This is a genomic window from Alistipes sp. UBA6068, assembly GCF_949428155.1.
GTDB lineage: Bacteria > Bacteroidota > Bacteroidia > Bacteroidales > Rikenellaceae > Alistipes > Alistipes muris.
In genome coordinates, this window is the sequence record NZ_CASQFS010000003.1 from 1 (window position 1) to 55,873 (window position 55,873).

59 protein-coding genes, 1 tRNA gene and 1 other RNA gene (1 of these 61 cut by a window edge) are annotated in these 55,873 nt (G+C 52.8%); 31 read left to right on the forward strand and 30 right to left on the reverse strand.

The genetic code is table 11. From position 1 onward, the window contains the following. The first annotated feature begins 1,045 nt into the window (after positions 1–1,045). The 5 genes from QVG21_RS02415 to QVG21_RS02435 all read left to right on the forward strand — a co-directional run bounded on the left by QVG21_RS02415 (position 1,046) and on the right by QVG21_RS02435 (position 3,777). A complete protein-coding gene (locus tag QVG21_RS02415) occupies positions 1,046–1,378 on the forward strand; it encodes a phage replication initiator YdaU family protein (RefSeq protein ID WP_287921857.1) in 333 nt (110 codons plus the stop codon). 71 nt (positions 1,379–1,449) lie between these two features. Continuing rightward, entirely contained in the window at positions 1,450–2,085 is a 636-nt protein-coding gene (locus tag QVG21_RS02420) for a P-loop NTPase family protein (RefSeq protein WP_287921859.1), read from the forward strand. Positions 2,086–2,112: 27 nt separating this feature from the next. Beyond that, on the forward strand, positions 2,113–2,388 hold the full coding sequence (locus tag QVG21_RS02425; protein WP_287921861.1) for a hypothetical protein: 276 nt from the start codon (positions 2,113–2,115) through the stop codon (positions 2,386–2,388). A gap of 2 nt (positions 2,389–2,390) precedes the next feature. Beyond that, positions 2,391–2,690 (forward strand): HNH endonuclease signature motif containing protein, encoded by a 300-nt coding sequence (locus tag QVG21_RS02430; protein ID WP_287921863.1) that lies wholly within the window; start codon positions 2,391–2,393, stop codon positions 2,688–2,690. A 154-nt stretch (positions 2,691–2,844) separates the two neighbouring features. After that, complete coding sequence (locus tag QVG21_RS02435; protein ID WP_287921866.1) at positions 2,845–3,777, forward strand: tyrosine-type recombinase/integrase; 933 nt, start codon at positions 2,845–2,847, stop codon at positions 3,775–3,777. Positions 3,778–4,048: 271 nt separating this feature from the next. Here QVG21_RS02435 and QVG21_RS02440 read toward each other — a convergent pair whose 3' ends face one another. Then, positions 4,049–4,936 carry a Fic family protein gene (locus QVG21_RS02440; RefSeq protein WP_287921869.1) on the reverse strand — a complete coding sequence of 296 codons (888 nt, stop codon included), beginning with the start codon at positions 4,934–4,936 and terminating at the stop codon, positions 4,049–4,051. Between the two features lie 110 nt (positions 4,937–5,046). On the opposite strand from QVG21_RS02440, the gene QVG21_RS02445 reads away from it, so the two are divergent. The 6 genes from QVG21_RS02445 to QVG21_RS02470 all read left to right on the forward strand — a co-directional run bounded on the left by QVG21_RS02445 (position 5,047) and on the right by QVG21_RS02470 (position 11,589). After that, positions 5,047–5,526 (forward strand): phage terminase small subunit P27 family, encoded by a 480-nt coding sequence (locus QVG21_RS02445; RefSeq protein ID WP_287921871.1) that lies wholly within the window; start codon positions 5,047–5,049, stop codon positions 5,524–5,526. Positions 5,527–5,537: 11 nt separating this feature from the next. Next, positions 5,538–7,205 (forward strand): terminase large subunit, encoded by a 1,668-nt coding sequence (locus QVG21_RS02450; protein ID WP_287921873.1) that lies wholly within the window; start codon positions 5,538–5,540, stop codon positions 7,203–7,205. A 99-nt stretch (positions 7,206–7,304) separates the two neighbouring features. Continuing rightward, complete coding sequence (locus QVG21_RS02455; protein WP_287921875.1) at positions 7,305–7,592, forward strand: hypothetical protein; 288 nt, start codon at positions 7,305–7,307, stop codon at positions 7,590–7,592. Positions 7,593–7,655: 63 nt separating this feature from the next. Beyond that, positions 7,656–9,674 carry an ATP-binding protein gene (locus QVG21_RS02460; protein WP_287921877.1) on the forward strand — a complete coding sequence of 673 codons (2,019 nt, stop codon included), beginning with the start codon at positions 7,656–7,658 and terminating at the stop codon, positions 9,672–9,674. Between the two features lie 135 nt (positions 9,675–9,809). Further along, positions 9,810–10,958 (forward strand): phage portal protein, encoded by a 1,149-nt coding sequence (locus QVG21_RS02465; protein WP_287921880.1) that lies wholly within the window; start codon positions 9,810–9,812, stop codon positions 10,956–10,958. Then, complete coding sequence (locus tag QVG21_RS02470; protein ID WP_287921882.1) at positions 10,945–11,589, forward strand: HK97 family phage prohead protease; 645 nt, start codon at positions 10,945–10,947, stop codon at positions 11,587–11,589. Before QVG21_RS02465 ends, QVG21_RS02470 begins: the two co-directional genes overlap by 14 nt. 85 nt (positions 11,590–11,674) lie before the next feature. Here QVG21_RS02470 and QVG21_RS02475 read toward each other — a convergent pair whose 3' ends face one another. From QVG21_RS02475 to QVG21_RS02485, 3 genes are all read right to left on the reverse strand, one after another. Next, complete coding sequence (locus QVG21_RS02475; RefSeq protein WP_287921885.1) at positions 11,675–11,833, reverse strand: nucleotidyl transferase AbiEii/AbiGii toxin family protein; 159 nt, start codon at positions 11,831–11,833, stop codon at positions 11,675–11,677. Next, positions 11,830–12,072, reverse strand: a complete 243-nt coding sequence (locus QVG21_RS02480; RefSeq protein ID WP_287921888.1) for a hypothetical protein — start codon at positions 12,070–12,072, stop codon at positions 11,830–11,832. The genes QVG21_RS02475 and QVG21_RS02480 overlap by 4 nt, the downstream gene beginning before the upstream one ends. Before the next feature lie 174 nt (positions 12,073–12,246). Further along, positions 12,247–12,909, reverse strand: a complete 663-nt coding sequence (locus tag QVG21_RS02485) for an NERD domain-containing protein (RefSeq protein WP_287921891.1) — start codon at positions 12,907–12,909, stop codon at positions 12,247–12,249. A gap of 210 nt (positions 12,910–13,119) precedes the next feature. Here QVG21_RS02485 and QVG21_RS02490 point away from each other — a divergent pair, with 210 nt between their 5' ends. Genes QVG21_RS02490 through QVG21_RS02510 form a run of 5 tightly spaced genes read left to right on the forward strand, consistent with a single transcriptional unit; the run spans position 13,120 to position 16,027 of the window. Beyond that, on the forward strand, positions 13,120–14,319 hold the full coding sequence (locus tag QVG21_RS02490) for a phage major capsid protein (RefSeq protein WP_287921893.1): 1,200 nt from the start codon (positions 13,120–13,122) through the stop codon (positions 14,317–14,319). A 3-nt stretch (positions 14,320–14,322) separates the two neighbouring features. Continuing rightward, complete coding sequence (locus tag QVG21_RS02495; protein WP_287921896.1) at positions 14,323–14,859, forward strand: head-tail connector protein; 537 nt, start codon at positions 14,323–14,325, stop codon at positions 14,857–14,859. Further along, positions 14,852–15,169 carry a phage head closure protein gene (locus QVG21_RS02500; RefSeq protein ID WP_287921899.1) on the forward strand — a complete coding sequence of 106 codons (318 nt, stop codon included), beginning with the start codon at positions 14,852–14,854 and terminating at the stop codon, positions 15,167–15,169. The genes QVG21_RS02495 and QVG21_RS02500 overlap by 8 nt, the downstream gene beginning before the upstream one ends. Then, positions 15,150–15,674, forward strand: a complete 525-nt coding sequence (locus QVG21_RS02505) for an HK97-gp10 family putative phage morphogenesis protein (RefSeq protein WP_287921902.1) — start codon at positions 15,150–15,152, stop codon at positions 15,672–15,674. The genes QVG21_RS02500 and QVG21_RS02505 overlap by 20 nt, the downstream gene beginning before the upstream one ends. Further along, positions 15,671–16,027, forward strand: a complete 357-nt coding sequence (locus QVG21_RS02510; protein ID WP_287921905.1) for a hypothetical protein — start codon at positions 15,671–15,673, stop codon at positions 16,025–16,027. The genes QVG21_RS02505 and QVG21_RS02510 overlap by 4 nt, the downstream gene beginning before the upstream one ends. Here QVG21_RS02510 and QVG21_RS02515 read toward each other — a convergent pair. Together QVG21_RS02515 and QVG21_RS02520 are read right to left on the reverse strand one after the other, a co-directional pair. Then, positions 16,014–16,667 carry a nucleotidyl transferase AbiEii/AbiGii toxin family protein gene (locus QVG21_RS02515; RefSeq protein ID WP_287921908.1) on the reverse strand — a complete coding sequence of 218 codons (654 nt, stop codon included), beginning with the start codon at positions 16,665–16,667 and terminating at the stop codon, positions 16,014–16,016. The two genes, QVG21_RS02510 and QVG21_RS02515, sit on opposite strands and share 14 nt — an antisense overlap. Then, positions 16,657–17,178 carry a helix-turn-helix transcriptional regulator gene (locus QVG21_RS02520; RefSeq protein ID WP_287921911.1) on the reverse strand — a complete coding sequence of 174 codons (522 nt, stop codon included), beginning with the start codon at positions 17,176–17,178 and terminating at the stop codon, positions 16,657–16,659. The genes QVG21_RS02515 and QVG21_RS02520 overlap by 11 nt, the downstream gene beginning before the upstream one ends. A gap of 64 nt (positions 17,179–17,242) precedes the next feature. Between QVG21_RS02520 and QVG21_RS02525 the strand changes: the two genes are divergently transcribed. From QVG21_RS02525 to QVG21_RS02560, 8 genes are all read left to right on the forward strand, one after another. Then, on the forward strand, positions 17,243–17,665 hold the full coding sequence (locus tag QVG21_RS02525) for a phage tail tube protein (RefSeq protein WP_287921914.1): 423 nt from the start codon (positions 17,243–17,245) through the stop codon (positions 17,663–17,665). Between the two features lie 5 nt (positions 17,666–17,670). Continuing rightward, complete coding sequence (locus QVG21_RS02530) at positions 17,671–18,030, forward strand: hypothetical protein (RefSeq protein ID WP_287921917.1); 360 nt, start codon at positions 17,671–17,673, stop codon at positions 18,028–18,030. Positions 18,031–18,065: 35 nt separating this feature from the next. Continuing rightward, positions 18,066–18,353: a hypothetical protein gene (locus tag QVG21_RS02535; RefSeq protein WP_287921919.1), complete on the forward strand. Its 288-nt coding sequence runs from the start codon at positions 18,066–18,068 to the stop codon at positions 18,351–18,353. Further along, complete coding sequence (locus tag QVG21_RS02540) at positions 18,338–18,829, forward strand: hypothetical protein (protein WP_287921922.1); 492 nt, start codon at positions 18,338–18,340, stop codon at positions 18,827–18,829. Before QVG21_RS02535 ends, QVG21_RS02540 begins: the two co-directional genes overlap by 16 nt. A 10-nt stretch (positions 18,830–18,839) precedes the next feature. After that, complete coding sequence (locus tag QVG21_RS02545) at positions 18,840–19,622, forward strand: DNA adenine methylase (RefSeq protein ID WP_287921924.1); 783 nt, start codon at positions 18,840–18,842, stop codon at positions 19,620–19,622. 7 nt (positions 19,623–19,629) lie between these two features. Beyond that, complete coding sequence (locus tag QVG21_RS02550; protein ID WP_287921925.1) at positions 19,630–20,406, forward strand: adenine nucleotide alpha hydrolase family protein; 777 nt, start codon at positions 19,630–19,632, stop codon at positions 20,404–20,406. Positions 20,407–20,520: 114 nt separating this feature from the next. Continuing rightward, a complete protein-coding gene (locus QVG21_RS02555; protein ID WP_287921927.1) occupies positions 20,521–20,943 on the forward strand; it encodes a hypothetical protein in 423 nt (140 codons plus the stop codon). A 55-nt stretch (positions 20,944–20,998) separates the two neighbouring features. Then, positions 20,999–21,208, forward strand: a complete 210-nt coding sequence (locus QVG21_RS02560) for a hypothetical protein (RefSeq protein ID WP_287921929.1) — start codon at positions 20,999–21,001, stop codon at positions 21,206–21,208. A gap of 176 nt (positions 21,209–21,384) precedes the next feature. On the opposite strand, the gene QVG21_RS02565 is transcribed toward QVG21_RS02560, so the two are convergent. Genes QVG21_RS02565 through QVG21_RS02585 form a run of 5 tightly spaced genes read right to left on the reverse strand, consistent with a single transcriptional unit; the run spans position 21,385 to position 29,992 of the window. Then, on the reverse strand, positions 21,385–24,060 hold the full coding sequence (locus tag QVG21_RS02565; RefSeq protein WP_287921931.1) for a DEAD/DEAH box helicase: 2,676 nt from the start codon (positions 24,058–24,060) through the stop codon (positions 21,385–21,387). An 11-nt stretch (positions 24,061–24,071) separates the two neighbouring features. Then, positions 24,072–25,853 carry a site-specific DNA-methyltransferase gene (locus tag QVG21_RS02570; protein WP_287921934.1) on the reverse strand — a complete coding sequence of 594 codons (1,782 nt, stop codon included), beginning with the start codon at positions 25,851–25,853 and terminating at the stop codon, positions 24,072–24,074. Between the two features lie 22 nt (positions 25,854–25,875). Then, the gene (locus QVG21_RS02575) at positions 25,876–26,718 is read right to left on the reverse strand and encodes a hypothetical protein (protein WP_287921937.1); all 843 of its coding nucleotides are present in this window, start codon (positions 26,716–26,718) and stop codon (positions 25,876–25,878) included. Then, positions 26,703–29,609, reverse strand: a complete 2,907-nt coding sequence (locus QVG21_RS02580) for an SNF2-related protein (protein ID WP_287921940.1) — start codon at positions 29,607–29,609, stop codon at positions 26,703–26,705. Before QVG21_RS02580 ends, QVG21_RS02575 begins: the two co-directional genes overlap by 16 nt. Positions 29,610–29,629: 20 nt before the next feature. Then, positions 29,630–29,992, reverse strand: coding sequence for a helix-turn-helix domain-containing protein (locus QVG21_RS02585; protein WP_287921943.1), 363 nt, complete (start codon positions 29,990–29,992; stop codon positions 29,630–29,632). A 388-nt stretch (positions 29,993–30,380) separates the two neighbouring features. Here QVG21_RS02585 and QVG21_RS02590 point away from each other — a divergent pair, with 388 nt between their 5' ends. After that, entirely contained in the window at positions 30,381–30,854 is a 474-nt protein-coding gene (locus QVG21_RS02590; RefSeq protein ID WP_287921945.1) for an exodeoxyribonuclease X C-terminal domain-containing protein, read from the forward strand. A gap of 5 nt (positions 30,855–30,859) precedes the next feature. Here the strand turns inward: QVG21_RS02590 and QVG21_RS02595 are convergent, their stop codons facing one another. From QVG21_RS02595 to QVG21_RS02605, 3 genes are read right to left on the reverse strand one after another with little or no spacing between them, the layout of a single operon-like run. Beyond that, positions 30,860–31,561, reverse strand: coding sequence for a BspA family leucine-rich repeat surface protein (locus QVG21_RS02595; protein WP_287921947.1), 702 nt, complete (start codon positions 31,559–31,561; stop codon positions 30,860–30,862). Between the two features lie 4 nt (positions 31,562–31,565). After that, on the reverse strand, positions 31,566–31,823 hold the full coding sequence (locus QVG21_RS02600) for a hypothetical protein (protein ID WP_287921949.1): 258 nt from the start codon (positions 31,821–31,823) through the stop codon (positions 31,566–31,568). 4 nt (positions 31,824–31,827) lie between these two features. Next, positions 31,828–33,966, reverse strand: a complete 2,139-nt coding sequence (locus tag QVG21_RS02605) for a hypothetical protein (RefSeq protein ID WP_287921951.1) — start codon at positions 33,964–33,966, stop codon at positions 31,828–31,830. 47 nt (positions 33,967–34,013) lie between these two features. On the opposite strand from QVG21_RS02605, the gene QVG21_RS02610 reads away from it, so the two are divergent. Next, positions 34,014–34,949, forward strand: a complete 936-nt coding sequence (locus tag QVG21_RS02610) for a restriction endonuclease (protein ID WP_287921953.1) — start codon at positions 34,014–34,016, stop codon at positions 34,947–34,949. A 1-nt stretch (position 34,950) separates the two neighbouring features. Here QVG21_RS02610 and QVG21_RS02615 read toward each other — a convergent pair whose 3' ends face one another. The 12 genes from QVG21_RS02615 to QVG21_RS02670 all read right to left on the reverse strand — a co-directional run bounded on the left by QVG21_RS02615 (position 34,951) and on the right by QVG21_RS02670 (position 45,365). After that, on the reverse strand, positions 34,951–35,694 hold the full coding sequence (locus QVG21_RS02615) for a hypothetical protein (RefSeq protein ID WP_287921956.1): 744 nt from the start codon (positions 35,692–35,694) through the stop codon (positions 34,951–34,953). 20 nt (positions 35,695–35,714) lie between these two features. Next, complete coding sequence (locus QVG21_RS02620; RefSeq protein ID WP_287921959.1) at positions 35,715–36,620, reverse strand: hypothetical protein; 906 nt, start codon at positions 36,618–36,620, stop codon at positions 35,715–35,717. Further along, positions 36,509–37,300: a hypothetical protein gene (locus tag QVG21_RS02625; RefSeq protein WP_287921962.1), complete on the reverse strand. Its 792-nt coding sequence runs from the start codon at positions 37,298–37,300 to the stop codon at positions 36,509–36,511. The genes QVG21_RS02620 and QVG21_RS02625 overlap by 112 nt, the downstream gene beginning before the upstream one ends. A 6-nt stretch (positions 37,301–37,306) precedes the next feature. Beyond that, positions 37,307–37,729 (reverse strand): structural protein P5, encoded by a 423-nt coding sequence (locus tag QVG21_RS02630; RefSeq protein ID WP_502871756.1) that lies wholly within the window; start codon positions 37,727–37,729, stop codon positions 37,307–37,309. Between the two features lie 131 nt (positions 37,730–37,860). After that, positions 37,861–38,235: a hypothetical protein gene (locus QVG21_RS02635; RefSeq protein ID WP_287921965.1), complete on the reverse strand. Its 375-nt coding sequence runs from the start codon at positions 38,233–38,235 to the stop codon at positions 37,861–37,863. 10 nt (positions 38,236–38,245) lie between these two features. Then, positions 38,246–41,041, reverse strand: coding sequence for a hypothetical protein (locus QVG21_RS02640; RefSeq protein WP_287921968.1), 2,796 nt, complete (start codon positions 41,039–41,041; stop codon positions 38,246–38,248). Between the two features lie 210 nt (positions 41,042–41,251). Then, positions 41,252–41,842 carry an ORF6N domain-containing protein gene (locus tag QVG21_RS02645; protein ID WP_287921971.1) on the reverse strand — a complete coding sequence of 197 codons (591 nt, stop codon included), beginning with the start codon at positions 41,840–41,842 and terminating at the stop codon, positions 41,252–41,254. 10 nt (positions 41,843–41,852) lie between these two features. Beyond that, positions 41,853–43,166 (reverse strand): site-specific integrase, encoded by a 1,314-nt coding sequence (locus QVG21_RS02650; RefSeq protein WP_287921973.1) that lies wholly within the window; start codon positions 43,164–43,166, stop codon positions 41,853–41,855. Positions 43,167–43,469: 303 nt separating this feature from the next. Beyond that, positions 43,470–43,543: transfer RNA gene (locus tag QVG21_RS02655), tRNA-Asp, on the reverse strand. A gap of 55 nt (positions 43,544–43,598) precedes the next feature. After that, complete coding sequence (locus tag QVG21_RS02660; protein WP_251213762.1) at positions 43,599–44,135, reverse strand: RsmD family RNA methyltransferase; 537 nt, start codon at positions 44,133–44,135, stop codon at positions 43,599–43,601. Then, a complete protein-coding gene (locus QVG21_RS02665; RefSeq protein ID WP_287921976.1) occupies positions 44,123–44,752 on the reverse strand; it encodes a hypothetical protein in 630 nt (209 codons plus the stop codon). The genes QVG21_RS02660 and QVG21_RS02665 overlap by 13 nt, the downstream gene beginning before the upstream one ends. Further along, complete coding sequence (locus QVG21_RS02670) at positions 44,730–45,365, reverse strand: hypothetical protein (protein WP_251213760.1); 636 nt, start codon at positions 45,363–45,365, stop codon at positions 44,730–44,732. The genes QVG21_RS02665 and QVG21_RS02670 overlap by 23 nt, the downstream gene beginning before the upstream one ends. A gap of 51 nt (positions 45,366–45,416) precedes the next feature. Between QVG21_RS02670 and QVG21_RS02675 the strand changes: the two genes are divergently transcribed. The 3 genes from QVG21_RS02675 (at position 45,417) to mutS (ending at position 50,191) form a co-directional block, all read left to right on the forward strand. Then, on the forward strand, positions 45,417–46,829 hold the full coding sequence (locus QVG21_RS02675) for an ATP-dependent DNA helicase (protein WP_287921979.1): 1,413 nt from the start codon (positions 45,417–45,419) through the stop codon (positions 46,827–46,829). Further along, a complete protein-coding gene (locus QVG21_RS02680) occupies positions 46,822–47,397 on the forward strand; it encodes a uracil-DNA glycosylase family protein (RefSeq protein ID WP_287921982.1) in 576 nt (191 codons plus the stop codon). The genes QVG21_RS02675 and QVG21_RS02680 overlap by 8 nt, the downstream gene beginning before the upstream one ends. A gap of 160 nt (positions 47,398–47,557) precedes the next feature. After that, on the forward strand, positions 47,558–50,191 hold the full coding sequence (gene mutS, locus QVG21_RS02685; protein ID WP_251213802.1) for a DNA mismatch repair protein MutS: 2,634 nt from the start codon (positions 47,558–47,560) through the stop codon (positions 50,189–50,191). Between the two features lie 187 nt (positions 50,192–50,378). Here the strand turns inward: mutS and QVG21_RS02690 are convergent, their stop codons facing one another. From QVG21_RS02690 to QVG21_RS02705, 4 genes are all read right to left on the reverse strand, one after another. Further along, entirely contained in the window at positions 50,379–51,119 is a 741-nt protein-coding gene (locus QVG21_RS02690) for a glycosyltransferase family 25 protein (RefSeq protein ID WP_287921985.1), read from the reverse strand. A 1-nt stretch (position 51,120) separates the two neighbouring features. Beyond that, positions 51,121–51,738, reverse strand: a complete 618-nt coding sequence (gene udk / locus QVG21_RS02695; RefSeq protein WP_251213752.1) for a uridine kinase — start codon at positions 51,736–51,738, stop codon at positions 51,121–51,123. A gap of 69 nt (positions 51,739–51,807) precedes the next feature. Then, a complete protein-coding gene (gyrB, locus tag QVG21_RS02700; protein WP_287921988.1) occupies positions 51,808–53,763 on the reverse strand; it encodes a DNA topoisomerase (ATP-hydrolyzing) subunit B in 1,956 nt (651 codons plus the stop codon). Positions 53,764–53,864: 101 nt separating this feature from the next. Then, positions 53,865–54,599: a cell division ATP-binding protein FtsE gene (locus QVG21_RS02705; protein ID WP_251213750.1), complete on the reverse strand. Its 735-nt coding sequence runs from the start codon at positions 54,597–54,599 to the stop codon at positions 53,865–53,867. A gap of 162 nt (positions 54,600–54,761) precedes the next feature. On the opposite strand from QVG21_RS02705, the gene ssrA reads away from it, so the two are divergent. After that, positions 54,762–55,165: a transfer-messenger RNA gene (gene ssrA, locus QVG21_RS02710) on the forward strand. A gap of 477 nt (positions 55,166–55,642) precedes the next feature. Further along, positions 55,643–55,873: the 5' portion of a peptidylprolyl isomerase gene (locus QVG21_RS02715; RefSeq protein ID WP_251213749.1), read on the forward strand. The gene runs 219 nt beyond the window's last position; the window shows 231 of its 450 coding nt (coding positions 1–231); its start codon is at positions 55,643–55,645; its stop codon lies off the right edge, out of view.

The window sequence follows — 55,873 nt, forward strand, 5'->3', positions numbered from 1 at the left end:
ACGGAAAGAGTAAGGCTGGCGGAACTTATGTGTGGGTATGTGTAAACGAGGGATTAGAGGGTTCAATACCAAGCATAAAGTAAAGTCTATGTCTTGACTAAAAAGGCATAGCAACAACAAGATGTATCTCTTTGTCAACTTGGCAGAGAAACTGCCAAACAAAGATAAAGATACGCCAGTAAACTAAATGTTTGCCGGCGTATCCTTGCGTTCTCTGACAAAATGGCAGAAAAACCCGGATGGAATAGAATTTGTGTGTCCGTGCCATAACTTGGAGACTTTGCGCTTTCAAATCCAGAGTCACCAAGGAAATTCATTGTTTCACTATTAACGCCTGCCAAAGGACGGGCATAAAACAAAAGCATTATGGACGATAAAATCGTGTCAGGACACTATGTCTATTGCACATTTATCACCAAAAATGGAATTCGAATCTACCCCAAGAGGGGGAAGAAATTCAGATTCTGGGTTTCCGATTAACAAATCCGTTTTAGGTGAAAGCGTTACTCTGTGAAGTAGCGTCTAATGTATTCCTTCCATCTTGTTATTTACATAACTCGTACCATTTCACACCTGTCAATTGCACTTGACAGGTGTTTTCTTGTTAAAGAACGCGCAAAGGTAAGAATATATTATGAAATACAATAATGTTTGAGGGCGAATTATTCCTATAGTCTGAACTGAGTATATAGAGTAGAAATTTTTGGATATAATACCAAATTCATAAGACTCTTGCTTCGACGATTCGAGGAATCAAAGTATGGACTTTGAATAGGATTCGTTGCTCGAATTTCTTGCAACAGCATTTAGAAATCCGAATGCTGCCGCCTATCGGAAAGTCTATTGTAACATGTTGCCCATGAATCGGACATGACAAAGATTCCAAACTCTTGAATCTTTGCTGCTCCGAAACACTGTAACCCATGCCTCCATTTGATAGGAGGATATACTCTTAACTAAGTTGGTACATCAAAGTATATAGAAGGGAAAAGAAAAAGGAAGTTCGGTGGGCGAAGAGAGAAAAAGTTGCGCGGAAAAGAGAGAAATGCCGCGTCTGAACCGGGCGCAGTTCCTCTCGACGCTCGATCCGGCGTGGCGGGAACCGATGACCGTATGGCTGGAGTACAAGCGCACCCGTCGCGAGAGTTATCGCAGCGAGTCGGGAGCGAGGAAATGTTTGTCGCTGCTGCGCAATCTCTCGGGCGGGGATCCGGCGATTGCCGCCGCCATCATCGACCGAAGCATCGCCAACAATTGGGCCGGACTGTTTCCGTTGCCGTCGGTACAGCCGGCACGGGGACAGCATCCCGGGCAGATCATCCATCCTGCGACCGATGAGCGTACCCGGCGGTTGTTGGAAAAGCTCGACCGCAAATGAAAAGTGGAACAATGACCTCTTTGCGCAAATACCGACGAACCTATTTTCACACGACAAAAACGAAACACCACATGAACCGCATCGCATCGCTTATCGATCGTATGGTCGCAGACAAACGCCTCGTCGTCCGCTCGCCGCACGACCTCTCGTGGGGCGACAGGGACTATTGCGAGGGGCTGTTCTGCGAAATCTTCCGGCGGGTCGATACTTCGATCGTGCGCTACCGCCAACTGCCCGAGTATGCCGGGATCATCGACTGGATGACCTCGACCGAAGGGCGCGGACTGTTGCTCTACGGAGATTGCGGACGCGGCAAGAGCGTTATCCTCACGGGCGTCGTTCCCGTATTGCTGGCGATGAAAGAGCGGATGACGGTCGCCATTCACGCCGACGAACTCTCCAAGCCTTACGACCTCGCCCTGCGGACGGCCGGATACGATGCGCATACGACGAACCTCGACTACCTGACCCGCACAGCTTATCCCATTATCGATGAGTTGGGCGTCGAGCCGCTCGTGAACGACTACGGCGAGAAGTACGAGGGTTTCAACCGCGTCATCAACGCTGCCGAACGCTATTTGCGGCCGTTGTTCATTTCGACGAACCTTACCCGCGAACAGCTGCTTCGCCGCTATGGAGAGCGGACTTTCGACCGGCTGACACGCCTGTGCCGTCCGGTGAAGTTCGAGGGCGAGAGCTTGCGTTGAACAACTTCTGAAAAAACAGAACACGATATGAAACTGCAACGAATCATTCATCATTTGGAAGATGGCCGCCGTAAATATGTAACCCATAACGGCGAGATGGAGAAGTGGACGGAGGTCGAGGTCGAAAACCTCCGTCGCAATATGAAACGATACGGCCCGGCGGCTTATACGGCCGACTTCGCCAAGTACGACATTTCGGTCCGTGAACTCCGCGAACGCTATCCCGATGCGAAGGTCATCCGCATCGTCGACTTCGAGACCGAGGATCACGACCTGCCGTTGAACCCCGAAATCATCTTCTGACGATGCCGAAGCTCAAGAAAACCGTCCGCCGTCCGTGGCTGCCGGAACATAAACCGCAGTCGGGACGCCGCCACGCCAACACGGAGTTTTACCGATCCGCTGCGTGGCGGAAACTGCGCCTCGTCAAACTGGAGCAGCAACCGCTGTGCGAGGAGTGCCTGAAACACGACCGGCATACTCCGACGCAGATGGTCGACCACATCGTCCCGATCAACCGGGGCGGGGCGCCGCTCGACTTGCAGAACCTGCAATCCCTCTGCAACTCCTGCCACAACCGCAAGAGTGCTCGGGAGCGAAGATAACACGATGTCGAACCTCTAAAACGAATGCCTATGATGTAAAGCGAGCAGGCGGTACGAAGACCTTGACTTGATATGTAAATCGAATATGGGAGAGATTGGCTGTTGGAAAAAATCGCTTCGTACCGCCTGCATTTTTATCAAAACCTCGACGACTATGCGAACGACCCTTAACCTGAATGAAATCATCTCCGAATGGATTTCGGAGTGCGACATACTCCCTGCCACCAAACAGGATTACCGGCGCAAGATCGCGCTGTGGTTCCGGTGGCTGTCGGCGCACGATGTCGATACCCGTTCTCCGGAGCGTCGGCACGTCTTGGAGTACAAACAGCAGCTGCAAGCCAAAGGCAAGAGCGTCTATACCGTGAACAGCCTCGTTACGATCCTCAAACTGTTTTACGGCTTCTGCGAGCGACAAGGTTACTACGACAATATCGCTGCCGGGATTCGCAGCAGCAAACGCCACACGGAGTACAGCAAATTACCGCTGACGGCGGAGCAGGCATTCCGGCTGTTGGACAGCATCGATACTTCGACAGTCATCGGACGCCGCGACCGACTGATGATTTCGTTGATGCTTTTCAACGGGCTTCGCACCTGCGAGGTGGAGCGTATCGATATCGGCGACTTCGCCGAACGCGAGGGGCAGCCGATCCTCCGCATCCAGCGCAAGGGACGCACGGACAAGAACGAGATCGTCGTGCTGCATCCCGACACGGTCGCGTGGCTGGAGGAGTATATCGCCGATCGGGATTTCGACGAGCATACTCCGTTGTTCGTCTCCCACAAGACGCGATGCGACAACCGGCTCGTGCGGCAGACGATCGGACGGATCATCAAACAACGCCTCGCCCGCATCGGCATCTCGCATCCGAAGATTTCGGCGCACTCGCTGCGGCACACGTTCGGAGCACTGATGGTCGAACAGGGCATAGACATCGAGACGATCAAGGATATGATGGGACACTCCGATACGAAAACTACGCGCATCTATATCGAGATGGCGCAGCAGCGACGGCTGCTCCATCACTCGCCGTCGATGACCATAGGCGATGCGATATTGAACAGCGGCGGCAAACCGCAATGATGATCGAAGTACAGTGAATTAATGAATTACGCTATATGTTTAACGGATAAAACGTTGCGATTTTCCGTAACTCGCTGAAACCCGACAGTGGGTATCAAAGAGTTGCGTGATCGAGGTACGCTCCCGACCGAAGACGGGGAGGGGTCGAAAATCCTTCGGACCCTGCGAAAACCAATCGCGCCCCAAGTCTTCTGTACGCGCGTGCAGAATTGGAGGAAACGGGAAATCCGTATTGCGGAGAATAAAATGCTCTTTGAAATATCGAACGGAATCAATACTCGATTTTGAAATAGTCGAGTACGGCTTTGTAGTTGTCTTGCGCCGTCAGACAGGTGTCTGTCAGATACTCCCGCACTTCCGGCCAGCGTTGCAAACCGCGATAATAAAACATCTTCAAATCGTCCGTGATGATGAACGGCACGATGCAGTTTGCCAAGCACTCCTTGAACATCACGAGCCGCCCGACACGTCCGTTGCCGTCCTGAAACGGATGGATCGCCTCGAACCGCTGGTGCAGGTCGAGAATGTCGGCCAACGATTTTTGCCGCTTGGCATTGTATTCGGCAAGGAGCGCTTTCATCTCCCGGCCGACGTGTTCGGGTGCGGTCGTTTCTTGTCCGCCTACTTCGTTGGGCAGGCGTTTGTAGGCGCCGACGGCAAACCACTCCTTACGGCTGTCGGAGGTGCCCGATTTGAGTAGGGCGTGCAGTTCCTTGATAAGCGATTCGGTCAGTCGCTCCTCGGCACGGTCGATAACGAGGTCGATGCAGCGGAAGTGGTTCGTCGTTTCGATAATGTCGTCTACACGGATACTTTCGCCCTTGATGCCGACGGTGTTCGTCTCGAAGATATAACGCGTCTGGTCGTGCGTCAGTCGGCTGCCCTCGATGTGGTTGGAGTTGTAGGTCAGATCGATCTGCGTCTTGTGGTAAATGCCGCCTTTGAGCTGCATGGCCTTTTGCTCGCGCAGTGCGATGAGCAGCGGCGACAGTTTCGAGCGGCAACGTTTGCGCGCGGGCAAAGCGGCATCGGCGGGAATGTTCCATGTCTTTCCCGTAAGAAATGCACCCTCGATTTTCTCTGCGGCGCAATAGTTACGCGCCGTGCGCTCCGAAATGCCGTATTTCTCGGCGAATGCCACTACTGAAATATACTCCATAAACTCCGTCTATCGGCAAGTATGATTCCGATTTCGATGCCAAAGATAGCGATATTTGCCGGTATCGGCAAATTATAAATAGAATTTCTATTGGATAATGAAATATTGAAATGGCGAAAGGACGCAAGAAACTACCTGATGTATTGAAATCCTTACGGGGTACGGACCAGCCGTGCCGGATGACCGGCGGAGCTGTTTCCGCCGGAACCGCCGTTGCGACATTGCCGCGCTCCGGATTGAAAGGTACGGCGAAGAAGGTGTTCGAGGTCGTGGCGACGGAGTTGATCCACAAATGCCTGTTAGATGTCGTCGGTGTGGATCTGGTTGTTGCCTATGCTCGCGAAATGGGGCTGTACCACGATATGATGCGCGAAACCGAAAAAGAGGGATACACCATCGAAGTGATGACAAAACACGGTACGGCGACGGTCGTCAACCCCAAGCGCAAGATTGCGGAATCGGCGCTCGCCAATGCTAAGGCGCTGGCTGCCGCGTTCGGGTTGACGCCTGCCAGTCGCAATCGTGTGGCGGCTTTGCTTTCGGATAATACGCCGAAAGACGATTTTGCCGAGTTCGAGGAGATAAAGTAGATTATCGCAATATGGCTGCTGTCAAGAAATATCCCGCCGAACTTTATGCCGAGCAGGTACGCTCCGGCGGGATTTTCGCCTGCGAATATGTCCGCCTCGCCGTCGAGCGTTACTACGCCGACCTCGACCGTGCGCTCGACAAAGGTCGGTATTTCGATAAGAAAGCCGCAATGCGCGCTATCCATTTTATCGAAAAGCTCAAACACACCAAAGGCGAATGGGCGGGACAGCGATTCCGACTGGAGCCGTGGCAGCAGTTCGTATTGTGGAACATCTTCGGGTGGAAGAATGCCGACGGCACGCGCCGCTTCCGATACGCTTATATCGAAATCGCACGCAAGAACGGCAAAACCGCACTGTCTGCCGGCATCGGGCTGTATATGCTTTTCGCCGACGGCGAGAGCCGCCCGGAGGTTTATTCGGCCGCGACGGTCAAGGATCAGGCGAAGATATGCTTTTCGGATGCTGTGGAAATCGTCAAGGCGACCGACCTGAAAAACTACCTTACGCCATACCGAAATTCGATCGTCTATGAACTCAAAGGCGGTACGATGAAGCCTTTGTCATCGGATTACGGCACGCACGACGGTCTGAACCCGAGTTGCGGCATCATCGACGAGTTCCACGCCCACAAGGACAGCGGAATGTTCGACGTCATCAAGTCGGCTTTCGGCGCACGGCGACAACCGCTGATGTTCGTCATCACGACGGCCGGTTTCAACAAGTCGGGGGCCTGCTATGCCTATCGGGAGAACGTCATCAAAGTGCTGCGCGGTGTGAACGAGGACGATTCGTTGTTCGGGATCATCTACACGCTCGACGATAAATCGGAGCGGGACGACCCGAAGATGTGGATCAAGGCCAATCCCAACCTCGGCGTGAGTTTGAGTGCCGACTACCTCGCCGACCAAGTCAAGGATGCCAAGAACCGTCCCGAAGCCGTCCGCAACGTGATGACGAAGAACGTCGATCTGTGGGTCGATGCCGAACGGACGTGGATACTCGATGACGCTTGGCAAAAGTGCATCGGCACGACTGCTCCCGCCGATTTGAAAGGCTGCGCCTGCTGGGGCGGGTTGGACCTCTCGAACGTATCGGACATTACGGCCTATGTGCTGCTTTTCCACGAGAACGACCGTTTCCAGTTGCTGCCGCACTTTTGGATTCCAGAAGAGAAGATGCTGGAGAAGATCCGCAAAGAGAATATCAACTACGACAAGTGGGTGGCGGAGGGCTATGTAACCGTTACGCCGGGCAATGTCATCGACTACGACTTCGTCAAGGCGGATATCCTGCGTATCGTGGCTGATTACGATCTGCGGACATCGGCTTACGACCGCTGGAACTCTTCGCAGACGATCATCGACTTGCAGAACGAGGGGATGGAGTGCAACCCCTTCGGACAGGGCTACGGCTCGATGTCGGCGCCGACCAAGGAGTTCGAGAAACTGGTGCTGACCGGGAAGATCGAACACTTCGGCAATCCGGTCCTGCGGTGGATGCTCGCATCGACGGTCGTCAAGACCGATCCTGCGGGCAACATCAAACCTGACAAGGAGAAATCGATGCAGAAGATCGACGGCATCGTCGCGGCGATTATGGCACTCGGCGAATGGATGACCGCACAGGCCAACGACGAGCGCAATCCGTATGAAAACAGAGGATTATTGACCTTATAACACGATACGATTATGAGCAGCAGAAAAATGAACATTTGCGATGAGCGAGAGCAGAGACGGCTCGCAGACTATGCCGAGCGTAGCAAATGTGCATCGAAGATGAACCGAAAACAATACAAGCGTTATCACTCGCCGGTCATCGCCGCCGAGCGCGAGAAAGTCGAAGCGGAACTGTCGGCGATGAATCCGCTCGAACCCGAAGTGCGGCATTTCCTCTCGTTCGAGGGCTTCGCGGAACTCTACCTCCGTATGCGCGACCTCTATCCGACGCAGTTGGAGGCTTACGAGCGGTTGGAGGATTTCTACATCACTATCACCGGCAAACGCAGGTACTCCGAATTCAGTTCATTCAGGAGGGTGTTGAGTAGAATGAGAAAAAACTTCTAATTAATATCGAGTAATTTTAAATTTACTATATTTGTAATGATAAATATAAAGACTCGAATAATTATGAGTAGGCTGAACATAATTGGAATTGTTAAAGGCATTAGAAGTAAAACGAATGTTTATACACCTATTATCGAGGCTGTTGTCAATGCGATTGATTCAATTTATGAATCAGGTCGCAAAGATGGAGAAATAACTATCCTCATCAAACGAGAAGCAGAATTCTCTTTTGGAGATGGTAATTTACCGGCTGTGCAAAGTATAGAAGTTATTGATAATGGGGTCGGATTTACTCAAAAAAACAGAGATTCATTTGATACTTTTTATAGTGATATGAAGATCGCTCGAGGCGGAAAAGGATTCGGGCGTTTTATGTTCTTAAAATACTTTGGGGATACATCGGTTAGTAGTATATACAAAACAGAAGGAGGAGAATTCAGATTACGTCAATTCCAATTTGGAAAACAATTTGATATAGTCGTTAATGAAACGGATGTTCATTCTGAGAAGTCAGATACAGAAACTCATATATATCTGAATAATATCATTGATAATAAATACATTGATAAAGGGCTGGAAACTATTGCTCGAAAACTATTAGAACGGCTTTTAATATTCTTTATTGACGATTCGGCTCCTTGCCCAATTATTAAGGTGGTAGATGCTTCGGATACTGGTGCTCCTATCATTTTGAATCATTATATTAGTCAAGATGATAGCGATATAAAATTATTGGACACCAAACCATATGAAATCAGTTCTCCACTATCATTGGAGTCAAGTCATTTTATTGCAAAAATATTCAAGGTATTTTATGCACAAAATCAAAAGAGCAAAATTTGTTTAACAGGGCATAGTAGAGAAGTGACAGAGACTACTTTACAAAATTATATTCCCGAATTTGAAGATGATTTTTTTGAAGAAGAACAACGAGGGAAAGAAACCATCAGGAAAAATTATATTGTTAAAGTTTATGTAGTAGGTTCATATCTTAATGATAATGTTTCTATTGAACGGGAAACTTTTAATTTCGATAAAGATAAGTATAGTGATTTATATCCATATTCTCAAACTGATATTGAAAAAGGGGCTGCTGATAAGGTCCGCGAACTTTTTAATAATGAGGTAAAAGTCCGGGAAGGGAAAAAAGTTTCTCGAATTACAGAATATATCACATCTTCGGCTCCATGGCACAGATCATATATGGAAGACCTGCCGCTTGATAAAATTCCATATCATGCTACAGAGGAGCAAATAGAATTAGCTTTTCAGAAAGTTAAGTTTAAAAAAGAGCAAGAAGCTCGTATTGAATTAAAAAGTATATTGAATGAAGAGCAATCAGAAGAATCTTCTTTTGATACTGATTTACGTGGATTGATTTCAAAAGTAACAGAAGCCGGTAAAAATGATCTTGCTCATTATGTGTGTAATCGCCGTATTGTATTAAAGTTATTACAACAACTTTTGAAACGACGAGATGATGGGAAAGCGGAATTAGAGAAAGAATTGCATAATTTGATATTTCCTATGGGTGGAGACTCTAATACGACTGACTATACTGAACATAATTTATGGTTATTGGATGAACGTCTCGTTTTTTCTGAATACATTGCGTCAGATAAAAAAATATCTGCAAAAGTTGCTCCGACAGAACCGGATATTGTTATTTTTGACAAAAAACGATCATTTCGCAATGGAGATAACGAATTTAGCAATCCATTAACAGTTTTTGAATTTAAGAGGCCCAAACGAACTGCTTACACGGCAGATGAAGATCCAATTATACAAGTAGGTAACTATATTAATGAGATTCGTGCTGGAAAATATGAAACTCCGGAAGGTGTTGAGAAAGTAAAAGTGAATGATTGTACGCCAGTTTATGGCTATATTGTTTGCGATCCTTGTGATAAAATAACACAATTTGCCAGAAATCATCAATTGACACCCAGCCCAGATCAAGAAGGGTATTATGGTTTTCATTCGGGATTTAAGATCTACTTTGAGATTTTAAGTTATAAACGGCTGCTATCGAATGCAGATTTAAGAAATAAGATATTTTTTAGGAAATTAAATATCGATTAACGGACATTGTCTTATCCATATCTCGAACCGCTTCGCTATGTTTGCCTCGGATAAAGGCAAGTGATAGTGAAGTGGTTTCCTTTTTTGCACAGGGGCGAGCGACGCGATATTTCATCGGTCGAGTTCGAGGCGGCGGTGAATAAAGTCATTACCGCCGACACGGTCGCCGATGCCACGCACCAGCCGTATATCACCGAGGAGGGCGCATTGAACCTCACGGCGGTTTGGGCTTGCGTGCGAATCCTCTCCGAAACGGTCGGAACGCTCCCGCTGCACCTCTATCGCCGTACTGCTCGCGGTCGTGAGCGGCAGTACGACCACCTCTGCCACCGACTCGTGCTGGCTCCCAACTCCTATTCCACTCGTTTCGACCTGATGCACCATCTGATGGTCTCATGCACTCTGTGGGGCAACGGCTATGTCCGCATCTTTCGGGACAAACGCTACCGTCCCGTTCGACTGAAATTCATCCATCCTGCCCGTATCGAGCCGCTCCTTACCGATAACGACGAACTCTTCTATCGATCGGACACGGGCGAACTGCTCCCGAACGAGGACGTCATCCACCTGCACGGGCTTTCGACCAACGGCTACAAGGGCAAAAGCCCGATCGCCGTCCATCGCGATAACCTCGCACTCTCCGTCTCGGCGCAACTCTACGGCAAACGCTTTTTCGATCAGGGCGGCAATATGTCGGGCGTCTTCAAATATCCCTCGACGCTCAAACCCGAAGCCTACCAGCGTCTCAAGAAAGACCTCATTGCCCAATCGGTCGGTTTGCACAACGCCCACGTCCCGCTGCTGTTGGAGGGCGGTATGACTTACGAACGCATCTCCATTCCTCCCGAAGATGCGCAGTTCATCGCCACGCGCAAGTTCCAAAAGACCGAAATCGCCACCATCTACGGCATTCCGCCCCATATGATCGCCGACCTGGAACGTGCCACGAACAACAACATCGAGCATCAGGGTATGGAGTTCGTGCAGTATTGCCTGATGCCGTACCTCGTCCGCATTGAGGAGGAGTTCAACCGCAAACTGCTCCGCGAGGACGAGTTCGGGGAGTATTACTTCCTCTTCGGCCTGAATGGACTGCTGCGCGGCGATGCCAAGACCCGCTCGGAATACTACAAGAATATGAATATCGTTGGTGCGATGTCTGCCAACGAAATCCGCTCTCTCGAAGATATGAACTCCTACGATGGCGGCGACGAATATTTCGTACAAATGAACATGCAGCCGGTAACGACTGCCGTAAAACTTAAAACGAATGGCACTGAATAATGAAATAGAGATCCGGAGCCTTGTCGGCGATCTGCATATCGAGAGCCGCGAGGAGGGGACCGTCAGCCGGACGATCGTCGGCTATGCCGCGAAGTTCGAGAGTTGGAGCGACCCTATTATGGGGTGGTTCCGGGAGAAGATCGCTCGGGGCGCGTTCGATGGATGCGATCTGTCGGACGTCATCATGTGTTTCAACCATAACACCGATTCGATTCTCGCCCGCACAACGAGCGGTACGCTGCGATTGGAGGTAGACGATGTAGGTCTGCGCTTCGCATTCGAGGCTCCGAATACGACCTTGGGGAGCGATATGCTGGAACTGGTACGCCGAGGCGACGTCTCGAAATGTTCGTTCCGCTTCGGCGTCGAGCAGGACGAGTGGCAGTATGCCGACGAGCAGAACGGTCTCGCGATGGACGAGCGGACGATACTCCGGTTTTCGCGTGTGGTGGATGTGTCGCTCGTGGTATTTCCTGCCTATCCCGAAACCGAAGCCTCGGTGCGGCATCTCGAAGAACGAAAAGCCGAGTATCTGCGCGAACACGCCCCGCAGCCGGAACGAAGTGACCGAGCTGTCACCGAAAGCCGGGCGAGAAAGCGACTGGTTGAGAGTTTACGGATCAAGCAGTAACAAAAAATGGATGCAATTTTCATTGTATCCACTCAATTTTGTTTCAATAACCCTTTGATGTATTCTTCGATTTCGACCGCTGAAATTATTGTGTTTGCCAACGCATGAAATCGAGATCTTCGCTCTTACGGTGGTCGAGTTGGATAGCCAATGCCGTACCGCCGACAAGCGCCCATTCTTCGATGCACTCGAGTCGGGATACTCGTTCGATAATCGCTTCGGTATGTTCGGCTATACCTCTCATGCGGTTAATTTTGAAAGGTGGCGCGTCATCATCGCTTTCAGATAGCGATCCGGATAACGAATGCCGAAATAATACCAAGCGAAAAAACGATTGAGCGAATAATAGTAATCGCCCTGCACGACCATCGTCCGGCGCCAGACATCTTTGATTTTCTTTGCCGGGAAAAGCCGGAACAGCAAATCGATATCGTCCAAATCGAGTTTTTCGAGAGCGGCTTCTATCAGTTGATCGTCGGACATATTTTTCCGAACGGACCTCTTATCATACGACCAGAACCCGCCTGCGACCATCAATTTATCAACGATATGCTCCCGAATATTCATACTGCAAAGATAATACTTTCTTATTTCAGAATGCTGTATTATTCCTAATTATTATCGGCAAATCATGTTCCGAAATGAAAAAATAACACTTCAGCAACGACGCGTGAACTTGCATATCGGATAATCGGAGCATCCGTAAAATCGGCCGTATGTCCCTTTTCTCTCGACCAACCGGCCGCCGCATCGCGGACAAAGACCAGAGGCAAGTGCATGTTCATAGTGGGCCGCTGTTTGCCGAACCCGTTTTACATGTTCACGGTTACGACCAGCAGTCGTAACATTCGCCTGTTGCAGGGTGGCTGCAATGCGCTGTACCTGCTCATCGTCGATAACTTCCGTTCGATACTGCTTGATCGTCGGGACCAACTCTCCCCAATAGATAACGTGTGCACTTTCAACGGTTACGTTCATAGAGGCTTTCCCGGAAAAGGCGACGATCGAAATAATCGGATATCGGCCGCCGTCCGACAAAGTTTGCCGTACAGCACGGATATGCGCCTGATTCTGCCTCACTGGATTGGCAAGTGCATATTTATAACCATAGAGATTCTGTGTCCACTTTTCGCTGTTTTCGTGTCCGAATATCCAGCCTTTGTAGTTCTTCGTTTCGATGACGAATATTCCATACTTGGACACCACGATATGGTCTATCTGCGACGTTCCTCGGTTTGTTTTCAAGATCACGTCGTCAAGAATACGATAGTCATCGGACAAAAGCGTATTGAGCCTTGCCGATACGATCCGTTCGCCCATACGACCTTTTATCTTCGGTCGAAACACTCGAAGCGTAATTGTAAGAGCGATTACTATTATCCCGATAAATATTCCTGACATAGATTTGTTTTGAATGCCGGTACAAAATTAATCGTTTTATCGAATCGGTCGGTCAACTGCGACAAAGTTTCCTTTTAGAGGCTGTTCGATGGATTAAGTTTGCTTCCGAACGAACCAATAACGAGATTTATGAGCAAACTGAAAACCCTTAAAGAGAGCCGCGCTGCCGTGTTCGCAAAGATCGACGAGTTGCGTACCGCGACCGACGGGCGCGAGATGACCTCCGAGGAGCAGGAGCGGTGGAATACGTTGCTTGCGGAGTACGAGCAGGCCGATCGCGCCGTCGAGGCTGAGGAGCGCTACGTCGATATCGAGCGCCGGCAGGCCGAGCTGCAGTATGCCCGACAGACTTCCGGCGAGCAGCTCGACGAGCGCCGTGCCGAGGAATACCGCACTGCTTTCCGCGACTACCTGCTGCGCGGGGCTGCAGATATTTCGCCCGAACACCGGACACTCTTCGAGCAGCGCGCCGGCATCACGGGTTTGTCGGGCGGCGTGGTCGTTCCTTCGTCGCTCGCCGACAGTATCGAGGTCGCGCTGAAAGCCTACGGCGGGATGTTCGAGGCGGGTTCCATCCTCACCACGAGCAAGGGTGGCGATCTGATTATGCCGACGGCGAACAATACCGATGCGAAAGCTACGGTCGTGGCCGAATACCAGCAGTCCGCCAAATCCGCACCATCGTTCGGCTCCGAAACGCTCAAAGCCTATACCTACCGCACGCCTATCGTCCCCGTGTCATTGGAATTGTTGCAGGATTCGGCATTCGACCTCGAAGCGCTGCTCTCGGGGCTGTTGGCCGAGTCGTTCGGACGCGGTATCAACTACGACCTCACGCGCGGCGACGGCAAGGGCAAACCCAAGGGCATCGTCGAGTGGGCTACGGCATCGGATGCTCAACCGGCCGCTGCCGCCATTACGTTGGATAATATCATCGACCTCGTGAAAGGCGTGGATTCTTCCTATGCCCGGCACGGGCGGTTCATGTTCAACCGCAATACGCTCTACTCGCTCGTCAAGATCAAGGATACGACAGGACGCTACATCTGGCAGGAGGGTGCGAAGGACGGCACGCCGCCGACGTTGTTCGGTAAACCTTATATCCTGAACGACGACCTCGACGATGCCGCATCGGGTAAGACCTCGGTGCTGTTCGGAGACTTTTCGAAGTTCAAGATCCGTATGGTCAAGTCGTTTCGCGTGATCCGCCTGAACGAGCTGTTGGCCGAGTATCTTTCGATCGGCCTGTTCGGCTTCGCCCGCGTGGATGGCATCCTGTTGGATGCCGGTACGCACCCCGTCCACAAGTTGGTGCATAAATCGGCGTAAGGTATGACGGTAATCGAGATGCGGGAGCCGCCGATCGCGTTGGAACTCGCCAAGCAGCACCTGCGGGTAGGCAGCGCCACCCATGACGATACTTTGATCGCTGCGAAACTCGATATGGCCGTTGCCGCGGCGGAGGATATGACAGGACGGACCATTCGGGAGAAGAGGGTACGGTTCGACGTATCGATCCCCTCCGACGCTCCCATCGTCCGCTTGCCCGTCCCTACGATGCGCATCGAGCGGTTCTCCGTCTCTCGAATCATCGTTTCCGAATCCGATTATACGCTCATGGAGGATGACTACGCCCCGATGCTGATTGCCGAGCCGCAGTACGGCGGACAGACTGCAACGGTTACAGCCGTCGTCGGCTACGATAAGGAGAGCATTCCTCCGGCAATCGAGGCGGCTATTCTGCTGATCTTGGGCACGCTCTACGACAACGAATCGGACAACCTCGTCGGCCGCTCCGTTTCGGAGCTGCCGCTCACGGCCGAGAAACTCCTGCTCCCGTGGCGGGTAACCCCTTATGGCGATGTTTGACACGAGAATCGAAATTCTCGAATACGTCGAGGAGCGGGATGAGTACAACGATCTCACGAAATCGCTCCGGAGCGTCGCCGTCTGCTACGCCCAGCGCACCGAGAACGGCGGTCGGGAGAACCTATACGCCGGGCGCATTGTCCACGAGAACGAAGTGGTCTATACGATCCGCTGGCAACCCGACCTGCGCCCCGATATGGTCGTTCGCGACGAGGGGTATCTGCGGAAGATAACCTCGATCCACGAGGAGGGACGCCGCTGGCGCCTGCACCTCAAATGCCGGAAGAGCGATGCTGACGATCGAGGTTGAAGGTTATGCCGAAGCCAAGCGGATTATGGACGAACTGCCGAACACGATGCAGAAGCGGATGCTGCTTGTAGCTCTGCACGCCTCGGCCAAACCGATGCTGCAATCGGCACGGAGCAAAGTCCCGGTCCGCACGGGCAAACTGAAGAAACAGCTGCGCACGGTTCGCTACAAGGACCGCAATGCCTCGAAGTCGGAGGTGGCTATCGCTGTGAAGCCGGTCTTCGGGCGCACGAAGAAGAAAGGCACCGTGAACGAATACTACGGCAAGTTCATCCACGAGGGGACTGCCGATCCGCGCACCTCGAAAAAGGGCAAACTGTTGGTATTCGACGATGCGCAGGGCAAAAAGGTCTTCGTCCGCAGCGTCGAGGGCATCCGGCCGACGCCTTATTTGGAACAGGCTTATACGGAGAACTCCGAGCGTACGGTCGCACTTTTCGGCAACGAGTTGGCCGCGGCGGTCGAGAAGTTCGTGAATAAAAACTTCAAACCGGTATCGAAATGAAAGATTTCAAGACGCAGTTAATTTCGCTGTTGGAGCGGGATATTCTCGAATTGGCGGATAAAATCCAAGCCGGTGCGGTCGATGCCCGGACGCCTGCGCCTTTCGCCGCGTTCTCCGTACCGGAGGAGACGCCCGTAAGGACGCTGCACGGCATCGCCGGCTATCGGACGATGTTCGAGGTAGCGGTCTATGACAGTAAGTTCTCCGGCGCGGAACGCTTCAAGCATCGGGTGATCGCCGCCTTGGAGGGTGCGGAGTTCGACGGCAAGCGCAGCCGTTTCGTCTCTTCGGCGGCAGAATACTACGCAGATTATGACCTGTATGGTGCGACAATGACATTCAGAATTGTTTAACCCAATCCGTAAAATCGAGTTTTATGAGTTGCCAGATTTTATTTTCAAGACAAACAGGGTCGGGATCGCCATCCGCTTTCGTAAAATCGGTCAATCCCGCAAGGCATTCTTCGCGCGATGCTCCGTAGGGATATCGTGCTGCGTATAAAGCGAGCAGTTGTTCGATAGAATAGGCATTATGAAGAAGATGCAAATCCCAAAAATCCTTTTTACGGCCACTGCGGGCGATAACATCCATCTTCATCGCAACGATGTCGTCTACGGACGCCATACGGATCGTATCGTGCTGCTCTGCCGGACGGATGAAGTCATCCGTATAGAACAGGTCGAGTTTTACGGACTCTTCCCGGCTCTGTCCGATGATATATGAGGCTCCGAAGCCGACGATCTCTCCGCAATCACCCTGACAATAAGGAAACTCTTTGCGCAGAATATCCTGCAATTTATGGAAATCCAAAGATCTATACTCGGCATCGGTAAATAGATCTATATCGTCGGACATACGATGTCCATAGCGCAGACTGAGCGAGGTGCCGCCGACAAGGCGGAATGGGGCGAATGCTTCGAGCGTCATCAGATGTTCGAGCGACGACCGTAGAATGGGTTTGACAGTATGGTATTGCAACGCTTTATGCTTCATAATCGAGATATTGCTTCAGGTTCTTTTTGATAACCGATGAGAATGGAGATGACGGCGATAATCCGATCTTGCTGAAAATGGTTTCTCGACCATAAAAACGGATGGTCTCGATGATCTCTTCTTCATTGCCTCGCTCCATTACGCGATTGATAACGTAACTGCTATGGGCATCCCAATCGATTTTGTCGAACGATGTGTCCCAAAACAGGGAAGGTCTGTATTTGTCGGGATCCGGATGGTGAGCGGACGAAAGTTTTCGTTTCTCCTGCACAATGTCGTAGTGAACCTGCAGGGTCATGAGTATGCCTTCCTCCAATGCGAGTGCATGTTCGATTCGCAACGACAGCGGAATATTCATCGACCTGCGGCCGCGAATAATGGCGCTTATGGTTTGGGGATGCTCACCGATAGATTCAGCGAACCGCCCGCTTTTCAGGTTTCGATTATTCAGCTCTCGTTGTAAGAAGAGTCCCGGATGTACTCCTTTCAGTATGTCGATTAAATTGCTCATACAATGCAAAAGTAAACACATCTGTTTATTTTAACAAATTTTATACCGAAATATTTTTACGCTTATGCCTGAAATTTACGGAAACAAACAGGTCGTCCAAGGCGAGGACATCATCCTCTTGGTGGACGATAAGACGACGCTCCATGCCACGACGCACACGCTGAAGGTGGACTTGGAGATGAAAGAGCTGCGCACGAAGGATACCGACGGCAAGGAGAAGTGGCCGGGCGATGTCTCGTGGTCGGTGGACGGCGACGATTCGATCGGGAACAGCCATACCGCCGAGGAAGTCCTCGACTTGGTGCTTCAAAAGAAACTCGTCGATGTAGTCGTCAAATCGCCGCTCACGGGACTCGCAAAGATGTACACGGGCAAAGCCTACATCACGACATTCTCGCTCTCGACGCCTGCGGGCGATAACGCTTCTTACAGTTATTCGCTTACAGGCAGCGGCAACCTGACACCTGTAGACAAACCTAAATCCTGACCGCAATGAAAGAGATCATCATTCAAGGTTCGCCGCATCCGATCCATTTCGGATTGCGCGCCATCGATGAGTTCGTCAAGCAGCGCGGTGCGGAGTTCGGGCAGACGGTCGCTTCGACCGACGCGCTCGGATCGCTGGACAGCATCGTTGCGCTGACCGCTACGGGTCTCAACGAGGGCGCACGGCGTGCCGACAGCGACCGCCGCTACACTGAAGACGAGGTGTGGGACATCTTCGACGAGGAGCCGTCGCTCATCCTCGCTGTCTCGGAACTCTTCGTCGAGAGCATCGCGCCGCTGACGGATAAGTTGGGCGACCTCTCAAAAAACGGGAAACGCCCGACGACGGGGAGCCGCAAACGGTAACCTACGAGCGGTGGTTCGCCATCGCCGTCGGGCAGATGGGACTGGCACCCGAAGCCTTCGAACGCCTGACACCCGCCGAGTTCATCTATGCGTGGCTCGGCTGGGCGAAACGCGAGGAAGACTGGCAGCGGCAGGCATGGGAGCGCGAACGGTGGACGGTATGGGTTACGACTTGCATCCAGCTCGACCGCAAAGACCGTCGACCGATGACCGAGATGTTCCCGCTGCCGTGGGAAGAGCCGACGGCTCCCGCAAAGCAAGAACCTACCATGCAGGAACGCATGGAACGAATCGAAGAAATGAAACGATGTATCCGAAAATAACCTTGATTATCCTGACGATCGCAGCCAGCGGCTGCTCTCCGCTCCGAAGCACGCGCTCCGAGCGGCACGAAACGCTCGTCATCTCCGACTCGACTGTTACGGAATTGGTCCGGCAGGAGTTCGGGCGGCAGATCGGAACGCTCCACCGAACCGTCGTGGAGTTTTACCCGCCGACGGAATACCCGGAACCGAGCGGCGATCGATTTCCGAATCCGACCGATGCGCTCCGCGCCGTTCTTCCGCCTCCGAAAATTCCGGCGGCGAGCGCTTTCCGACAGCCGGTTAAGCGGATTACCTATACCGAAGTGTCGACACGGAACGACCGGGCGATCCTTACCGACAGCATTTCGCATAGCCGCATCAACACGGCAGCCCGCAACGACGAGCAATCCTCCTCCGGTGTCGCGTGGCTCAAGTGGTCGACGGCGTTCGCCGCACTGATGCTTCTGCTGCTCTTATTCCTCAAACTCCGATAACAGAACCCTTATGGCCAGATTGAAAACTCCGATTTCATACTATGGCGGCAAGCAGATGCTTCTGAAGCATATCCTGCCGCTGATTCCCGAACATACGCTCTATACGGAAGCCTTCTGCGGCGGCTGCGCCGTGTTGTTCGCCAAGCCGCCCGTGCAGTGCGAGGTCATCAACGACACGAACACCGAATTGGTGAACTTCTACCGCGTGGCACAGACGCAGTATCCGACACTCAAGGCGATGATCGATGCGACGCTCCACAGCCGCGAGATACACGCGCACGCACGGCATATCAACGAGCATCCGTCGTTCTTCACGCCCGTCGAGCGGGCTTGGGCGGTGTGGGTCTGCACGAAGTTGGGCTTCGCCTCGATGATCGACGGGACGTTCGGCTACGACCGCAGCGGCACGACGACGCTGAAACTCCACAATGCGAAGGAGGCATTCACGGAGGAGTTGTGCAGTCGCCTCGGCCGTGTTACGGTCGAGTGCGAGGACGGCATCGATGTCATTCGCCGCTACGACTGTCCCGAAGCGTTCCACTTCGTCGATCCTCCCTATGTCGGCAGCGACTGCGGACACTACAACGGCACGTTCGACGAGGAGGATTTTTCGAGATTGCTCGACACGCTCGCGACGGTCGAAGGAAAGTTCATGCTCACGATGTTCCCGCACGAGAAGATCGAATGCCTCGCCGCCCGGTACGGCTGGACGATCCATCGGCTCGACCGCACCATCACCGCCTCGAAAGTCTCCCGCCGTCGGCAGGAGGAGTGGATTACGACGAATTACTGATACCGACGTGAGCACATTCGCTTATGACAACCCCGCATATATCGCTTCGTGTTCGTTCGGCAAGGATTCGATCGCTACGATCCTCCTTGCCCTCGAATACGGCGAACCGCTCGATGCCGCCGTCTTCTCGGAAGTGATGTTCGACCACCGACGCAACATCAGCGGCGAAATACCCGAACACATCGAGTGGATCTACTCGACAGCGATCCCGCGTCTTGCCGCCTTGGGTGTTCGGGTCGATGTCGTCCGTTCGGAGAAAGACTATCTTACCTTGTTCCATACGGTCATTCGGAGCGGTGCACATAGGGGTATGCTGCGCGGCTGGCTCATCGGCGGCAAGTGCTGCGCTAACCGCGACCTCAAAATCCAGCCGAGACATCGCTATTATGCCCGTTACCGAGAGCGTGGCGTCGTTCAGTACGTCGGTATCGCAGCCGACGAACCGAGACGCCTCGCGCGGATGCAGGACAAAGGGTACATCCGCAAAACGAGTCTGCTCGCCAAGTACGGGTACACCGAGGCGGACGCTCGACGCAAGTGCGAAGAATACGGTCTGCTGTCGCCTCTTTACCGAACCTCGCATCGGGGAGGTTGCTGGTTTTGCCCCAACTGCCGCATTCCGGTTTTCGCCGAACTGCGTCGTCGCCATCCTGAATTGTGGCGCGAACTGCAATTGCTTTCGAAAGTCGGGAATAAGTCATCCGAAGGCTTCAAATATGGGCAGACTTTCGAGGAGGTCGAGCGACGGATGGATCTCTTCGAACGCACTCCTACGCTATTCTAAATAACTGAAAATAAATATGATAATAGTTGCCGAATAACTTGCGTGTTCCGAATAACGATGTTATGTTTGCAGTGTGATAAACAACTGAATGATAAACGATTAAAACGCCCGAACATGACAAGTGCACAGGCAAAACAGATCGCATCGAACTATATGCGGCAGCAGAGCGATTACGTATTTGCGGAGGTAGCGGTTAAAAACCTCGCTCCGGCGAACGGACTCATCAAGGTGCGGCTCACTACCGAAGACGATTACGGGGACGAACTGATCGTCGAGGTCGAGATGAATCCGCAGTCGAATGAAATCAGCTGGAAGAAGATCTGCAACACGGGATGCCTATCCGAATATTTGAAGCCGGCTATTCGGATCGATAAACTTTCGGCAGGACAGCGCTTCCGGCTGCAAGGCGACCGTATGGTTTACGAATTCGTCGATGCCGTAAAAGACCGCAGTAGTACTCCCTATATCATTCGACGTGCAGATAGTTCCAGTTGCGTATCGAGAATCGGATGGCAGGAGGTCTTTCCTATCGACTAACCGATAATCGCACATCTCGCCGAAGGGAAGAGCCTATATATTAGACGAATAGATTGTGAAACCAGCGTACCGAAAAAGACCGGAGATCGATGCTGAACTCGACCGGCTGGAGGTCGAATTCGCAAAGAACCGTAAAGAGATGCAACGCCTTGCTGCCGCAAACAAGCGCACAAGCGATTGCTACAGCGATTTGCTCAATGCAAATCACGATATCAATGATCGGATCCGCGCTTTACTCGAAGAACGTTGGAAGTTAGAGCAATAATCCGCTAAATTCTTTATTGGCATCAACGACTATATTTTACGGACACATTGCCAAATCCGATGAGCACCGAATGTTGCATTCTACGCGTTGGGGGCATAAATAAGCGAAAAACATCTTCACTACAATGGTTGAAGATGTTTTTTGCAAATCGGTCTTATGTACTATGAATGGAAAGTTCACTTATTGAGTATATACTCAAACGAATCGGCGCGTTGAACGTCCGAATGCGGAATAATCACATATTTCCACGGCTTACCTCCATTTTCGGATGTGAACTCCGAAGCATTGCGGCAATATTCTTCAGCTGCCTGTTTCTTCATTTGAACCTCCTCGTTCGTTAATTCATTGGAGGCCTTTGTCTCAACCATATAAATAGCATTGTCTGTTTCGACAATGAAGTCCGGCTCATAGCGCTTCGACCCATTGGACCAATAGATGCTAAACTGTTCGCGCGCCGGGCGTAGCCATCTCAACACTTTTCTATCATTCTCCAAAACAAATGATAAATCGTGCTCGGTCTTACTATCGAACTTGTATTCGGCATAGTACGATTTCAGATAGCCCGTAAAAATAAACTTGCGCAGATGTGCCGGCGAGATAATATTTCGGTAGTCCGTGCGACCGTATCCCTCTATTTCTTTAACTTCCTGATTTACTATACCGACAAATGGAAGCACTTTTGGTTTGACATATCCTGTGGATGTCATCACGAAGTGCCGCTTCATCTGTCCATAGATGTTGCTGGCAATGGCCTTCTTAAACGCATACACAGTTTTAGGCAAGTCGTCTTTATCGTCCAGATGCGATGATATAGCGTCGATCGCTTGTTCTGCGAGATGATATAACAATTCAGAATTCTCGTCATAATCGATATCGTCGTAGTCGATTAGCGTACTGACAATTTGGTCCAATGGCTTGTCGAACTTGCGACCGACCTCAATTTGGAAGGTTTCGACACTCTTTTCGCCCGCGCCTATGTTTACTCGAATAATCTCTTCTGCCAACGCAGGAAGGTCGAAGCCGATTGTGGTATCGAGATCGAACCATCGAAATTCTGCACGAAAGACCTCTTTCTGAACGGTCATACGAGGTATCTCGATAATGTTCTCGATAAATTGCGCAACAGCAATTTCCAACACGGCATCTACCTGTTTGATTTGTTCTGCTGCTATCTCCTCTGCGAAAAGAGGATCGGTCCGTTTGGCACTCTCTCGTATAGTGTGAATAGCGTGGTTGCGGATAAACTCTTTTACCTCCGGTTTTGCAAGTTCCGCTTTGCTCTTTATCTGCGTATTTGCCAAAGGTATCACGCTGAATACTGCGCGGATAGCATCGCATGCCTGTTTCGCCTCCTGTTTCTCGACTTCCGTTCTCGCTGCGGATATGGCTTTTTGCTGCTGTATATCGATGATGGTCTGCACCGGAGTTACTTTACCCGGTTCCGGCGATAGGTCATCATCATCCAGTTCTATATAGGTATATTTGCTCAATACCGAAGATGGGTCTTGTGCCTTGGCAATAACGGCTTCGAAATTCTCGTGAGCAATAACGGTTAGTTTATCCACATCCGCATCACCGGTTCGCTTGCCGCCATAAGGCAAACGTAGCCCACGACCTATCGACTGTTCTATCAAAATAGGTGCATCGGCCGCACGAAGCGGGACGATGGTATATAGGTTGGTTACATCCCATCCCTCCTTGAGCATATTGACATGGATAACTATCTCAATCTGGTTATCCGGTTTCTCCAACGACACAAAGAGACGGTCTACGTCTTCGTCCTTTTTCGTCGAACTGTCTATTTGCAAGACCTTACCTTTGTAACGACCATCGAACAACTCTTCTTCAATCAGATGCAGCGTTTTTGTCGCGTGGTCGATATTGCGGCAGACGACCAAAATAAATGGCTTGACAATCGGTAGATTATTATTTCTTGCATAGAGTTCCAAATGTACCTTTGTGCGCTCGTGGATATTGATTGCATCCTCTATTTTGAGTATATCCAGCTCCTCATTGGAGAGGTTGCCTTTCTGGAAATTCCTGCGTCGAGCGACTGTCGGCACTTTGACATACTTACCATCTTCCAGAGCCTGCGCGAGGTTGTATTCATAGACGATGTTTTTGAACACCTTGCCCTTTTCATCCGTCGGGGTCGCTGTCATCTCCAACCCGAGGATAGGGCGCAATTCGTTTATCGCTTTTTTCGAAGCATCTGCGTGGTAGCGATGCGCTTCGTCCATAAGAATAACCAGATCATCGAGCGATGCGAGGTAATCGAAATAGGATTGGCCGATGCACTCTGCCAAACGACGCATTCGGGGTGCTCCACCTCTGTTTTCGGAGTTGAATTTGGCAATGTTGAATATATTGATTTGAATCTCGTGTTTCGAGAATATTCCGTGTGCCGAGTTGTAATTTTCACCGGTTATTACTACGGGTTTATTGTGTACGAACTCGGCTATACCTTTGAATACATACTTTTCGTAGGAGGGTTCCCCGAAGTCGCGGATCAACTTTTCGTAGAGCGTCAGATTGGGTGCGAGGATAAAGAAGTGGCGGATGCCTTTCTTCAGGTATAGGTAGGCAATGCAAGCACCCATCAACCGAGTTTTGCCGATGCCTGTCGCTATCGAAAACGCAAACGAAGGGAAATCGCGCTCGAAATTCTTGCAGAATGGACATACCTCTTGCGCCAGCAGCAACTGTTCGTTGAGGTAGGCCTCATAGTCATCTTCAGCCGCAGGTTTCTTCAGCGCGAGCTTGTCGGTCAATTTTGCTACAAATTCAAGTGCCTCTGCCAATGGCTCTCGGAGCGACATCCGCTGCTTGATATTATTTACAGTGCTATTCATACGCTCCGAGATTAAAACAGTTCTTGTTGGGAATTTTGGGAGGCAGCGTCTTCTTTCTCAACGACATCTTCACCCGAATCCTCATAATCTCCCTCTACCTCCGGCAGGGAGACGATGTTGAACGAGTAATCATCGTGGGCAAACTCGCAACGGCCGAGCAGCATCTGCGGGATTTTCTTGATGGTGATGTTCGGGAAAGCATGGCGGCACTCCTTCTGGAAGGCGGTGCAGCACACCAGCAACGACTCGCCCTCCTTCAACTGTTCCGCTATGGCTGCCAAACCTTCGACAGTCATAAACTGCGTTGTCGTGTAGATGTAGTCGCTTTCCGAACTGAATCCCTGTTTCCAATAGATGTCTGCCGAAGGCGAGTATGTAAACCCTTCCTGCTTCGCCATTGCCGCAGCCAGCATATCGGCATTGTACTCCTTGTTGATTACAAGGTTGCCGAATTTGTCGGTTTTGAGCAGGCTCGGTGCTAACTCGTAAAAGCGGAAACCATGACCATTTTCACACTCCAAACATTTTCCAATGCCAGTATCATCTGTCTTGTCAATGGTGCGACATATTCTCGCGAAGCAGTGTGTATATGCGTGGTCTCCCATTTCAACTCCTATCCATCTATGTCCTAATTTTGAACAAGTCGCAGCCGTTGAACCTGAGCCTAAAAAGGAATCCAAAACCAAATCTCCCTTTTTCACTCCTGCTAATTGAAGTATAAAGGTTAAAAAGGCTTCTGGTTTCTTACCGCCTTTGAAATCTACACCTCCCTCATATCCAGCATTATTAAACAGCTGTACATAATCATAATAATTGGGATATGGCAGTCCCTTATTTTCTTTTACTTTGAGTGGCTTACCCTGGAAATAGAAGCCATTCTTGCTGTCCGCCTTGAATGGCTGGTATATATATCTATAACCCAGACCATCGCCATTAATTCCCATACCAATCACCTTGTACAATGCGCCCAAACCATCAACCTCGCGCCTTGCTCTCAAATACTTTTCGTAATATTCTGCAGCAGAACCCGATTGTGTAATCAAGGAGCCTCGAATCTGATATTGCTTTAGCCGACCTTTGCCCTTCTCTTGCTTAATAATACTCCATGAATCGGGATTATATACTTCAACATCGTACCCTCCAATATTTATCGTTTCTAAAGGGGTAGAGGTAATTTCAATATCAAACTCATAGTCGTCGAGAGGATTTTTCTCTTTAGGTCGTCGAGGTGGTATATATTTAGCAGTTTTTCTATAACAGAATACCTGCTCCATTACCAATTGGTATCTGATATCTTCTCTTAATATTCTATCTTCGTGTCTAACTTTGATATAGAAGGTTGTTTCATAATTGCTTCTGCCAAAGACTTCGTCTAACAGCACTTTTAGATAAGCTGCTTCGTCATCATTTATTTGAACGAAAATTACGCCATCCTCAGACAACAATCTATGAAGCATTTGTAATCTTGCATGCATGAGTTGTAGCCATATGCTATGCTCAACATTGTCATCATACTGGTCAAAAGCATTACCCGTATTGTACGGAGGGTCGATATAGATACATTTGACACAGCCGGCATAGTCCTGTTCGAGCGATTTCAGCGCAAGCAGATTATCGCCGTGAATCAGCATATTGCCATTCCACGGTTTGCCGTTCGGCAGCACACCAGTTTCAACCTCACCATAGGAGTATTCGGGATTCTCAATCAATATCCTCGGTTCCAGCGGCTGCTTATCCTCGTCGTACTTACCAATCCAAGTAAGTTCCAATTTATTTAATTTATTTTGCCCCATTCCATTTCAATTTAATTAGCATCTACTTCTTTATCTCTCCTGCAATTTGAGACAATGTTTGTTTTATGCTCTTCTTCCTCAAATCCTTTTGGTAGGCTTCAAGTTTCTCGTCCAAAATCATTTCTATGCTTTCTCTAAGAATTGAGAAATATTTTTTACAATCTTCTTCGCTCAGTTCGTGTATACCCTTACTTAAAATACCATATATCGTGTGATTTTCTACCAAAAAGTCAGGTAAAATTCCAGAAAGCATCTGTATCTTTTTATCCATCTTCGCCGCATTGAAAGCATTAACATCAAACTTTTCATCTCTTCCCTTTGCAACCTCCAATGCTTCAAATACGAGATGCTCAAAAATTCGTCTTAAATAAACAAAGGAGCCAATACCTACGCCATTTGCAGCCAAGCCAATCGCTTTTGTAAGTTCTCGCAGTTTATCTTTTGGCAGTACCTTGTTATATTTATGTACTTGTCCTATATGAAAATCTGCGACAGAGGGATATTGACCGACTTTTGATATTGATAGAATATTGTCGTGTTTATAGGCTTTTCCATCATATTCCGCATGTATCAAATAATGCAATAAAGTGCCGTAACGCTTACATCTTAATACAACCTCATAAGTGTTAAATATTGTATATTGGACTCTGTCTGCAGCACAAGCGATGTCCTCGAATTCAATGCCTCGAAATAGCGAAAATGTTGAGTCGCACTGCTTATTAGGATTATATCCGTCCACTTCTATCCTCCTATCAAATTTTTGCACAAGAAAGTTTAGGATATCCTCGCAATCACTTCTGGGAACGCTCTGATAAAGAGGTAGATCAAATAAGAATTCTTTTACAGTCATTATATCACTCTCCATTTAATTGTAAACAACTTTTTCTGTTCTATCTTTTGGTCGAGCATCGCCTCGACCTTCGCGAGCAGCGTTTCTTTCTTCGCATCCACTTCGTCCTGCGCTTGGTAGAGGTTGAGACGTTTCTCGCTGCGGCGTTTTTCAAGTTCCTTAATCAGACGCTGCAAACGCACTTTCTCTTCGAGACGCGAAATCTTCTTACTCTCGCTCTTGCGGAGTTTGATTTCGGCATCGAGGTCGCGCAGTTCCCGTTCCAGTCCCGCCTTGACGTCCTCCGCCCAGTTGTCGAGTTTCTCCATCTCCTCCTCGAAGAAGGAGTTGTTTCGCTCGGCGTTAGCTGCCGTAATATCAGCACGCTGTGCAGTAATGGCATCATCGAGCAATGCGGCGATATTTTCGGGCAGTTCGGGCGTTGTCGGCGAATTCGCCCCTCGCAGTCGCAGCATATATTCCGCAATGTCGGACGGTATGGGTTCGCCCTCGTCCGTAACGCAGGCGTGGAGCAGGATATCTTCCTTTTCGAACGATTCGATGGTGAGTTGCTCCACCGTGAGCCAACCCGACCGACCGATAAGCTGTTCGATAAGCGTTACCTTGATAGGTGTGTGCGTATAGTCGAGGACGACCTCCGAAACCGGTATTTCTGAATTGGTAAGTCCTGTGAGCATAAACTGTGCGAGCGGGTCGCCGATGCGGTAAGGCTTCACGCCGTCGGGAAGTTGCGCCGTCCGGCGTTGGTTGCGGCTTATCATCCGATATTTGCCGGGGAAGCGACGCTGCCAGCTGATAACCCCTTTGTCGATTAACGGATGAACGGTGAAAGCGTGTTCCGTCTCGTTAAAGTCGGCACAGTCGGCAAAATAGCTCTGCGTAAGCTGCCATAACGTCTCCTCGAACAGGTCGAGGTTGTCCTGCGCCGTTTTAAGGTCGGTGCGCAATTTTTGCTTGACCGCCTCGTCGAAGTTTTCAAGGAGTGTCGAGCGGGCTTTCAGCATCTTGTCGGAAATCTGCTCCTGCAAATCCTCCTGCAACGCATCGAAAGCCTCCTGAATCTCTTTCGGAGTACGGCATTGCTGATATATCAGGGCTATTCGCTTCTCGAAATCAACGCCGTTGCCAATCGCACCCAGCACCTCGTCGGACGCACCGAATACGCCGCTGAAAAGTTGGAACTTCTGGTCGAGCAGTTCATACACCCGCACGTCGGCGGCATTGGCTTTATTCAGGAAGTTGATAACGACTACATCGAAGTTCTGACCGTAACGGTGGCAGCGGCCGATACGCTGTTCGATGCGCTGCGGGTTCCACGGCATATCGTAATTTACCACCAACGAGCAGAATTGCAGGTTGATGCCCTCGGCGGCCGCCTCGGTGGCAATCATAATGGTCGCCTCGTTACGGAAGTAGTCCACCAAAGCTGCCCGTTTGTCGGCAGTGACCGAGCCGGTGATCTTCGGCGTACCTTTGTGCCGCTCTTTCCACGCTTTATAGATGGCGGCGGATTTTTTGTCGGAGTTCGAGCCGTTGAACAGCACGACCTGTCCTTTGTAACCCCGTTTTTCGAGCAACTCGAAGAGAAAATCCTGAGTACGGCGCGACTCGGTGAAAATAAGCGCCTTTTTCGGTGCGCCCAACTCTTGGAGCTGTGCAAATCCCTGATTCAGCCCTTCAAAAAGCTGTTCCGCCTTGGAGTTGCGTCTAATCTTGTAGGCAAGGTCGCGGAATTTCTCGATGTCGGCGATTTCCTGCTTGATACACTCGATATCGTGCGGCGTAAGAATTTCATCATTTTCGAGTATCGCTTCATCTTCTTCATCATCGAGCCACTCTTCGGTATCGCTGTCGTAGCCTTCGTAATCGTCGGCGAACAGGTCTGCGTCCGGTGCAACACCGTGCTGTTGGAGTTTGGTTTTCAGTTTATCGAGCAGAGCGCACAGCGTGCCGTAAATCGCATGGGTGGACGAGGCAAGCAATTTGCGCAGTATCAGCGTCATCAGCTGACGCTGACTGTTCGGCAGCGCATACAGGCGGGGGCGTTGCAGGTATTCCGAAACGAGGTCATAGAGTTCCTGCTCCTGTTTGGTCGGATAGAACTCCTGCAATATGGCGACGCGCTTGGTATAGCGTACATATTCCAGCACCTGACGACGAAGCGTTCGTTTGCACAACGGCGCAAGACGGCGACGCAGATTTTCATAGTCTGTGTCGTCCAGCGTTTTGTTGTACTGCATTTTGAAACTTTTGAGGTCGCCGAACGCATAATCGTCGATAATGGTCGTCAGTCCGTAAAGTTCCAGAATAGAGTTTTGGAGCGGAGTCGCAGTCAGCAGAATCTTCTTGCGATCGGCAAGAGCATTCTTGATTGTATTGGAAATCTTGTTGGTCGGCTTATAGACATTGCGCAAACGGTGCGCCTCGTCGATAACGACCAAATCCCACGGGGTTTGTTTGAGATATGGTGCTTTTGTCCGGGCAAACTGGTAGGAGCATATAACAATCTCGTCGCAGTTGAACGGATTGAGATTGCCGGCCTCGATGTAATTATTGAATGTTTTGGATTCGAGGATACGCGACGGGAGGAAAAATTTCTCCTGCAACTCGGCCGCCCACTGCTTGCGCAGGTTCGCCGGAGCGATAATCAACAGATGCCGACGGTGCTCTGCCCAAAACTGCGAAAGGATGATACCCGCTTCAATCGTTTTGCCAAGTCCCACCTCGTCGGCAAGGATAGCACCTTTGGACAGGGGCGACTTGAACGCAAACAAGGCCGCGTCGATTTGATGAGGGGTCAAATCGACCTGCGCATCTTGTAAAGATGCCGTGAGTTTGCCGATACTGTCAGACGGCAGACTGCGAGTCAGCCAGTGTGCGAAATATTTTTCCTGCGCCTGTGTCACCTATGTATATTTTTTGCCGACTATTTATTATCAACCTTAATCAGTGCCTCACCAAAAAATACGGACAATAGAGAAATTGTGCGAATCGTAAAATTGTGCTGACCGCTCAACCATTTTGTAACCTCGCTCGGACGTTTGCCCAATGCCTGAGCAAACTCCACTTTCGACAATCCCCGTTTTGTCATCAATTCATAGATACGGTCGGATATAGCGACCTCCAAAGCAACCTCCTGTTCTATATCAGAAGGGATTGTCGCTGCCACTTGACGAAATGGTGTGTTTGCCGTTTTCATAGGCCCAATGCCGTATCTAATTAATTGTATTATGTTTTTGGAACTCCAATTCTGTAATCGGAGTCCGTTTGCTATTACAAAGATAGCCATAAAATTTCATTTATAAATAAAATGATATATTTTTTTACAAACCAGTGCTCGTATGTGGTAAAGCTCAAGATTCTGAAAAAGCTACTATTTAAGGAATGCAGCATTGTGCATACAGGCATTATTATCGACTTCGAGTATGATATTTATCCTTTATAGGTTAATTTTGTAAAATAAATAGAACAAGATGGAGGCTTATACTATATCGAACACAATAGGTTTGAATTACTCGACAAACAGAACCCAACCTTGCATGACACGCGTGATGGAATGGGATGGATACAAGTGTGCCGAGATACTCCGGTTGATCGATACTACGCAGCTCATTACGCATTGTTATTCGTACGATCACATACTCAGTATGGTAATAATTATTATATTCGATAAAATTATGTATCCGCACGATAACATTTTCAAGATATACTATCGAATCGGACGAGCATTACCGTTCGAAGTAAGACGTTTTCCGGATGGTCGAGTTTCCGACTGGTATCGAAGCCAATCGGTCATTGTAACGAAAATCGCCCCGAAAGGTGAATGGGGATATTACCTACGCAACGGACAACGAGAAGATGCGTATTGGTGTAAGAAGAACGATGCGGAACCTCGTCCGATTCCTTGTTGCGGGTGCGGCGGTTGGGCTCTCGTAAATGTAATAGGCAAGCCGACCGCCACCCCGGATATCGATATTGAACAGGCATTGGAGCATAAGCCTAATGACAAATTAGGCCCGTCCGATACGATGCGATTCGGCAAGCATAAAGGGAAGACGCTGGCGGAGGTCAGGGTTGAAGATGAACAATATCTTCGATGGGCAGAAGCCAATGTAAGTGGTTTCTGCGTGGATTGGGGACGTTTCGAATGATGATTTTACGATAGCGTCCACCCTTTGTCGGTCGCGATTGCTTTTTGGATAGCGGTCAGTTTCGCGAGGTTCTTCGCTCCGATATTGCACGTTTTACCATTCCCGTTGTCGGATAATGCATCGAGCAGCGACAGCAACGATGCGGTCGTCAGTTGCGGACAGCCGTTCATGGCGATGTCGACGCTGATTGTGCCGGTGAATGCGACCTCTTTCAGCGCGGAGCAGGAGACGAACGTCGTGTCGATTTTCGAGATTACTTTACTGAAATCGAGTACGCCGCCTATTTTGCGCAGACTCTTGCAGCCGTGGAACATCTCCGAAGCGGAGGTAATGCGCGAAGTATCCAGCCCGCTGATCTCCTGCAAGTTCGTACAACCATAGAAGGCATACATCATATTCGCGACATTCGATGTGTCGAGTGTCGGCACGCGCTCCAAGGCCGTACAGCCATAGCACATCTGATACATCGAATCGAACGACGCCGTGTCGAACTCCGGAAATACCGACATCGTCGTATTGCCTCGAAATAGCTGGTAGCCGTTGCGGATCTGGTTCATCCCGCTGGTACTGTCCACCAATGCGACTTTGCCGACGAGCGAAGCCAACGTCTCTTCATCGGTCGTTGCCACGCCTTTGGCACGAAGTGTTCCTGCAAGGACCTGCCGTAAAGAATCGAGCCGTAAAACAAGTGAGGTAAAGTCTGCCATAGTGCTATCCGATAATTCGTTTCAAGGTTTCTTCGATGCCGGTAAGTCCGAGCGAGGCGGTCATCGCCTCGACCAGCGTCGCATAAGTTACGGCTGCGCCCGTGCCGTTGCGATCGATTTCTATCAGGTCGGTAGCTGCCAAGGACGTTACTTTCGGAAGTTGAGAGAGCGTGATCGTATCGGTCGAGGACGCTTCGGAGATAGCAATCGTATTCACTGGTTTAAGATCGGTGGAAAGCTCTGTTGTACGTTCGATAGCCATAGTGTTATTCTTCGTAAATTTTGAATTCGGACATCATTTGATAAGTCACGTGCCACATACATTTCGCGGAGGAATAGGGCGACGGCACAGCCAACAGTTGCAGCAGCCCTCCGTAAGTTTCGATGCGAGGAACCGGCAGATAGCCCATTCCGTAGGTATCTTTCTTTAATGTCGTAACGATGCCCGACTGCGTGTCGTCAGCCGCAAGTACCAGACTGGGCGATGAACGGGTCCGGATCGGGCAGTCGTAGAGGTTCACCACGCTACCGATATATTCGGCCAATGTCGGCAGGTTAAGCCAAATGATGTAACTGCCGAAATCCGTGCCATTGGCGATCAGGTTGAAGTTGCGATTGAGCGTATATTTGCGGGTCGAGGCGTTGTAGTCCGTACCTTCGTCCGTGAAGTATTTGAACTGCACTTTCGAATATCCGCTGAAGATACCGCTCGCCATTTCGACGTGTCCGTCTTCGTAGATACGAGTGGCAGCCGTCGCGGCGTTCTCGATACCGTCCGCGCCAGCGAAGAACATCAACTTGCCGTGCTTCGACGTCGGAGCGCCTTTCAATGCGCAGCCCGCCATACCCGCCACGACCTTCTTGTCCGTATCGTCCTTTACGCCGACGAACCCCGACAGTACAACGCCGCTACCGGCATCGATCTCTGTCGAAATGTCCTGAAAGTTCTCGCGCAGATATTCCAGATCGCCGTTATCGTTCTTTGCAGCCTCGTCCAAGAGTGCTCCGATCGTTCGGCGAGCTGTATAGTAAGCCTCGATGTCGGCGAAATCCGCTTCGATCGGAATGAACTCCGGTTCCGACTGCGTGTATTTTCCGATAGTGGCGACAGCCCGCTGATAGGCATCTTCGTAGGGCGTCCACACGTCGGCGAGCAACCGGACGACGCGTCGCTTGCCGTGTACCGTAAGTACTTTGCCATTTACGCTGCGATAACGGAATACAGAGAGCAGTCGCAGGGCATTGGCGCGGAGTTGTTCGTACTCGGTCCGGATATCCTGCAAGCGCTCTTTCAAGAACGACTTCTCCACGGGCGAGACGTATTCGTCGGAGTTGATGCGGCCGAGCGTCTCCTGCGTTGAGGAGATTGTCTGCATCAACTCGTCGAAATCCGTTCCGGCATCGGGTTTCGCGGGATCGATGCGCCCGAAGCGCAGGATGCCGTTGCGGAAGCTGATGCCGCAGCCCGTAGAGCGGTTGAAGAACTGCATATCGCCCGTCGCGGAGTCGAACCACGAGTCTCCCGACTTGTCCGAGAGGAAGCCCGTGAGGTAGATGTTCTTCAGGTAGGCCGAATAACCGGTCATATCCAGACCGTGTGCCTTGAGGTTCGACAAGTCGCCGAACTGCGCCGCGATATTCTCCGTGCGGATCGTCCAGTCGTCCATACCCGTGAGGAAACGCAGGTAGGTGCGGGTTTCGTAGCGAGAGGTTTGTCGCTCCTTATCGGTCGTATTGCCGAACGCCACGAACTGCATCGCCACCTGCGGGTGGTAGGGATAACCCTCACGCAATTCGTATCGCCATTCGGCGTAAGTTGTGCGGTTGAGGCACTCGGTCAGTCGGAAGTAGCAGGTCGTGAAGCCAGCATAGGTGCGGTTGCCGAACGAGTCGTCCGAGTCGACGGTATTGCCGCTCGACGCGTCCATTGCCGAGTTCAAGAAGATGCCCATGCAGAGGTCGTTTTCGCGCAAGGTGCTTATTTCGCCCTCCTCCAACTTGATGACCAACGTCCGGTTCTCCGGCGAGACGACTTCGACAATGCCGCCGCCCGGAGCGGACCATTTGTCGCCGACGACCGTTTCGATGTGGTTGTAACGGTATTCGGGGACCTCCAAGAACTCCTCCAAATGAAGCCGTCGCAGGTACGTATCGCCCATAACCGACAAGTCGCCCGAGATCGTCCCGCCTTTCTTGTCTAACTTCTTGTCGAGTTCGCCGGACAGCCCCGTGATGTCGGAGACGGCGTGCGTATGCTTCTTCGGAGCCATCACGCCTTTGATCTCCTTGCCGGAAACCTTCATCGATGCGGCAGCTGTCGGGACGTCGACGATGAACTCGAACGCATCGAACTCCGCCAACTGTCCCGAAGCGTTCGCAAGGTCTTTGATACGCACTTCGTCCATAAATTTTACTTTTCAGTCGTGAAAATAAGCAGATCTTTATTATCTTTATGGAGACAAAGTCTGAAATAGATATGAATACATTATCACCTATCGATCAATTGTTCGTTGAATTATACGATTCTAATCCTACTAAAGCAGGACAAGCTTATGAAAAAATAGTTGCTGCGGCCTTAAAACTTGTAACAGGTGTTGATTATAATTATGACCAACACATGAAAGGGACTTACAGTAATACCGATTTTCAATTAGATGCACATTCACCTGAAGCATCTACAATGGTAGAAGCCAAAGATTACTCAATAGATGGTAAAAAGGTAGGTCGAGGAGATATTCAAAAACAAGTGGGGGCTTTGGGCGATTTACCTATAAAACAAGGTATCTTCGCCTCTGCAACAGATTACACAATCCCTGCGAAAAAATATGCCAATAGTACTCGCATCAATCCGTCTCAGAAACCAATTGATTTATTTCATATTCGGCCTTCTACAGAATTAGACCGAAAAGGAAGAGTAGAACGTATTATTATTAATATAGAGATGATAACATATGATTTTGAGCATGCTCGGTATCAAATCCATTTGTCGAAAAATGCAATAAATCTGTTGAAAAATAACAATTTACTGAATAAAACATTAGATTGTCATGTCGAAAATATTTATAATACACACGGTGACATAACAATAACCTTTAATGAACTAATAAACAAATATGCACCTTCAATTTCTGCTATTCCAAATGATGATGGATTATACCATGGCTCATGGATTTTTTTCAAAGAATTTATTCCGTATGGGAATTTAAATTTAGAAATAGATCATATCGATTATGCAGTTAAACGTAAAACAGCAAAACGACAAATAATCGTGGATGCACAAGGTACTCCTAAAATATTAGTGAAATCAGAGGACGGTTCAATTAATAAGTTAATTACCGATGAGCAGTTAAAAACAGTACACTTTGAAGATGGACGAGTTATTATATGATCTAACCTCCCAACACGTCTGACTTGAAGTTCTCTTTTCCGAGAACATACACCAAATCGCGACCCTTGGCAGTCAACTGACCGCCGAGGGTTATTTGTATATTCTGTGTGCTGCCGCCCGTCGGGAGCATCGCCTGCAACTTCGACAGCGGTGCGATGACTTCGGGATCCGTACCGGCATTGGGGTTATCGCCGACCATCGCATAAGTGGGACCGTACGCCAGACCGCCGTTGGCCAGCGCCGGCACGCTCTTCTCCGCATTCTTGTTGATAAGTGCTGTCATTACGGCCGCTGCCGCGACCATTGCAGCACCGATGGCGATCGCCACCCACGGATTGGCGAGGACGGATTTCAACGCCGATTTGAAGGCGATGATCATCACGCCGAACTCGATAAGCTGCGAGCCGATATTTTTCAGGAAGGAGGCGAATTGCGTCAGGATCGCTTTCATCAGCCCTCCGAATCCCAAATCGCCGGCGATGATCTGCCCGATAGCCTCCGCAGCTGCGACGATGCTGTCGGCCATAAACTTCGACACCTGCTGATCGAAGCGCGTCATCACCTCCGCAATCGTGGCGTGGACATGCTCCAATGCCGCCGAGAACGACCAGCCCTTCGCTGTGAGTGCCGTCGTGTAGTTCTCGACCATCGAGACCGTATCGGCGATATTTTCCTGCAAGTATGTGCTGTTGTCGTCCGCCCAGCCGTAAAGCCCTTCGCGCACCGCACCGAATATCGCCTGCATCTGCTGCGCGTATTGCGATGTTACAGATCGCCCATCTTGAGTTTCGGCGCCGGCAGCTTCAACTCGAAACCCTCGGGCAGGATGCCGTCCATCTTGACGACGGGCTTCAGGTCTTCGGGCTTGATATTCTTGATGCGTTCCAACTCTTTTTGCAGTTTCTCGATCTCGGCATTCGCCGCAGCGATATCCTCGACGGTCGATTCAGGCAGCAGCTTTTTCTTTTCGAGGGCTTCGATCCGCGCCTGCAATTTGCCGATGATGCCCGTGCTCCGCTCCGTCTGCGTACCGGCTCCGGCGATGGACTTCATCAGCTTCTCAGCCTGCTTTCGGGCCTCTTCTGTTACCTTGTCCATCTCGGCCTGCGTTTCGGCTGCCTTTTTCTCCGCCTCGCGTTTCTTCTCGATCGCCGCCGTCAGCAGGTCGTACTCCTTGCGCAGAGGTGCGAGTTTCGATTCGTCGGGTACTTTCTGCAAGGTAAAACCGGCGACCAATCCCCCGAAATTCGGAACCATCCGCGTCTTGGTCGTCGTGGCGATGATCTCTTTCTGCTCGGCGATATTTTCCTGCAACCTGCGTTCGAGTTCGTCGAGCGATTCGGTCTCGGCCATCTCGTCGATCATCTTCTGCTTCTGGATGCGGGCGTAGGCGAATGCCGCACCGAGCGCGAGGATCGCCGCCATAATCAATCCGACGGGCGACAACAGGGCCGTGAATCCTGCCGCCAGCATCGGCAGCACCTTGATCACGGCGCCGATTCCGAGCGAAAGGGGACCGACCGCTGCGACCAGCCCCGCCACGACGACGATCGTCTGCATCATCGCCGGCGACATCGATTGCAGCATCTGCACGACCGTCGAGAGCGCACCCGCCACTTTCGTTGCGAAAGGCATGATGGCCGCACCGATCTGTTCCAAGAAGTCGCCCATGCGTTCTTGAGCTGCTGCACGGCTCCGAGTCCCGTCCGTGCGGCGGCTTCGGCCTGCCCGCCGAACTTGCGCTCCAACTCGTCGAGGATCATCGCCTGCGCTTTGGCTATGTCGCCCGTCTCGGCGAGCTTCTTGATCACCTCCGTCTGCTCCTTGGAGAAGGTAATGCCGGCACGCGACAATGACGAAAGCTTCGTCGCGGGATCGGAGAGCGCCTTGCCCAACTGCAACGACGCCGAACCCAAATCCATCTCCAACGCCGTGGCGAGGTCCAATGCCAACGCCTGCGTGTGCTTGAAGTTCTCGCCCGTGATATTGGTGAAAGCCAACAGGCGGGCGGTGGATTTGTCGAGAATCGTCTCGTCGCCGAAGATCGTCTTGCCCTGCAACTCCGAGGCGTAGTCGGCCAACTGCCGGAAGTTGTAACCGACAGCCTGATTCGTAACTTTGAGCGCCTGCTGCACCTTCGCCTCGGCTTTGGCCTGCACATCGGCCAAGTGTAGCGACACGCCGCCCAATGCCGCAAGGGGCGCCGTGAGCTTCAGCGACAGTGACTTGCCGACGGAGGTCAGTTTCTTTTGGAGCGAGCCGAGACCTTTCTCGACCTGCTGGGCCTTCTGCTGGAACTCATACGAGTCGGCTCCGATCTTGATAAGCAGGTCGGCGATTCTTCGGGACATAGCGGTTTAGGGTTTGTGTTGCAGATAGAGCGTCCAGCCGGCCTCGACGTCCGACAGTATCGCCGGCCGCCCGTTCTCCACGCGCGACATAGCCGCCACGACGGGGATCATCATCTCGCCTGCCTGCGTATCCAACGGTTCGTCGGCGCCGATGCCCGACCATTCGGCCACGCAACGGATATAGTTTTCGGTATGGTTCTCGATGGGCGGAGCGTAGCGCGAGATCATCTGTCTAATGGTTCGGTAGCCGTTGCGACGATAGGAGTCCAGCAACACGAACATTGCGCGGTAGCCCCACGCCATCGTCTCGAACTGCTTGAATGCCGCATCGCGCGAAGGCGTAACTTCGCCAAGATACTTCGTCTTCGATCGGCGGATATTGCCGGGATTACGATTGCGCATCCCTCTCGGCAAAGTTTTCTCGTTCATAATATCTGTTATTCGTTCCGGAATGTCATTGTAGCAATCGTTTCCTCCTTGCGGCTCGGCAGAGCCCGCAAGCGGGTTCTGCTCTCGCTCCGCGGCGTCGGTTGCGATTGTTCAGTCCTCTGCTCATTGCTTTATGATTTTCGGTTATTTTCGTCGTTCTCTTTGCGCTTGCGTTCCAACTCGGCTCTTTTGAGTAAGACCGGACATTGCTCTGGCGGCGTTGCGCATTTATATGCCTGCCGGATGACGATGCGGTTGCGGTCGATCTCCACGTCCTTGTGCTCGATGATGATTTCCAACTTGTCGACCTTTTCTTCTAATTTCTCCACGCGCCCGTCCAGCCGCGTGATCTGCTCGGACTGGATCGCCACGACTTTCTCCGTGTTTGCTAATTCGGCGGAGTCGGCGGCCGCATTCTCCTTGCGCTTCTTCGCGTTGAAAAAGAGGATCGTACCCGCCAGGCCGCTGGCGAGCAGAAAGTTCAGAATGATGGATAGTGTTTCCATAGCTTCGCACTTATTCAGGAATGTACTTGTAAATCGCTCGTTCGCGCACGATATAGAGGTCGCCGTAGATGAAGAACAACCCCATGATGTTCTCGCCCCAGCCGGCGGCGTTCCGAACGTCGGTCGTCGTGTCGTCGCGGAAGTTCCAGATGAAGATACCGTCGTCGTAGGAGTGCACGACTTCGCTCATCGTATGGTCGGCGTGATCCGCCCAGCGTCCTAAGCGTCGGAGCAGCGTCCGCTCGGTAATCGAATCCCGCCGGTAGAACCACAGCATATCGTCGGCGTTGATGCCTATATAGTTGTCGGAGACGGTGACGATCTGCTCGCCTGCGGCGAATTGCTGCATCTTGCAGGGCCGGTGAAACCGCTTGTCGTGCAGATAAGCATAATAAGTGGTGTTCACGACAATCGTATTTTCCGTACGCCGCAGGGCGAGAATCGCACCGGACATCGGCGTACCTTCGTAGGCATATCCCCGTCCGCGATAGCCGGTCGAGGCGTCGGACGAAGCGTATTTGCACTCCGGACGCGAGAGGTAGCGATAGGTGCGGTAGTTCGGATCCTCGTCCTCCGTCGTGGTGGCGCTGCGTCCGCCGGCATTGCCGCCGCGCGGACCGATATACTGCCGGTAAGATTTCAGGATATGGATATACCCGTCCATATAAGTTGCGACATTGCAGTACTCCTCCGGCGGGGTGTATATCCGTTCGACCGTGCCGCGATAGTCGAGATGGCGAACCGATTGTCCGTCCACCGTAACGAACCCCTCGTCCGCCTCGTACATCTCGAACGGTATCGTGTTGCGGTAGATCTCCCGCACCCGACACGTGGCGATGTCGAAAGCATAGACCGTCTTTTTGTCGGCGGATTGGAGCAACAGCCGGTTCAGGCAGCGGATCGCCTTGCCGACCGTAAAGGATAGCGTCGCGACTGCTATGCAGTCGTCGCCCTCCGGCGGCTTTTCCGTCGTGAGCAGATGCGGCATCTCTACCAATTCGCTATTGTACGAATCTTCGAGGGCATTCAACTCGACCGAATTGATATAGTATGCAGCGCTCAAGTACTTGTCGTCCCGCACGACCGTATTCATATCGATATGCTGCCCCGAGAAGATTTCGCCCGTGATTCGTCGGCTCGGGAGTTGCTTATAGCGTAAGGCTCCCTGTGCGATATGGCCGACGAGCGTGTCGTAGTCGTTCCGACCTTTCGTATGCCAGATACGCGTAGGGTTGCCGGCGGCATCGAGGTAATAGAGCGTGTAGAGCAGCCGGTCGTTCGGGATGGCGGGGATGTCGCTCACGGGAAGCGTTACGGACATATCGACGTTGTTCGCGGGATCGACGAGCGACTCGTAGCGCAATCCCTTGTCGTAGCTGTCGCCCGCATCGATCGAAAGCGTCATCCTGCGGAATGAAACACCCTCGTAGTGCCCTGTAGTCCGTCCGCCGCCGCGATCACCGTAGCCGTATTGCGTCTCTTTACCGATGAGCGTCTGTCGGATGAAGAACTGCCATTCGCCGTCGCAGGGGATGCCGTCGATCTCGATCTTCATATTCTGCTCGCTACCGGTCTTGACCGTACTCACGATCTCCCCGTCGGAGGACTGTACCCACGAACCGCTCTCGGTCAGGCTGTATGTTGCCTTTTCGCCGACGATGCGTACGCCGTAATGCACCGCGACATCGATGCTTTCGTTCGGACGGTAAATGCCCAATCCCCATTCCCGATGGTAGGTCTGCAACCCGAACTCCCATACGAGCGGGAAGTTGCACTGTTCGACGGGAAAGCCTTTCGTGCAGATTTCGACACCCTGATGGTCATCGTCGCCGTTGAATGTAAGTGCATCGTCGTTCGTAATCGAGAGAAATCCGAAAGGATCCGTCCAAACCGTCGGATCATAGAAGCCGATGCGGGATATCAGATTGTCGAGGCTTTTATTCTTCACATCTACCGAGACCTTGCGTAGTGCCGGCACGATGTCCAAAGTCGATTCGCCCGATACGTGCAGGGCGCCCGTCCACATGCCGTCTATGCACTCGCGTGCGGCCGACGTGACGACCTGCGCGCCGGTATGGATTACGAGCCGCCGCCCGTTGCCCGTAACGATGCGCCCGACGGGATGCTCCGTACCGACTCGATAGAAATTCACGGGGCGGGCGGTTCGGTAGAGCGACACGGCGCGACGGATATGCAGGGCACCGTTCGACTGGAAAATCTGTCCGGCAAAAGGACGCAAGCACAGTTCGAGGATGTCGCGATAGGTAGGCTCCTCGTAGACGTAGTAGAGCCGTTCGAGGTCGATATAGGTTTGACGGAGCGGAGAGGCGTTCTCGTCCATGCCCTCGGCATACAGATCCATCCAGTCCGCCGTATCGATGTCCAGCTCCAACAGGTCTATGCAGGAGGAGAACAGTTCCCACAGCGACCGTCTGCCCGTGATGCCGATATGTGCGAGGTCGCGGAACGGAATGCTCGACAAGAGGTTGAAGCCATCTACAGCCTTGATCGTAACGGTATAGGGCGGAGCGGTGAAATTCTCGGAATAGAGGTCTGCAATAACGTACCCACGCCAATAGAGCTGCCGGTTGCGGAAGATCGAAACGCGAAAATACCGCGGATCGGAAGTGAAAAGCGAGAGATACTTGAAATTTTCTTTGCAGAGGATGTTGATGGTCGCCTCCGATGCCTTAACAGGTACGTAAAACTCGTCGCCACGTTTCTCCCACGTGATCTGCAATGGCGTACCGCCGTCGAAGGTCATCTCCTCCGACGGACCGGAGTACCCCCGCTCCGAAATCTCCACGCGCCACAAGACACTCTTGTACTTACTCCGTAGCTCTGCGTAATATTTCAGACCGAACCGACGCCAAACCGAGGGCAAAGACGAACTTGCTCGTTCTTTGCCAAGGTGCGAAGGAGGAAAACTATTTGTTAAAATCGCCACCTCGTCTCTCCTTTGGCGTAAAGGTAGACGGGGCGGCGAGTACGGAAGAGATACTTTGTCTCCGTTGCGTTACTGTCCTTTTTCAGGGGTAACTCGAAATCCGATCGGTCTTCGGGCTGCACTCCGCTTCGGCAGTTCGACCGATAATGCTCCGATCGCTTCGTAAATCGTTTCGATATCCTTGCGCATATCTTCCGAAAGATCGTTGACTCCGCCCAATATCTCTTCGGTCGCTTGTTCGAGTGCGAGGACCCGCTCCCGGAGGCGTGCGATCTCGACCGATTCGGCGGTTCGGGTCAGAATGCAGTTGCGCATGGCGACGAATGCATCCATAATCGAGATACTGACTTGAATCGCCGTCGGGCTTCGCAATACAGCCGACAACATCGAGACGCCTTGCTCCGTAAAGGCATAGGGTAGATATTTCATATGTTTGCCTCGTTCGAGCGGCATATCGTTTAAGGTGCCAAATCGGCACCTTAAAGCCTCTTCTTTGGTCAGCTGAAACATGAACCGTTCCGGAAACCGCTCGATATTTCGTTTGACGGCACGGTTGAGGGCCTTGGTTTCGACGCCGTACAACTCCGCAAGGTCTTTGTCCAACATCACCCGCACGCCGCGCACCTCGTGAATTTTGTTCTGTATGATTTGCAATTCCATAAAAATCCGTTTATAAACCGGCCATAGCCGTTGTCAGACGAACCATCGCCATGGCATTCAGCTTGCCGGCGAGGATTTCCATGTCGTTGTTGATTTTCGTGTCGATGACCCGCGCATAAATCTGCGTCGTCTGAATATTCGTGTGCCCGAGCATCTTCGATACGGTTTCGATCGGCACTCCGTTGGCCAGCGTTACGGTCGTAGCGAAGGTGTGGCGGGCCATGTGGAATGTCAAATCCTTGTCGATGCCGCACACGCTTGCAATCTCTTTCAGGTAGGAGTTGACCTTCTGATTCGACGGGACGGGGAAGAGCAAGCCGCCTTTGGCCGTACCGTCGTATTTCTCGATCAATCGTATGGGAACGTCGAGCAGGCGCACATGCACGGGCACGTCGGTCTTCTGCCGTTTGGTGTCGATCCACAGATTGCCGTCGGGCCATCGGCGGAGCATACCGGCGGATAGATGTTTGAGGTCGATATAAGCCAAGCCGGTATAGCAGCTGAACAGAAAGAGGTCGCGGATGACTTCGAGCCGTTTCATGGCAAATACCTTGTTCGCGAGGCGGTCCAGTTCTTCGTCGGTCAGGTAGCCTCTGTCCACCTTCTCGAAATGGAGTTTGTAGCCCGCCAGCGGATCGTTCTTCGACCAGCCGTTCAAATAGCCGACGTGCAACATGGTCTTCAGCTGCCGCATCAACTTCATCGTCGAATTGTTCGTCAGCCGATAGTTCATGCGCAGCCACCGGTCGAAATCGGTAGCGAAGCGGGGATGCAGCTCCTTGACCGCCATATCGGGTAGGCGGTAGCGTGCTTGCATGAACTCTGCAAGTCGATTGCGGGTCAGTTTGTAACGCAGGTACGTTTCGCGGCAGCATTGTTCGGTTTTGAGCAGGTCGGTATAATCCTCGATGAAACGGTCGCAAACCTGCAATAACGTAGTGGCGTTCTGATCGAGTCCCGTGATGGCGTTTTTGAGTTTGCCGGCCGTGATGACCTCTTCGCGCCGAAGCATCTCGTCGTATTTGCGCCGTATCAGCACACGCAGCTCTTCGAGCATCTCGTTGATCTGTTTTTCCTCTTTGGTCTTGCCTGTCGTGCGGTAATCTTTCGGCTGCCAGCGGTCGGGGTGGATGTACATCCTCGTAGCGAAATGCACCATTTCGCCATTGACGGTAATGCGCGCCACGATAGGGACGGTGCCGTCTTCGCGGATTTTGCCTTTCTGAATGATAAAAATTACGGCGAAGGTACTTTTCTGTGCCCGTAACCTTCGGGACGGTCTCGCGGCGTTTTCGTGTAACCGCTGGTTCGTGTCTTTCTTCATAACGATACTTTACTTATTGGTGTGACAAAAATAGTCTAATACAACTATTTGATTGACAAATAGGTAAAGTCAATGAAGGACGCCGCGAAGACAAGCCGAGGCAAGGTTACGCGATTGCGTTGCGCCGGTTACGAATGGGTTACGTTCGGGCGTCCCGAAGTGTCCGCAGGAACAGATTCGGGGCGATTTCGCGTAAGCCATATGTAACCTGAAACGGATTTCTAACGCTTTGACGCATCGTGCGATAGGGCATAAACAAAAGAAAACGAGACGGTTGTGGTAACCATCTCGTTTCTTCGTCTGCGGTGCGTAGGGGACTCGAACCCCTGACCCCGTGCGTGACAGGCACGTATTCTAACCAGCTGAACTAACGCACCTTTTTGCTGATTGCGAATGCAAAGGTAATACAAATTTCGGTAACTCCAAACAAATTCAGCCTTTTTTGAAGAAAGAAAATTGCACGCTTCCGTAACTCCTTAACTGCCAGAACTCCCCGTGCGAAGAAAAATCCATTTTCCGGGAGTGCTCGAAGATGAACAAACCGTTTTCGCGGAGCAATCCGCCCCCGAGGACCGAATCGACGATTCGCTCGCTGCCCTCCAAATCGTAGGGCGCATCCGAAAAAATCACGTCGAACTGCTTCCCGCAGCTTTTCACATAGAGAAAGGCGTTGGCCTTGACCGGGTAGAAATTTTCGATGCCCAGCCGGGCGGCCGTCTGCCGGATGAAATTCCAGTGCACCGGATTGATTTCCACCGCCGTGACGCTCCGGGCGCCGCGCGAGGCGAACTCGTAGCTGATAGACCCCGTGCCTGCGAACAGGTCGAGCACGTCGCACTGCTCGAAATCGACCAGATTGCCCAACACGTTGAACAGGTTTTCCTTGGCGAAATCCGTCGTGGGGCGCGCCCGCAGGTTGCGGGGCGGGTTGATGGCCCGGCCCTTGTATTTGCCGCTTACGATTCGCATACGACGTATCTGAAGCGTTTGCCTATCAACTTGCGCAGGGCCTTGGCGCCGGGTCCGGCTATCTGCAGCCGCATCTGCCCCAAAGGCAGCGCCCTGCCCAGCCGGTCGATGAAGTAGAGGATGTCGGCTTCGGCCGCAGCCGGGATGACTTCGGCGAGCCGCAGGGTCCGGCCGAATACCTTTATATATAGCACCCCTGGAGCACGGCGCAGCCAGACGGTCTGCGTTGCCGCCGTGGGACCCTCCAAAAGCGGGGTAGTGAAGTCGGCGCGGTAACCCAATCGCCCGCGGATTCGCTGGAGTATCTTTTCGTCCAACGCCATGACGGCGACCACCTCCTTGTCCCGGCCGAGCGAACGCGGCATACTGCGGACCGCCTGCTCGTCTTGCCGGCAGGCCATTCCGGCGGCGGCGAGCAGCTCGGCGGCCGTGGATGTCTGGAGCAGGTCGGCGGGCACGAGCAAAGTCTGCGGCGTGAGAATCTCCACCGTCACTATCGCCTCGCCCGTGAAGTCGCGGTCGAGCCCCGAGACCGAAAAAGAGTGTCCATCCAACGACCGCTGAATGGACACCTTGTTCGTGAGGCGCGGGGTCCTACTCCCAGTTGCCTGCTTCATTGTTGCCGGCTTCCATCGAACCGAACTTGACGCCCGGATAACGGTTGAAGTTGTGGACCTCGTCGTCGACCAGGTTGATGAACTCCTGGCGATAAGCGACCGTGTCGAGGAAAATCTTGTAAGGAGCACGGCACTCCACGACGGGAATGACGACCTTCGATTCGGTGGTGATGATGCCCGCCTCCATGATATATTGGGCCTGGTTGTCCGTGCCGGGAATGTAGCGCAACTGCTCGATGTCGGACTTGCTCAGCACCTTGGGGGCGAAAATCGTGTCGATGACGGCAATCTTGAACTTCTCGATGTTCTTCTTGCCGGCCTTTTTCAATGCGGCCATACCCACCGAGTCGTCCTCGTCGACGATCTTGCGCTCCAGCTCCAGCGTATCGTTGAGAATGAACGCCGTGAGCGTGTCGAAGTCGCCCGTGAAACGCTGGTACTTGGACTTGTAGGCCCGCTGTGCGGTGCGGATGTCCTTGATGCGCTCGATGACCTGCGCCTTGCGGGCGGCCAGCTCGTTGTCGAAACGGATGGGGGTCGAAATCTGGTCGTAGATGACATAGACCAGCGCCACGATCACCACTGCAAGAATGATTTGGATGATTCTTTTCATTTTTTTAATCGAGTATTTGTTATTAATTTTGTCCGAAATAAAACAAGGCGAATGCTCAGCACACGTATCGCGTCCCAAATTTACGCTAAAATTTGTTTCCAAGCAACTCCCGGGCAAAAAAAAATCGTAGAACGCATATCGGAATACCTTGCCGACGAAGATTTTTCGCGGATTTTCGTGCTGAACGGATATGCCGGAACGGGCAAAACCACGCTGATAGCCGCACTGGTCGCGGCGCTGAAGGAACTGGGCACGAAACCCGTGCTGCTGGCTCCTACGGGCCGGGCGGCCAAGGTGCTGGCGCGCTATTCCGGTGAGAAGGCCTTCACGATTCACAAACGCATTTACCGTCAGCAGACGGCGGCCGACTACGAATCGAAATATTCGCTCAATTTCAACCCCGAACGCGATGCGGTTTTCATTGTCGACGAGGCTTCGATGCTACCCGACCGCACACCCGACGGACCCCATTTCGGCAGCGGCTCGCTGCTGGAGGATTTGGTGCAGTACGTCCGCAGCGGCCGTGCCTGCCGGCTGATTCTGGTGGGCGACAACGCCCAGCTGCCGCCCGTGGGCAGTGACTTCAGCCCGGCGCTCGACCCGGTGTCGCTGGGAGCCTATGGCGATGTGGTCTACAATACGCTGGACGAAGTGGTCCGCCAGCAGGCCGAATCGGGCATTCTGTTCAATGCTACGCTGGTGCGCTGCATGCTCGAAAACAACATCCTCGACATACCGCGGTTCCGGATGGATTTTCCCGACATCGAAGCGGTCGAGGGCGGCGATTTCCTCGAAAAATTGCAGGACAGCTATGCGCAGTACGGCCGCGACGAAACCATTGTCATCACCCGCTCGAACAAGCGCGCCAACCGCTACAACGAGGGCATCCGGTGCAATGTGCTCTACGCCGAGGAGGAGGTGGAGAGCGGCGACATGCTGATGGTGGTAAAGAACAACTACTATTTTGCGCAGGGCGACGACTGCCCGATGAGCTTCATAGCCAACGGCGACGTGGCCCGGCTCAAGCGTATCCGACGCTTCGAGGAGTTCTACGGCTTCCGTTTCGCCGACGCCGTGCTGGAGTTCCCCGACTACGACGACACCGCCGTCGAGTGCAAGGTGCTGCTCGATACGCTCGCTTCCGAATCGCCGTCGCTCACGCGCGAAGAGTCGCAGCGGCTTTTCTACGAGGTCGAAAAGGACTACGAGGAGATAAAAAGCAAGCTCAAACGCTTCAAGGAAATACGTGACAATCCGCACTTTAATGCCGTTCAGGTGAAGTTTTCCTACGCCATTACCTGCCACAAGGCGCAGGGCGGCCAATGGAAAGCTGTCTTCATCGACCGCTGCCTCTTCGGCGACGAGCCCATGACGCGCGACATGCTCCGCTGGCTCTATACGGCCCTCACGCGCGCCACCGAAAAACTCTACCTCGTTAATTTCGACGAACAATTCTATGAATAGCGAACGCCATCCTCTCGAACCTTTCCTGCCCTCCGGCGCCCGGCTGCTGATGCTGGGCAGCTTTCCGCCCCAGCGCCACCGCTGGTCGATGGAATTCTTCTATCCCAATCTTCAGAACGACATGTGGCGCATTGTCGGCTACTTGGCCACGGGCGACAAGACCCATTTTCTGATGCCCGATGCGAAGCGTTTCGACAAGGAGCGAATCGAGGCTTTCTGCCGCGAGCGGGGGATTGCGCTCTACGACACCGCAGCCGAGGTCATCCGTCTGAAAGACAATGCATCGGACAATTTTCTTCAAGTAGTGCGTGAGGTCGATCTGGCGGCGCTGCTGGCCCGGATTCCGGCGTGCCGCACCATCGTCACTACGGGACAAAAGGCCACCGACACGCTGCGCTCCATCGTCGGGTGCGAAGAACCTCCGGTCGGGGGTTGCGTGGACGCTGATTTCGCCGGGTGTCGGCTGCGTCTGTGGCGGATGCCTTCTTCTTCGCGGGCCTATCCGCGCCCCGTCGAATGGAAAGCCGAATTCTATCGCAAGGTATTCACCGACTGCGGGATAATCTGACCTACCTAAAGCGGTGCGGACTGCAAAAGGCCGAAAAATATTTCACCCGGTTTTGCGGAGTTGCCAAATTCCGTTATCTTTGCTTGATTGAATTTATATACAATATCCTATTGTGGCTTCCGAAAAGAAAACAGACAAGAAGTACGTGGAAACCCCGCTCATGAAGCAATACTATGCAATCAAGGCGGTGCATCCCGATGCGGTGCTGCTGTTCCGGGTCGGCGACTTCTACGAGACTTTCGGCGAAGACGCCATCAAGGCCAGCGGCATTCTGGGCATCACGCTTACGCGGCGGGCCAACGGGTCGGCTTCGTTCGTCGAACTGGCCGGTTTTCCCTATCATGCCATCGACACCTACCTGCCCAAGCTGGTTCGCGCCGGAGAACGGGTAGCCATCTGCGAACAGCTGGAAGACCCCAAGACGGTCAAGGGGCTGGTCAAGCGCGGGGTCATCGAACTCGTCACGCCCGGTGTGGTCATGGGCGACAACATCCTCTCCAACAAGGAGAACACCTACCTTGCGTCGGTTTTCTTCGGGCCCAAGCTCACGGGCGTCGCCTTTCTCGATATTTCGACGGGCGAATTCTACGTCGCCGAGGGTTCGGACACCTATGTAGACAAGCTGATTTCCAATCTCGCGCCCAAGGAGGTCATCTTCCAGCGCGGTTACGAGGACCGGTTCGCCGGGGCTTTCGGCTCGCGGCTCTATACCTACAAGCTCGACGAATGGGTCTTTTCGGAGGAAGTGAACCGCGAAAAGCTCTGCAAGCAGTTCGGCACCAAGTCGCTCAAAGGCTTCGGCATCGACCAGTTCACCGGGGGCGTGTCGGCTGCCGGGGCCATTCTCCACTACCTCGAGTTCACCGAACACCGCGACATCGCACACATCAAGTCCATTGCGCGGCTCGACCAGGAAGATTTCGTGTGGATAGACAAGTTCACCATCCGCAATCTGGAACTTTTCGCTTCCAACGGCGCCCGCGAAAAGGGCAGTTTCGCCGAAGCCATCGACCGGACCCTCACGCCGATGGGCGGGCGGATGCTGAAGCGGTGGATTGCCATGCCCATCAAGAATCCCATGGCCATCAACGAGCGGCTCGACATCGTGGAATACTTCACGCAGCAGGCCGATTTCAGCGAGACGGTGCGGGCGCAGGTGACCCTTATCGGGGACCTGGAGCGTATCGCGTCGCGCATAGCCGCCGCCAAGGTGACGCCCCGCGAACTGGTGCAGCTCAAAAATTCGCTGACGGCCATCGAGGAACTGAAACGCCTGCTGGAGCAGGCCGACCAGCCCCGGATGCGGGGATTGTCCCGGCAGCTCGACACCCTGGCCGAGGTGCGCGACCGCATCGCCCGCGAAATCTACCCCGATCCGCAGAACAATCAGATTCAGAAAGGCGGCGTCATTGCCGACGGGGTCGACCCCGAACTCGACGACCTGCGCCGCATAGCGCTTCACGGCAAGGACTACTTGGCCAAAATCCAGCAGCGCGAGAGCGAGGCGACCGGAATCCCGTCGCTCCGGCTGAGCTACAACAACGTTTTCGGCTATTATATCGAGGTGCGCAACACCCACAAGGACAAGGTGCCCGACACGTGGATACGCAAGCAGACCCTTGCCAACGCCGAACGCTACATCACCGAAGAACTCAAGGAATACGAGGAGAAGATTCTTGGCGCCGAGGAGAAGATGCTCGTGCTCGAACAGCGCATCTACAACGAGCTTATCGGCTATATCCGCACGACGCTCAAGACGTTGCAGACCAGCGCCATGACCGTTGCCCGCATCGACTGCCTGCAATCGTTCGCGCGGATTGCTTGCGAGCGCCGCTATGTGCGGCCCGTGCTCGACGAGGGCAAGCGCATCGAAATCAAGCAGGGGCGCCATCCGGTCATCGAAACCACCATGCCCGTGGGCGAGGAGTATATTCCCAACGACATCATGCTCGACGACAAGCAGCAGCAGATCGTCATGATTACGGGTCCCAACATGTCGGGTAAATCGGCCTTGCTGCGGCAGACGGCCCTTATCATTCTGATGGCGCAAATCGGCTCGTTCGTCCCGGCCAAGTCGGCCCATATCGGTGTGGTCGACAAGATTTTCACCCGTGTGGGCGCTTCGGACAACATTTCGCAGGGCGAATCGACCTTCATGGTCGAAATGCTCGAATCGGCCAGCATTCTCAACAACATTTCCGACCGCAGTATCGTGCTGCTGGACGAAATCGGCCGGGGTACAAGCACCTACGACGGCATCTCCATTGCCTGGGCGATGGTCGAATACCTCCACAATCATCCCACGGCCCACGCCAAAACGCTTTTCGCCACGCACTACCACGAGCTCAACGAAATGGAACAGATGTGCCCGCGCGTGAAGAACTACCACGTGGCGGTCAAGGAGATGGGCAATCAGATTGTTTTCCTGCGCAAGCTCGAACGGGGCGGGACCGAGCATTCGTTCGGTATCCATGTGGCCCGGATGGCGGGCATGCCGACCTCGGTCGTGTCGCGGGCCGACGAGATACTGCGCAACCTCGAACTGGTCTACGGCAACAACCAGATTGTGCCGAACCGCAGTCTCAAGGAGCGCGGCAGCCGCAAGCCCTCGGCCCAGTCGGTGCGCGAAGCGGCCGAAAACAGCCCGCAGAACATGCAGCTGTCGATGTTCCAGCTCGACGACCCGGTGCTGGTGCAGATACGCGACCAGATCAAGGGGCTCGACCTCGACGCCCTCACTCCCATCGAGGCGCTCAACAAGCTGAACGAAATCAAGAAGATAGCAGGAATCTGAACGTTTCCTGCTGGCTATGCCAAGGCGAGAAAACCTGCATGAAAAATGGAAAGAAGCCGGTATCGCCGAAGTGAACGGCATGGAGAGGTCGTTCAATATTTTCAGAAACAGCAAAAAGTAGTCTCCCGACATCGATAATAAAAAGTCCGGATGCGATGGCGTCCGGACTTTTTTTGGCAGAATAGAATTACCTGAAGAAGTACAGGATTTTCTTATAGAAGAAAGTCAGTGAACGCCGCAGATTCTTGAGCGGGAACCTTACCGGATTGCCGATTGAAGAGGTGAACTTACCCATGTGCGACCCTTGGACAGCCACTACCGGATGAGACCAGTAGAGATGGAAAAGTCCTTTTCCGCTGTCATCCGTCTTGTGCCGGAATTCATTGATCCACAGGTCTACCGGACGCGTACATTTTTCTGTTTCCGCCGCGGTAAGAATCGCCTGCGCAAACGCCTTGTTGACCAGATAGCAACCCAGACATTGCAGAAACCGACCGGGGTAGGCGACTTGCCCTTTCACCCGTTGGCTGCGCGGCACGAAACCCATGCAGGTGGCCTCGAATCCGACAAGGAACGGCTCGGACTCCCCGTGCCGCTGCATCATTTCCCGCAGGGCCGAATCGAAAGTCCGGTCGAACTGCTTGGTTATGAACATGTCGTCCTCGAATATCAGGGCATAGGGAATATTCTCCCGTACGATTTTTTCGTAAGTAAGCAGATGTTTGGCGGCACAGCTTTTATGGGGCGTCGGAGTTCCGGCCGAGCCGAAGAATCGTTGCTGCAATTCCGGCGTCAGCTCCGTCATATCACCGTCCAACATATACTCGAAAACTATTCCGTGTGCGGCAAGCGTCCGCTCCATGTGCCGTGCACGATCTTCATAGCCTTGCTTGACATGCAGAACGAAAACGGGAATCGTGCTTTCCATATTATTTGTTGATGAGCGAACTGATGTTCTGAATCAGCATGGCCACGGCGACCGAATTGAACCCACCTTCGGGGATGATGACGTCGGCGTACTTCTTCGACGGCTCGACGAACTCTTCGTGCATGGGCTTGACCGTGTTGGTATACTGCGAAATGACCGACTGCATCGTGCGGCCGCGGTCGCAGACGTCGCGCAGAATGCGGCGCGCCAGGCGGATGTCGGCGTCGGTATCGACGAACACCTTGATGTCCATCAGGTCGCGCAGCTCCTTGTTCTCGAAGATAAGAATACCGTCGACGATGATGACCTTGGAGGGCTTCACGCTTACGGTTTCGGGCAGACGGTCGTGGTCGACGAACGAATAGAGCGGGTGCTGGATGGGCACGTTCTCTTTCAGCGCCTTGATGTGCTCCACGAGCATCTGCGTGTCGAACGCCTGCGGATGGTCGTAGTTGAGCTTCGTCCGCTCCTCGTAGGTGAGTTCGGGGTGGGCCTTGTAATAGTAGTCGTGGCACAGGGTCACCACGTCGTCGCCCTGGAAAGCCTCTTGCAGACGCTTGACCAGTGTCGACTTGCCCGAACCGGTTCCTCCGGCCACTCCGATTACCGTAACTTGCATAGACAGAGATATTAGGGTGTAGTTATACAAAAACGAAGGACCACCTTGCAAAGGCGATCCTTTCGTTCTCTAAGCGTCGATATTGGCGTAGTGGGCGTTCTTCTCGATGAATTCGCGGCGGGGCGGAACGTCGTCGCCCATGAGCATCGAGAAGATGCGGTCGGCTTCGGCCGCGTTTTCGATGTTGACCTGCCGCAGAATACGCGTATCGGGGTTCATCGTCGTCTCCCACAGCTGGTGCGCGTTCATCTCGCCGAGACCTTTGTAGCGCTGTACGTGGGTACCCTTGCCGAATTCTTCGGTAATCGCATCGCGCTCCTTCTCGGTCCAGCAGTAGCGTTCCTGCTTGCCTTTCTTGACCAGATAGAGGGGCGGGGTAGCGATGTAGACATGGCCGTTCTCGATGAGCTCCTTCATCTTGCGGAAGAAGAACGTCAGCATCAGCGTCGCGATATGGGAACCGTCGACGTCGGCATCGGTCATGATGATGATTTTGTCGTAGCGCAGCTTTTCGAGGTTCAGCGCCTTGCTGTCGTCCTCGGTGCCGATGGTCACGCCCAGCGCGGTGAACATGTTCTTGATTTCCTCGTTCTCCCACATGCGGTGCTCCTGCGCTTTCTCGATGTTCAGAATCTTACCGCGCAGCGGCATGATAGCCTGGAAGTTGCGGTCGCGACCCGATTTGGCCGTACCGCCTGCCGAGTCGCCCTCGACGAAGAAGATTTCGGCAATCGAACGGTCGCGGCTCGAACAGTCGGCCAGCTTGCCCGGCAAACCTGCGCCCGACAAGACGGTTTTACGCTGCACCAGCTCGCGGGCATGGCGCGCAGCGTGGCGGGCCGTCGCGGCCAGAATCACTTTCTGCACAATGGCCTTGGCGTCCTTGGGGTTCTCCTCCAGGTAATGGCCCAGCGCCGACGTCATGGCCTGGTCGACAGCCGCCGAAACCTCGTCGTTGCCCAACTTGGTCTTGGTCTGTCCCTCGAACTGCGGCTCGGCGACCTTGACCGACACCACGGCCGTCAGACCCTCGCGGAAGTCGTCGCCGTTGATGTCGAACTTCAGCTTGGCGAGCATTCCCGAATCCTCGGCGTATTTCTTGAGCGTGCGGGTCAGCGCACGGCGGAATCCTGTCAGATGCGTACCTCCCTCGATGGTATTGATGTTGTTCACATAGGAGTGTACGTTCTCCGAATAGGAATCGTTGTACTGCATGGCCACCTCGACCGGAACCCCGTTCTTCTCGGTGTCGAGATAAATGATCGAATCAATGATAGGTTCGCCGCGCGTGGCGTCGAGATACTTCACGAATTCTTTGAGACCCTCCTCCGAATAGAAGTGGTCCTCGCGGGTCTTGCCCTCCTCGTCCTTGCGCAGGTCGCGGAGGTTGAGCCTGATGCCCTTATTGAGGAATGCCAGCTCGCGCAGACGGTTGGCCAGAATGTCGTACTTGTATTCGGTCGTGTGGGTGAAGATTTCGCCGTCGGGCTTGAACGTGACGGTCGTACCGCGGTCGGAGCAGGTGCCCACGACCTCGACCTGCGAAGTCGGCACGCCCTTGCTGTAGGACTGGCGGTAAATCTTGCCCTCGCGGTGGATTTCAGCGATAAGCAACGTCGAAAGCGCGTTGACGCACGAAACGCCCACGCCGTGCAGACCGCCCGACACCTTGTAACTGCCCTTGTCGAACTTACCGCCCGCGTGCAGCACCGTGAGCACCACTTCGAGAGCCGATTTGCCCTCCTTTTCGTGGAAGTCGGTCGGGATACCGCGGCCGTTGTCCCTGACCGTGATGGAATTATCTTCGTTGATGGTAACGTCGATGTCGGTACAATAGCCGGCCAGCGCCTCGTCGATGGAGTTGTCCACCACCTCGTAGACCAAGTGGTGGAGACCCTTTTCGCCGATGTCGCCGATATACATGGCAGGGCGCTTGCGGACCGCCTCCAGTCCTTCGAGGACCTGGATGTTCGACGCGGAATAGGCTTCTTCCTGTTTCTTTGCGTTTTGTTGTTCCGTACTCATTTTTCGCCTTTGAAATATCGTACAAATATACTGCTAATTTTCGGAATAAACAAGCGCCCGGACCTGATTCAGGATGCGCTTTTTTGTTGCGGTGCCCACGGTCAGCCGAGTTCGGCTTCGAGGTCGATTTCGTGGATTTGTCCCGACGCAAAGAGGATGGCGCGGGCAGGGTAGTTCTCGATAAGCGACGTGTTGTGCGTCGACATGACCACGGCGCAGCCGCTCTTGGCGATTTCGCGGAACAGCTGCATGATGCCGTCGGCCGTCACCGGGTCGAGGTTGCCCGTCGGTTCGTCGGCCAGCAGCACCTTGGGCCGGTTCAGCAGCGCCCGGGCTATGACAAGCCGCTGCTGCTCGCCGCCCGAAAGCTCGTAGGGCATCTTGTAGCTCTTGTTCTCCAGCTCGACCAGCCGCAGGACCTGCTCGATGCGTTCGGCGATTTCCGCCTTCCGCTTCCAGCCTGTCGCCTTCATTACATAATAAAGGTTCATGAACACGTTGCGGTCGGTCAGCAGCTGGTAGTCCTGGAATACGATGCCGATGCGGCGGCGCAGGTAGGGGATGTCGCGCCGCCGGAGCCTGCGCAGATTGAATCCGGCGATATGCCCCTCGCCCGTCAGCAGCGGCACTTCGGCGTAGAGGGTCTTCAGCAGGGTGCTTTTGCCGCTTCCGACCCGGCCGATGAGGTAGACGAATTCGCCTGCGGCGACCTCCAGATCGACCCCCGAGAGCACCATTTCGCTTTCGCGCAGCAAGCGTCCGGCGGACTTGTATCCGCGGGCGTCGGCGTGGCAGATGGCTGCGTTGCGAAATTTTACGACCGGTTTCTGATTCATTCTGGATGCTCCGGATTTGGACGGGTAAAGGTAATAAAAAAATCGGATTCGCCGCCTGCGCTTGAGGAAAAACGCCTTTCGGAGGGTAAAAAAGTCGGAAAATCCGAAATAATGTATTATTTTTGCCCTGTTTTCAGTTGCAGCTTTGCAGTTGCCCGATTCGGGGGTGCCCGGTTTTGACAGCAGGCAGAGTTTGATTGTAAGCACGCCGAGCGCTGTGCGGCGGCTCGTAAATACCGACGCTCGAACTACAAATGGCAATAACAGCTATGCACTCGCTGCCTAATTTTCAAGGAAAATCGGCTTAATCGCCGTGGCCAAGGCGCCGCAGCGACGAGTATCCCGGAGGAGGGTTCCGCTCCCTAATCCTCTTCCATACGGGGTATCATCAATTCGGAGATAGTGCGCCGGAGCGTTCCGGCCGGCGTGCGAAACTCAAGGAACTGGGACCCGGGTTAGGCCGTCGCCTGCCAGACCCGGGTAGAAGGACGAAACGGCGACTAAGCGTGTAGAAAGCTTTCGGGTTCCCTGTTTGGACGCGGGTTCGACTCCCGCCACCTCCACGACTGCGAGGAACGCTCCGGTTTTCCGGAATGTTTCTCGGACGCGGGTTACCTCGGTCGCGAAACCCCGCACCGTCCGTTTCGGACGACTGCGGCGCTTCCTCGGTGAGGATGGCTTCGCCACGTTCGACTCCCGCCACCTCCACATGACCGCTGTAAAAGCGCCGGACAAATATTCGGAATTTCAAGGTCCGAGCGCTTCCGACGGTTGTTGCTCGCGGCGATGCGCCGCGTTTACAAGTCTGACCCACCCCTAAATCCCCTCCTCGGAGGGGACTTGAGTGCCGCAAGCGGCAAAGTGGAGCGAGCACCGGAGGAGGTTTTCAAGGGTTGCGGTCCGGAGTATTCAAACTTAACTGAAGATTCCTTACATAGATTATGAACCGTCTCCTGCTGCTTTTCTTGCTTCCGTTGCTGTGTGCCGCCTGCATTTCGGGCTCCGGCAGGAAACACCCCGCCCATTCAAATCAACTACCCGATATGTCCGACAAAAAGCAGTATGCCGTCATCGCCACCGAGAAAGGGACGATGAAAGCCGAATTGTACACCCATGAAACGCCCGGCACCGTGGCCAACTTCGTCGAGCTGGCCTCGCACGATTTCTACGACGGGCTCACGTTCCACCGCGTTATTCCCGATTTCGTCATCCAGGGCGGCTGCCCGCGCGGCGACGGTACGGGCGGTCCCGGCTATACCATCAAGTGCGAGACT

What these genes read in the sequence shown, in the direction of transcription:
- QVG21_RS02415 (WP_287921857.1), top strand. Translation starts at nt 1,046, where the DNA reads ATGCCGCGTCTGAACCGGGCGCAGTTCCTCTCGACGCTCGATCCGGCG.
- QVG21_RS02420 (WP_287921859.1), top strand. Translation starts at nt 1,450, where the DNA reads ATGAACCGCATCGCATCGCTTATCGATCGTATGGTCGCAGACAAACGC.
- QVG21_RS02425 (WP_287921861.1), top strand. Translation starts at nt 2,113, where the DNA reads ATGAAACTGCAACGAATCATTCATCATTTGGAAGATGGCCGCCGTAAA.
- QVG21_RS02430 (WP_287921863.1), top strand. Translation starts at nt 2,391, where the DNA reads ATGCCGAAGCTCAAGAAAACCGTCCGCCGTCCGTGGCTGCCGGAACAT.
- QVG21_RS02435 (WP_287921866.1), top strand. Translation starts at nt 2,845, where the DNA reads ATGCGAACGACCCTTAACCTGAATGAAATCATCTCCGAATGGATTTCG.
- QVG21_RS02440 (WP_287921869.1), bottom strand. Translation starts at nt 4,936, where the DNA reads ATGGAGTATATTTCAGTAGTGGCATTCGCCGAGAAATACGGCATTTCG.
- QVG21_RS02445 (WP_287921871.1), top strand. Translation starts at nt 5,047, where the DNA reads ATGGCGAAAGGACGCAAGAAACTACCTGATGTATTGAAATCCTTACGG.
- QVG21_RS02450 (WP_287921873.1), top strand. Translation starts at nt 5,538, where the DNA reads ATGGCTGCTGTCAAGAAATATCCCGCCGAACTTTATGCCGAGCAGGTA.
- QVG21_RS02455 (WP_287921875.1), top strand. Translation starts at nt 7,305, where the DNA reads ATGAACCGAAAACAATACAAGCGTTATCACTCGCCGGTCATCGCCGCC.
- QVG21_RS02460 (WP_287921877.1), top strand. Translation starts at nt 7,656, where the DNA reads ATGAGTAGGCTGAACATAATTGGAATTGTTAAAGGCATTAGAAGTAAA.
- QVG21_RS02470 (WP_287921882.1), top strand. Translation starts at nt 10,945, where the DNA reads ATGGCACTGAATAATGAAATAGAGATCCGGAGCCTTGTCGGCGATCTG.
- QVG21_RS02475 (WP_287921885.1), bottom strand. Translation starts at nt 11,833, where the DNA reads ATGAGAGGTATAGCCGAACATACCGAAGCGATTATCGAACGAGTATCC.
- QVG21_RS02480 (WP_287921888.1), bottom strand. Translation starts at nt 12,072, where the DNA reads ATGTCCGACGATCAACTGATAGAAGCCGCTCTCGAAAAACTCGATTTG.
- QVG21_RS02485 (WP_287921891.1), bottom strand. Translation starts at nt 12,909, where the DNA reads ATGGGCGAACGGATCGTATCGGCAAGGCTCAATACGCTTTTGTCCGAT.
- QVG21_RS02490 (WP_287921893.1), top strand. Translation starts at nt 13,120, where the DNA reads ATGAGCAAACTGAAAACCCTTAAAGAGAGCCGCGCTGCCGTGTTCGCA.
- QVG21_RS02495 (WP_287921896.1), top strand. Translation starts at nt 14,323, where the DNA reads ATGACGGTAATCGAGATGCGGGAGCCGCCGATCGCGTTGGAACTCGCC.
- QVG21_RS02500 (WP_287921899.1), top strand. Translation starts at nt 14,852, where the DNA reads ATGTTTGACACGAGAATCGAAATTCTCGAATACGTCGAGGAGCGGGAT.
- QVG21_RS02505 (WP_287921902.1), top strand. Translation starts at nt 15,150, where the DNA reads ATGCTGACGATCGAGGTTGAAGGTTATGCCGAAGCCAAGCGGATTATG.
- QVG21_RS02510 (WP_287921905.1), top strand. Translation starts at nt 15,671, where the DNA reads ATGAAAGATTTCAAGACGCAGTTAATTTCGCTGTTGGAGCGGGATATT.
- QVG21_RS02515 (WP_287921908.1), bottom strand. Translation starts at nt 16,667, where the DNA reads ATGAAGCATAAAGCGTTGCAATACCATACTGTCAAACCCATTCTACGG.
- QVG21_RS02520 (WP_287921911.1), bottom strand. Translation starts at nt 17,178, where the DNA reads ATGAGCAATTTAATCGACATACTGAAAGGAGTACATCCGGGACTCTTC.
- QVG21_RS02525 (WP_287921914.1), top strand. Translation starts at nt 17,243, where the DNA reads ATGCCTGAAATTTACGGAAACAAACAGGTCGTCCAAGGCGAGGACATC.
- QVG21_RS02530 (WP_287921917.1), top strand. Translation starts at nt 17,671, where the DNA reads ATGAAAGAGATCATCATTCAAGGTTCGCCGCATCCGATCCATTTCGGA.
- QVG21_RS02535 (WP_287921919.1), top strand. Translation starts at nt 18,066, where the DNA reads ATGGGACTGGCACCCGAAGCCTTCGAACGCCTGACACCCGCCGAGTTC.
- QVG21_RS02540 (WP_287921922.1), top strand. Translation starts at nt 18,338, where the DNA reads ATGTATCCGAAAATAACCTTGATTATCCTGACGATCGCAGCCAGCGGC.
- QVG21_RS02545 (WP_287921924.1), top strand. Translation starts at nt 18,840, where the DNA reads ATGGCCAGATTGAAAACTCCGATTTCATACTATGGCGGCAAGCAGATG.
- QVG21_RS02555 (WP_287921927.1), top strand. Translation starts at nt 20,521, where the DNA reads ATGACAAGTGCACAGGCAAAACAGATCGCATCGAACTATATGCGGCAG.
- QVG21_RS02565 (WP_287921931.1), bottom strand. Translation starts at nt 24,060, where the DNA reads ATGAATAGCACTGTAAATAATATCAAGCAGCGGATGTCGCTCCGAGAG.
- QVG21_RS02570 (WP_287921934.1), bottom strand. Translation starts at nt 25,853, where the DNA reads ATGGGGCAAAATAAATTAAATAAATTGGAACTTACTTGGATTGGTAAG.
- QVG21_RS02575 (WP_287921937.1), bottom strand. Translation starts at nt 26,718, where the DNA reads ATGGAGAGTGATATAATGACTGTAAAAGAATTCTTATTTGATCTACCT.
- QVG21_RS02585 (WP_287921943.1), bottom strand. Translation starts at nt 29,992, where the DNA reads ATGGCTATCTTTGTAATAGCAAACGGACTCCGATTACAGAATTGGAGT.
- QVG21_RS02590 (WP_287921945.1), top strand. Translation starts at nt 30,381, where the DNA reads ATGTATCCGCACGATAACATTTTCAAGATATACTATCGAATCGGACGA.
- QVG21_RS02595 (WP_287921947.1), bottom strand. Translation starts at nt 31,561, where the DNA reads ATGGCAGACTTTACCTCACTTGTTTTACGGCTCGATTCTTTACGGCAG.
- QVG21_RS02600 (WP_287921949.1), bottom strand. Translation starts at nt 31,823, where the DNA reads ATGGCTATCGAACGTACAACAGAGCTTTCCACCGATCTTAAACCAGTG.
- QVG21_RS02605 (WP_287921951.1), bottom strand. Translation starts at nt 33,966, where the DNA reads ATGGACGAAGTGCGTATCAAAGACCTTGCGAACGCTTCGGGACAGTTG.
- QVG21_RS02610 (WP_287921953.1), top strand. Translation starts at nt 34,014, where the DNA reads ATGGAGACAAAGTCTGAAATAGATATGAATACATTATCACCTATCGAT.
- QVG21_RS02615 (WP_287921956.1), bottom strand. Translation starts at nt 35,694, where the DNA reads ATGCAGGCGATATTCGGTGCGGTGCGCGAAGGGCTTTACGGCTGGGCG.
- QVG21_RS02620 (WP_287921959.1), bottom strand. Translation starts at nt 36,620, where the DNA reads ATGGGCGACTTCTTGGAACAGATCGGTGCGGCCATCATGCCTTTCGCA.
- QVG21_RS02625 (WP_287921962.1), bottom strand. Translation starts at nt 37,300, where the DNA reads ATGTCCCGAAGAATCGCCGACCTGCTTATCAAGATCGGAGCCGACTCG.
- QVG21_RS02630 (WP_502871756.1), bottom strand. Translation starts at nt 37,729, where the DNA reads ATGAACGAGAAAACTTTGCCGAGAGGGATGCGCAATCGTAATCCCGGC.
- QVG21_RS02635 (WP_287921965.1), bottom strand. Translation starts at nt 38,235, where the DNA reads ATGGAAACACTATCCATCATTCTGAACTTTCTGCTCGCCAGCGGCCTG.
- QVG21_RS02645 (WP_287921971.1), bottom strand. Translation starts at nt 41,842, where the DNA reads ATGGAATTGCAAATCATACAGAACAAAATTCACGAGGTGCGCGGCGTG.
- QVG21_RS02650 (WP_287921973.1), bottom strand. Translation starts at nt 43,166, where the DNA reads ATGAAGAAAGACACGAACCAGCGGTTACACGAAAACGCCGCGAGACCG.
- QVG21_RS02660 (WP_251213762.1), bottom strand. Translation starts at nt 44,135, where the DNA reads ATGCGAATCGTAAGCGGCAAATACAAGGGCCGGGCCATCAACCCGCCC.
- QVG21_RS02665 (WP_287921976.1), bottom strand. Translation starts at nt 44,752, where the DNA reads ATGAAGCAGGCAACTGGGAGTAGGACCCCGCGCCTCACGAACAAGGTG.
- QVG21_RS02670 (WP_251213760.1), bottom strand. Translation starts at nt 45,365, where the DNA reads ATGAAAAGAATCATCCAAATCATTCTTGCAGTGGTGATCGTGGCGCTG.
- QVG21_RS02675 (WP_287921979.1), top strand. Translation starts at nt 45,417, where the DNA reads ATGCTCAGCACACGTATCGCGTCCCAAATTTACGCTAAAATTTGTTTC.
- QVG21_RS02680 (WP_287921982.1), top strand. Translation starts at nt 46,822, where the DNA reads ATGAATAGCGAACGCCATCCTCTCGAACCTTTCCTGCCCTCCGGCGCC.
- mutS (WP_251213802.1), top strand. Translation starts at nt 47,558, where the DNA reads ATGAAGCAATACTATGCAATCAAGGCGGTGCATCCCGATGCGGTGCTG.
- QVG21_RS02690 (WP_287921985.1), bottom strand. Translation starts at nt 51,119, where the DNA reads ATGGAAAGCACGATTCCCGTTTTCGTTCTGCATGTCAAGCAAGGCTAT.
- udk (WP_251213752.1), bottom strand. Translation starts at nt 51,738, where the DNA reads ATGCAAGTTACGGTAATCGGAGTGGCCGGAGGAACCGGTTCGGGCAAG.
- gyrB (WP_287921988.1), bottom strand. Translation starts at nt 53,763, where the DNA reads ATGAGTACGGAACAACAAAACGCAAAGAAACAGGAAGAAGCCTATTCC.
- QVG21_RS02705 (WP_251213750.1), bottom strand. Translation starts at nt 54,599, where the DNA reads ATGAATCAGAAACCGGTCGTAAAATTTCGCAACGCAGCCATCTGCCAC.